Origin of the sequence: Pseudoalteromonas sp. EB27 (assembly GCF_001974875.1) — a bacterium.
GTDB lineage: Bacteria > Pseudomonadota > Gammaproteobacteria > Enterobacterales > Alteromonadaceae > Pseudoalteromonas.
On record NZ_MTQD01000016.1, the window covers coordinates 57672 to 115342 of the forward strand.

Genomic DNA, 57671 nt, shown 5'->3' on the forward strand with positions numbered 1-57671 from the left:
AAAGTTTTTGCGTAAAACGCCTTGGGCTCGCGATAAAGTGGAAGCACTTTACATTCACACTATTAATAACAAACCTATTCGTAGACCAAAAAGTGCACCGAGAGAAACATCTTCTCAAGCGCCGGATACAACAGGGTTTATTTGGCCATCAATTAAAAAATGATGTAAAAAAGGAGCTAATTTAGCTCCTTTTTTGATTGTAATTAGCGCGATTTATTGCTCTTTGCAAATCACTTTTAATGAGGCTGGCTCAATAGTAATAACGAGTTTGTGAGCAGTTTTAATTTCACCATCAAGTACGTATTTAAGCTCACCTTCGCCTGTAACCTCGACTCTTTTAGCATTTGTATGATGCGAATTTATAGCTAAATGGGTTTGCGTTAAGCTACTGTACATCAGCTCAGCAATACTTAAAACGGTTGTTGAGTTTTCATTATTGGGTGTTAACCAATTGACATCGAGTAACCCATCACTATGATCTGGCTGCCCACCACCTTGAGCCAATAACGTTGTAAAAGGCGCAGCGTTAGCCACAATAAAGCTATTTGTACATATTTCTTTGGGATCATTATCGTCGAGTTTTACATTAAGTAGCTGTGATTTTTGCTCGCCAAAAGCTTCAAAAAAACCATTTAAATAGGCAAGTTGTCCCGATTTATTTTTTGACTCTCTATCTGCTTTTTCAATCATTGATTGCTCAAAACCAATACCCGCTAATAAAAGTACTAATTCATTATTACAATAAGCCGTATCTATTGTGCTTGTTTGACCATCTATAATTAGGTCACAGGCTTGTTCTACTGGAATAAACTTAGAGCTTATACCCATCAATACATGCGCAAGTGCGTTTGCAGTCCCCATTGGGATGATTCCTAGCTTACATTGTGTATTTACAAGTACGCTTGCAACTTCGGCCACTGTACCATCGCCTCCACACGCAATTATAATGTCTGGCTTTTGCGCAATTGCTTGTTTAGCAAGCTCAATACCGTTAACGTATTGTGAAGTAGTCAATACTGTTAAATCGTAATAGGCGGATAACCGCGCAACAATTAAATGCTCTTTTTCTTTCCACAATCGCGTACCCGAAACAGGGTTTGCAATTAAAACAGCTTTGTTTTTAATCAGCAACTCGCCTTTTTTATGGCGCTTAGCTAAATGACGAAGTTGATGCTTATTTAAGTTTGCGGTTTCGCGGGTTTCTTTTATTTGCGCAAGTACTTCATGTACATCTGCATTTTTGTTTTGACTCAATAAATAAGCCGCCATTACAAAAACAGACCGCCCACGGCCTAAGGCGCAATGTACAACTACGCGACGATTTTCTTTAATATGGTGATGTATCCAATTAATAGCCTGATTCAGCTGCGAATGTGAAGGGACACTATGATCAAGCACCGGAATATTTAAGTAATTAAAGTTTTCTTGCGTTGAACTCCACTCTAGACCGTCAAACTCGCACGTTACATCCAAAATCGCCGTAATTCCGTTATCTTTTAATGTGTCTATGTCTGAGGGAAATAATCGGCAAGCTAAAAATAGATTTTCGTTTATTTGTTGAATGGGCGGTACTTTGTCGCGCTTACGTGACCAGGCATTATAAATTTGCACACCAAATAAAAATGGCACAAACGCCCAACGTATATAAAATGGGATCACTCCATTTTCACGTTTTCTAAATATTTTTGCTGTATTAAAAATATATGCGGTACTCACTAATAAAAGTGACAGCGCAGTCCAATAAAAAACAATAGCAAAGTAAACAGAGTTTACTTCCCAACCAATAAAAATAAGTAGTAATGCTAAAAGTGAATAACCAATTGCAGCCCACATAGTCTCTCCTTTGTGTAAATAATTCCGATTTTCTAATTTTAATTTAAACGGCTTTATGTACTCTTTTGCAAATATCACGCCATATAAACGGCATTTTAAATTCAAATTAAAACCATAAGCTATTGATATATAATATTAATAATAAAATAAATTTAAGTGCAATCTGCTCTTTGTGCATTTTTTACAAACATGTGAATAAATTATACTTACACGTCTAAATTTCAAATACTGATCGTTTATTGCTTGTGCTAACGTATAAAGCAGCTAATCTAAAGAGCAATTTAAATTTTTTGCATCCAAATCACACCATCAAACGTTTACTCAATGATAATAAAAAAAACAGGACCCCTATGGATAACGATGATTTACTCCCTCTTTTGTGCGCAACAGCACAAGGAGACAAAAATGCTTTCTCGAATTTGTACCAGCAAACTAGCGGCAAACTTTTTGCTATTAGTTTAAACATGCTCACAAATAGAGCCCATGCTGAGGAAGCACTACAAGATGCTTTTATAAAAATTTGGCATAACGCATCTGAGTATAATGCTTCAAAAGGCACTGTTATAAGCTGGATGATAAGTATAGTAAGGTATAGAAGCCTCGACTCGCTGCGCTATCACAAAGTACGAAAAGAGCAGTCGTTAGGCGATGACGAATATGAGAATGAAAGCATCGACGTTACTTACGATGAAGAAACAAAACTGGTTAATTGTATCGAACAACTTGAGCCGCAACAAAAACAAGCTATTCACTTAGCTTATTACAAAGGGCTGAGCCATAGCGAGTTAGTGGATCATATCGAAACGCCATTAGGTACGGTTAAAAGCTGGATCAGGCGTGGGCTCATGCAGCTACAAAGGTGTTTAACATTATGAATTATAATAAACCCGAACTATTAGACGCACTTGCTGGGCAGTATGTGCTTGGCACGCTTAGAGGGCTTGCCCGTAAGCGTTTTCAACGTCTGTTGCTCAGTTCAAACCAAGCACGTGAAGCAACAAGTATGTGGGAGCAAAACCTAAACAACTTAGCGAGTGCTATTACACCGCAAACGCCACATGACGATGTATGGATAAATATTCTACAGCGCATTGAAAACAGGCCACAAACAAGTAAAACGGTTATACATACTAAGCCTTCTATTTGGCGTACATGGTCTTTTGTTGCAACAGCCGCGTGTATTGTTTTAGCCTTTTTGATTATTCAACCTTCTAATAATGTTGTTCAAACGCAACAAATTGCCTTGGTCCAAAATCAAGATAAGCAATCATTATGGTTTATTGATGTTAACGAACAAGGGCTTTCTATCAAAGCCAGTAGCCAATTGGTTGCTCAAACAAATAAAGATTATGAGCTTTGGATGATTTTAAAAGGGCAAGATGCGCCTATTTCATTGGGTTTACTTCCCAAGCAAGGAAGTAAAATATTATTAAAAGATAACCGCTTCAACGCAAGTGATATTGCATTGCTAGCAGTAAGCTTAGAACCTATTAGTGGCTCGCCAAATGGATCACCGACCGAGGTGTTATACACCACAGAGCTGGTACTTTTATAACCCTTCTATTACGACTAATATTGGCTGCTTGTATAAAGCAGCCAATCCTCAATTTAAGTTTTTAACAAAATATAAAATTAATTTAACTTTTTTGCATCCAATTTAAATCCTGCCCCGTTATTAGCTATGACTTCAATCAAAACTAAAGGACAAAGTCATGAAAGCTTTAACTCCATCAATACTCGCAGTAGTAATATGTAGTACGTTTGTAAGTGCACCAAGTGAAGCATCTAGCCACAGAGAAGCGCCAAATATAAGCCGTTTCCCGACTTTAGATTCAACCGATTTTTATGTATTTAATAGTTACGAACAAGGTCGTGGTGATTTTGTAACACTAATAGCTAACTATATCCCGCTGCAAGATGCATACGGCGGTCCTAATTACTTTGCAATGGACCCAGATGCTACCTACAGCATTCATATAGATAACGACGGCGATGCTGTTGAAGATATTACATTTGCGTTTAACTTTAAAAGCATGCTCCCTAACGACAATCAAGGCGTGCAATTAACAGTTGGACCTGAAGGTAATCAACGCACAGTTTCGGTACCACTTAAAAATGTTGGCGGCGTGGCTGCAGGTGACGACAGCGCAGCAAATTTTAGTGAATCATACACAATGACCATGATTAGCGGCGCGCAGCGTACTGGCGAAACAACGGTATTAAATAACATTGCATCAAACTCAAGCTCATTTTCTAAACCGCTTGATTATGTAGGTGATAAAACATTTGGATCGATGAGTGATTATCAAACTTATGCAGATCAATTTGTTTATCAGGTTTCAATTCCTAACTGTGAGAGCATGGCACAAGTTTTTGTAGGACAGCGTAAAGACCCGTTTGTAGTTAACCTAGGTAAAACATTTGATTTAGTTAACTATGTACCTGTAGAAGGTGATAGCGCCCCTGGTGCTGGTGACGGCGGTGGTTTTCCAGGTGGTATAACGCAATCAGCTGATAATGACGACCTTGCAGATAAAAACGTAACATCAATCGCTATCGAAATACCTAAAAGCTGTATTGTCGGTGAAGGTAACGGCGTAATAGGTTCGTGGACAACAGCAAGCTTACCTCAAGCACGTGTATTAAACCCCAATGCTAAATTTGCTAATAATGCGGTAAACGGTGGTGCATTAACTCAGGTTTCACGCCTAGGTAGCCCGCTTGTAAATGAGCTTGTAATTGGCATTAAAGACAAAGACACATTTTCTACTGCGCACCCTAAAGACGATGCACAATTTTTAGATTATGTATCTCACCCAGCACTACCAGAGTTATTAAATATTTTGTTTAAAGATGCTGTTAATACCACTCTTGGCGCAAACTTAGAAACTCTGGCACCCACTAACTTCCCGCGTACTGATTTAATCACTGCATTTTTAACGGGTTTTGCAGGCGTTAATCAACAAGCAACGGTAACACCTTCAGAAATGCTGCGTTTAAACACAGCTATTGCAGCAACAGCACAAGCTGATCAATCTGCATTTGGTGTAGCTGGCAATGACTTAGCTGGTTTCCCAAATGGTCGTCGCCCGGGTGATGATGTAGTTGATATTGCACTGCGCGTTGTGATGGGTCGCTTATGTCACCCTATTCCTGTAAATGGCGAAGACACTGACTTAGGTCTTTGTACACCAGAGGATGCTAATACGGGTACAGTTCCATTTACTGATGGCGCACCTATTGATGCAACAATGATGGACTCAACATTCCCATACCTTGCAACACCTATTGCAGGATCTAAATAAGGAGTTAACTAATGCGTAATTTAAAAACTACCCATATTTGTGTTCTCCTCAGTGCATTAACATTGGGTGCATGTAGTAGCGATGACGATAAAAAACAACCTACACCGGTTGTAAACACCGCACCTACAGCAAGCGATGCAATGCTAACAACACAAACTGAAGTAAGCATTACCGATATGCTTAACGCAAGCGATAATGATGGCGACTCACTTACTTACTCGTTAACAAGCGAGCCAATGCTCGGTACTGTTAATGTTGACAGTGATGGTAACTTTACTTATACACCTAATATAGAAACAACAGGTTCAGATAGCTTTATGTTTGGTGTAAGTGATGGCGTTAATTCGCAAGTTACTGCAACAGTAAGTATTACGATTGAGGCGCTGCAAGTTGACTTTGCTCAATTTGCAACCGATGCATTTAACCAAGCGCCAAATGCAGAGCCGTTAACTCTTAATGGTCGGGTGTTTACAAACACTGATACCGATGTTGATGGATTAATTTCTACAAGCGGTAACTAACCAAGTCATTAAGCTGACAGGCCATGGATGGCTTTTTTCAAAGGATATTTATAATGCATTTATCAGTACTTAAACCCCTCACTATTATTGCTATTTGCTTAACCTCTTTCGCGGTGAGTGCGGCTCCTTATACTCCAAAAGATGACGCAGTTATTGCCTCAAGCAATTCAACACTTAGTGCCTCTCTCTCTGTTGACGAAATAAATACTTTAGTGACTAATAGCCAATATGCAGGCCAAACAGAGCGCTTACAAGGGCTACTTAAAACCCGCTTAGCTCAGTTATATAACCAAACACCCACGTCTCAAATTGGTTACTTATATGCTCGTGTTTTACAAAAAGAGCACCTTTTTGACGAAGCAATTAACGTTGCCAACAACGTTTTGATTACCGAGCCAAAGCACAGTAATAGCCATTTGTTGCTGGCCAATATATTGATGACCCAAGGTGAATTTACAAAAGCAAAACAACACTGTGTTGCCTTGATTGGTCAAGTAAGCACCATTACTGCTAGCACTTGTGTGCTAGACGTACAAAGCCAGCATGAAAGTGTTTTAGACAGCTACCAAACATTAGTTAAAATTATAAACAATAACCAAACTAGTTTAGCTACAAACCATGTTTTAAGTGAAATGAGCTACCGTCTAAGTAACTACAAGCAAGCTTTGTCTCACTTACAAAGCGTAGATTTAGTTCAAGCTCCTGTGAGCCTCATTGTGTTATGGGCCGATATTCAAATTGCGCTAAATCAACCTCAACAAGTATTAAATACATTAAGCGTACTGCTTCCAGATAAAAGTAATTTAGAAGATGCTATTTTGCTAAGGCTTTCAATCGCAGAAAAAAAACTAAATAAACGCGATAAAAAATGGCAAAATACAATGGCGAAAAGAGTTACACTTAGAGAGCTTCGTAAAGATTCTTTTCATGCGAGTGACTTAGCTAAATATTACCTTGATGTACAACCAAATCGTGAAAAAGCACTTTACTGGGCTCATATTAATTGGCAACAGGCTAAAATGAGCACCGATGAGCAATTACTTATTAAAGCAAAAGCGATGCAACGAGATACACTATGAAAACGCCTTATCTATTTATACTCACTTTAATGCTGTGTATTTTCTCAACTTACAGCTTTTCCCATCAACTAAGTACAAGTTATATAACCCTAAATAGCAAGAACGATAACGACACCAACAAAAGCCAATACACGGGTACCTGGCAAGTTAATATCGCCGACTTAGAGCACACAGTGCCTCTGGATTTAGATAAAAACGGTCAAATTTCGTGGGCAGAAATAAAAGCAAAACGCAGCTCAATTAATAACTTCATTACAGAAAGTTTAAATATCACGCAAAACGCGCAAGCATGCCCTTTAAAAAGTGAAGGTATCTATCAGCTAGATAACCATTTTAACCAGCCTTATTTGGTTATTCCGCTGCTGTTTAGCTGCAATGATAGTGAAACAATCTCTCTTTCGTATTCTGCTTTTTTTAAAACCGATGCTAATCATAAATCTGTCGTAAATATAAACGGTGTATCTCGTGTATTTAATATAAACGAGGCACAACAAACATTTAGCTTTGAAAAATCCAGTTATTTAAGCACGTTCAATCAATACGTTTATCAAGGTGTTTTACATATTTGGATAGGTATTGATCATATTTTATTTTTAATCGCCCTATTACTTACCTGTGTTTTAAAACGTAGTAACAAAACATGGCAAGGTATTAGCTCTAAAAAACACATTATTAAACACACAGCATGGATAGTAACCGCGTTTACGCTTGCGCACTCTATTACGCTTACAGCAACAGCTATGAACTTAGTCTCGCCAAATAGTCGCTGGGTAGAGCTTGGAATTGCTATATCGGTTTTATTTGCAGCATTAAATAATGTGTGGCCATTGGTACTTCGTTTAGGGTGGCTTACTTTTGCTTTTGGTTTACTGCACGGCATGGGATTTGCGAGCGTACTTGGTGAGCTTGGCTTGTCGAGTGACTATCAGTTATTGAGCATTTTAGCATTTAATTTAGGTGTCGAAATTGGTCAGCTCAGTATATTACTGGTTGCGCTGCCAATACTCATTTATGTACGAAACTACACCTGGTATAAAAAGTGGTTAATGCCAATGGGCTCCGTTGCCATCGCAATCATTGCACTTCAGTGGTCAATCGAGCGCTTTTAAATAGCCCAAATAAAAAAGCTAGCCAAAATATTGGCTAGCTTACTTTTTAGTTTATCTATTTTGCGCTTTACTATGCTTTATCAAATGGCATTAGTAATGTTTTCATCGCAGGGCGAAGCGCTATTAACACTGTTTTTTCGGTTAGCTCAGGGTAGAGTAACTTTCTAAGTAATAACCCTGCCATCATCGAAAAAATAACATTAATTCGACTTTCAAGTTCAAGCTCATCAATGTCTTTGAGCGCACTTCGCTCGCTTGTTAAAAGCTGTCTCATGCGCCCGCGTGCTTGAGTATCCATATCACGTAGCAATGAAGCTACTTTAACATTTCGACCTGCTTCAGCCATCATATCTAAGTCAACTACACATGCCCCTGTGTCCATGTGCCTCTGAACACCAATGTTTAAGCCATCTAAAAGAGCTGCTAAAACATCACCAGGGTGATCTTCAAACTGTTGGAAGATAGAAAACATTTCTTCCATGTCTTTTTCAATAATGCTTTCTATAATTGCTTCTTTACTTTCAAAGTAATTATAAATATGGCCCGCACTCATCCCTGCCGTTTTAGATATTTCAGCCATGCCTGCACCGTGGTAACCTTTTCGGCGAAAACACTCTGCAGCAGCTGTTAGTATTTGTTCGCGCCTAGCTTGCGCTATAGCGGGATCTGTTTGCCTTTTTGCTTTAGGCTTCATGTTCAACTCCACTACCAAGTCATAAACTCAGTAAAGCAAGAGCTATAAATAGTCTCGCTATATAAATATGTAATGCGGCTTTAAAAGCCGCAAATATTATTTCTCTTCCTGAGCTATTTCACTGGTTACGTTCCATCCGCCACCAAGCGCTTTGTACAAATTAATTTGGCTTGCAAGATATGCTTGCTGACCTGAAATTAACTGTTGCTGCGCGCCGTACCACGTACGCTGAGCATCAAGTACTTGCAAGTAGCTATCTGCGCCTTTTTCGTAACGCATTTTTGATAAATCAAACGTGATTTGTCGGCTACTTATAAGCATATCAAGCGCACTTAATTGCTCTTGGTAACCTTCTCTATCAGCAAGTGCATCGGCAACTTCGCGAAACGCATTTTGAATTTTTTGCTGGTACGTTGCCACCGCAATTGCTTGATCGGCTTTTGCCACATCAAGATTTGCTTGGTTACGTCCCATATTAAAAATAGGTAAGCTAATTGTCGGCACAAAACTCCATGTCCCTGAGCCTGAATCAAACAAACCACTTAAGTCACTTGAAGCAGTGCCGGCATTGGCCGTTAAGCTAATACTCGGATAAAACGCCGCACGTGCAATGCCAATATTGGCATTTGCAGCAAGCATTAAATGCTCAGCGGCTTTAATATCAGGGCGTTGCGATAGCAAATCAGACGGTAAACCAACTGGCACTTCAGGCATGCTGATCAAATTAGTTAGGTCTTTGTTAGGCAGCAAATCGGCTGAAACAGATTTCCCTACTAATAAATCTAGGGCACTTTTATCACGCTTTAACAAACGCTTATATGTTGCTATATCTACTTTTGCTGTAGCTACTGTGCTTTTAAGCTGCTCAAGGGTAATTGAAGACGTAGCCCCCAAATCAAAGCTTTTTTGCGTAAGCGATAATGACTCTTGCTGAGAGGTGAGCGTTTCTTTTGCCAGCTCTAGCAGTTGTAAGTCCGTCGCGTAACTAAGCCACGCATTTGCAAGCTCAGAAATTAAAGACACCTGCGTACTGTATTGACTAAGCTCTGTAGAGTATAAATTTCGGAGTGCTTGCGCTGATTGGTTGCGCACTTTGCCCCAAATATCTAACTCGTAAGAGGTAATACCTACTGTTGCACTGTACTGCGAGCTAATAGCTGCATCGCCAGTACCCGACAAATCAGCCGGTAAACGCTGGCGCGTACCAGAAGCATTTAAATCAAGTGACGGATACAAAGCAGAATCTTCGATTTGATACAAACCACGAACGCGCTGCACATTAAGCACTGCAATTTGCATATCTTTATTATGCTCAAGGCTTTGCGTAATTAACGTTTGTAGTTTTTCATCATTAAAAAACTGCTGCCAATTTAATTGCTGCGCAACGCTTTGCTCAGCACCTGATGCATAAGCATCAGATACTGGTAAAGCAAGGTCTTTTTGCTCTGGTGCAAGTTGGCAACCGCTCAGTACTAATAAAGCAATGGCACTTAGGCTGAATGTTTTAATGCTCATTCTGCACTCTCCTTCGCTGTCTCTTTAGCTTTGCCTGGGAATACACGGCGAACTAACACAAAGAATAACGGTACAAACACAACAACTAATATTGATGATGCAAGTGTGCCACCAATAATCGAAATACCTAGGGCATTTTGGGCGCCAGAACCCGCACTTGAGGCAATCGCCAGTGGGATTACACCACAAATAAATGCCATTGACGTCATGAGTATTGGACGTAAACGTAAACGAACAGCAGCAACTGCTGCATCAACTAATCCCAGCCCTTCATCCATTTTATGAATAGCAAACTCTACAATTAATATCGCATTTTTAGACGCTAAACCTATGGTGGTCAACAAGCCCACCTGTAAGTAAATATCGTTAGATAAGCCACCGCCAAGTGCCGCCATAATTGCACCAAATATACCCAATGGCACAATCATCATTACCGCAAACGGTACTGACCAACTTTCATAAAGTGCGGCTAAACACAAAAATACAAATAATAATGACAACCCATATAGTAATGGTGCTTGACCACTACTAGAGCGCTCTTGGAATGAAATTCCGGTCCATTCAGACGAAATACCATTAGGTAATTGTTTTACTAAGCGTTCCATTTCATCCATTGCTTGGCCGGTACTGTAACCTGGTGCTGCACTACCTTGAATTTCCATTGCAGAAAAACCATTGTAACGCTCTAAGCGTGGCGAGCCGTATGTCCAATAAGCGCTAGCGAACGCTGAAAATGGCACCATATCGCCACTATCATTGCGCACATACCACTTATTTAGATCCTCTGGCACCATGCGCGATTGTGCATCACCTTGCATATACACTTTTTTAACTCGACCACGGTCAATAAAGTCATTCACATAACTACTACCCCACGCAGTGGCAAGCGTACTGTTTATATCACCTTGTGAAACACCAAGCGCTTCAGCTTTTGCCAAATCTGTATCAAGTTGTAGTTCAGGCATATCTTCTTGTCCATTTGGACGTACGCCCGCTAAAATTGGACTTTGGCTTGCTAAACCTAACAACTGGTTTCGTGCAGCTAACAGTGCGTCGTGGCCTAAGCCTACACGGTCTTGTAAAAATATATTAAAACCATTTGCAGTACCAAGCTCAACAATTGCAGGCGGCGGGAACGCAAACACAAACGCCTCTTTTATCGTTGAGAAGTACCCCATTGCTTTACCAGCAACACCTTGGACAGATAACTCATCACGCTGACGTTCATCCCAATGTTTGAGGTTAACAAAACCAATTGCAGCATTTTGACCTGAACCTGCAAAACTAAACCCTGTTACAGTAAAAATACCGTTAACAGCCTCAGATTGCTCATTTAGGTAATGGTTCTCCATTTTTTTAACAACTTCTAAAGTTTGTTGTGTTGTAGAACCTGCTGGCAATGAAACTTGGTTAAACAAAATACCTTGGTCTTCGTCTGGTAAGAATGCTGTTGGTAAGTGCGAAAACACATAAACCATACCACCCACTATCACAGCGTATATAAGTAAGTAACGCTTAGAGTGATTGATCATACGGCTTACAAAGCCTTGTGCGCCGCGATTCGTTTTATCAAAGCCTCGGTTAAATCCAGAGAAAAACTTGCCAATAAACGAGCTATCGTCGTGAACATGGCTTGGTTTTAATAACGTAGCACACAGTGCTGGTGTCAAAATAAGTGCAACCAATACCGAAAGACCCATCGCCGATACCAGTGTAATAGAGAACTGACGATAAATAATACCGGTAGAGCCACTAAAGAATGCCATTGGGATAAATACCGCAGAAAGCACCATGGCAATGCCTACCAGTGCACCTTTAATTTCATCCATAGATTTACGCGTAGCTTCGAGCGCGGAGAGTTTTTCCTCGGTCATTAAGCGCTCTACGTTTTCTACAACAACGATTGCGTCATCTACCAATAAGCCTATCGCAAGTACCATCGCAAACATTGTTAGCGTATTTATTGAATAGCCAAAGGTATATAAAATACCAAACGTACCAAGTAAAACCACAGGTACCGCAATGGTTGGAATAAGTGTTGCCCTAAAGTTTTGTAGGAACAAATACATAACTACAAAAACAAGTACAACCGCTTCAATTAAGGTGTGAATAACCTTTTCAATAGATAACGATACAAATGGTGTTGTGTCGTAAGGTACAACCGCATCTAGCCCTTCAGGAAAAAACGGTTTTAGCTCTTCAATTGCTTTTTTAACGCCTTCAGCTGTATCAAGTGCATTAGCGCCACTGGCTAATTTAATACCTAAGCCTGATGCCGGTTGTCCATCGTAACGAGCAACAACGCGGTAGCTTTCGCCGCCAAGCTCTACTCTAGCAACGTCCTCTAGACGTACAAAAGAGCCATCTGGATTGGTTTTAACTAATATTTGTTCAAATTGCTCTGGCGTTTGTAATCGACTTTGCGCCGTTACTGTTGCATTAAGTTGCTGACCATCAACGGCTGGCATACCACCGAGTTGGCCTGCAGATACTTGTGCATTTTGCGCACTAATTGATGCACTAATATCAGCGGGTGTAAGCTTATAGTTTTGTAACTTTGCAGGGTCTAACCAAATACGCATCGCGTACTGAGAACCAAACAGCTGCACTTCACCTACGCCTTCTACGCGCGATACAATATCTTGCACATTTGATGAAACGTAATCACCAATATCAATATTGGTCATGCTGCCATCTTTAGACACAAATGCATAAACCATTAAAAAGTTACGCGCTGATTTTGCAACTACAACACCCTGCCTTTGTACGGCCTCTGGTAAAAGTGGAGTCGCTGTCGCTAGTTTATTTTGCACTTGAACCTGAGCAATATCAGGGTCTGTTTCGGCGCTAAACGAAAGTGTAAGCGTAGCAGAACCACTCGACTCAGACGTAGATGACATATAAAGCAAGCCATCAAGACCTTTCATTTTTTGCTCAATAACTTGCGTTACAGTATCTTCAAGTGTACGAGCAGATGCACCAGGGTACGTTGCTGTAATACTTACTGCAGGCGGTGCAATTGAAGGATACTGCGAAATAGGTAAGCTCCTAATCGCCAAAATACCTGCAAGCATCACTACAATAGCGAGTACCCAAGCAAATATCGGTCTATCGATAAAAAATCGTGACATTAAAACTCTCCGTTATTGTGCTTTATCGGCTTTAGTAGACGATTGAATTTCAGAAGGATTCACTGGTGCACCAGGGCGGATTTTTTGTAAGCCTTCAACAATTAATTTATCGCCATCCATTAGACCATCGGTAACAAGCCAGTCAGAACCTATTGTGCGGTCTACTTTTAAAACACGACTTTCAACTGTATTTTCTTTGCTCACAACCATTGCTGTTGGCTCGCCTTTTGAGTTGCGGCTAACACCACGTTGCGGAGCTAAAATAGCGCCAGCTTTAACACCTTCTACTATAGAGGCACGGGCATACATGCCTGGTAGTAATAGTTTTTCTGGATTTGAAAATTTAGCACGTAACGTTACTGAGCCAGTACTTGGATCAACCGTCACTTCGGAGAACTGTAATGTGCCTTTATGAGGATAAACAGAGCCATCTTCCATAATAAGTTCAACATCGGTTTGGCTAGTTGAGTCAACCGTTAGCGCACCTGATGATATTGCTTTTTTAAGTTGGGTAAGCTCATTACTTGATTGTGTTAAATCGATATAAATTGGATCAAGCTGAGTCACTGTAGCAAGTGCAGTACTTTGATTGGCACTGACTAGTGCACCTACTGTTACGCTTGATTTACTAATTTGACCACTAATTGGTGACGACACATGGCTGTAATTAAGGTTAATTTGCGCTGATTTCAACTGCGCTTTAGCAGTTAATAATTCAGCGTTTGCTTGCTTGTAAGCAGCATCTGCTTCGTCAAAATCTTGTTGGCTCACGGCTTTGATTTTTAATAATTCACTATAACGCGATGCTTTTGATTTAGAGCTAGCAATGCTTGCCTCTGCACGTGCTACGCTTGCTTCACTTGCTGCTAAGTCGGCTTCAAATGTCGCAGGATCTATTTGATACAGAGCCTGGCCTTGTTTAACCTCTTTACCTTCTACAAATAAACGAGATTGAACAATACCACTTACTTGTGGGCGAATTTCAGCAATTTGAAATGCGCTGATACGACCAGGAAGTTCTTTTTTGAGAGTAAGCGCTTGGCTTTTTAATGTAAGTACACCCACTGGTACAGCTTTAGGAGCTGAAGCTTGTGATTGCTCAGTTGCTTGATCACAACCAGTTAAAGCAACAGAACCGACGAGGGCTGACAATACAAATAAAGCGATGCGGGAACGCTGCATGTTAAATACCTTTTAGTTTAGAGTGAACGATCATTCTAAATTAAAACGCGCTGATAATGAATCTTAATTAGAAGAAATTTACACAAACTTACACTCCCCAGTACAATATACGTCTTAGGTTGCATTTAATGTTAATTAGATGAAAATAGAATCAAGACTGTATGAAAATAAAACAACTTAACATCTTGAAATAATATCTCATTTTAGAAACTAAGTTTTTAATAGGCACAAAAAAGCCAAGCAAATACAGCTTGGCTATTTATATAAAGGACTAGTGTCATATCTAGTTTTTTAAAGGGTATTAGCGCTCTGTGGGTTAATAACCCTTGAAACTAACAACTGCTCTACCCTAATCCCTTCTACGTCAACTACTTCAAACTTAAAGCCCGAAAAAGTAAAATGTTCCGCACGTTTAGGTATACGCTTCATGTTATAAATTAAAAATCCAGCTACCGTCTCGTAAAGCATCTGGTCAGGAAATTCTTCTATATCAAGTACTTTTGCTAAATCGGTAATTGGGGTTAAACCATCTACAAGCCATGAATTTTTATCGCGTTCTATGATTAATTCGTCGCCTTGGTGAGTGATTAAATCACCCATAAACCCTTTCATTAAGTCTTTAACGGTAACAATACCCACCGAAAGTGCATATTCGTTTACTACAACAGCAAACGGCTTCGCTGCACTTTTAAACGCGTTTAAAGCTTCAGATAAACTTAATGTTTCGGGTAGGTAAAAAACATCTTTATCAATCAGATCATCGTTTATATTGGCGGCTTCGCCTTTTAGTACTTGTCGTAAAATATCTTTAGATTCAACAGAGCCATGCAACTTATCTAAATTTCCTGACACCACTAAAAAATGATTATGAGGATGGTCAATAATTTTAGTCGCAATATCATGGCTAGATTCATTTAAATCAAAATAGACAATTTGGTCGCGTGGAGTCATAACGCTTGATAAAAATCGCGCTTCTAGGTCAAACACATTGCCAATGAGTTCATACTCTTGCTTTTGCAAACTACCATAAGCAGCACCTGCTTCCATCATGGCAACAATGTCTTCTGTTGTTACATTGTCTTCTCGCTCAGCGGGCACTTTAAACAAACGCAGCACAAAGTTAGTGACGCCATTAAAAAACATCACCAGTGGAGTTAATGCAAAGGTAACCCAGCGCATTATTGTAACCACTCTAACAGCCACGGCTTCAGGCATGATCATCGCTAAACGCTTTGGCATTAAATCGGCGAACAATATAAACAAAGATGTAATAGTAAAAAACGAGAATAAAAAGCTAATTTTTTCTAAATGCGCACCTTGGTAAAATAATACCAACACACTTTCAACATAAGGCGATAAAGCCTGCTCACCCACAATACCACCCAATATCGCTATCGCATTGAGCGCTATTTGGATCATGGCAAAAAAAGCCCCTGGATTTTCTTGTAGCTTTAGTACCGCTGCTGCCTTTATATTCCCTTCATCTGCCATTACTCGCAGTTTTATTTTACGCGACGCTGCAATTGCTATTTCTGACATAGCAAACAACGCACTGATCAAGATCAATAAGCTAATCCCGATTAAATCACCCATTTAATGCTCCAAAAGTTAGGCTTTTTTAAACAAAAAGCAGCTGGATTATAATCTGTTTTTTAAACGCAGCAATTTAAATTTACTAAATATATTTAAACCATTAATTTTCAATTGGTTGAGAGGTAAAAAAGGAGATTTAAAGTACTGAAACTTTGCTGAAGGCGACTTTTAATTGAGTAATTAAGGCAGGATCCATATTTATATTACAAGCAAAAAATAATGGAGACTGAGCTGTATTTAAACTAAGTACAGGCTCAAGTAGTTCTAGCTTAGGTTCTGTTTTAACTCGGTAGTTAAATTGCTTTTTATTGAGGACAACAAAATCAAGAATATTGTGACGGGTACTGATAAGTTTGTCTATTTTATCTAGGCTATCGATGAGTAACAAGTTTCTGCTTTCGCTAAACCCTCGCTCAAGCAAATAGTGATGACTAAAATTATCACGCAGTACCGCTATTTTATATTTTTTAGCATCATTGAGAGTATTTAACTTTATACTTCTAGACTTAAGAGCATAAATCGCTGAGTCAAAGCTTTCAAGTTCCCCTACCCACTTAAACTTACTTTCTCTATTAGGTAATCGAACAATCGAAAATATACAGGTGTTTTTATCGCGTAGCGCCGCGTTGTAGGATATGGCCCAACTATGGGCAAACATAGTGTAATTTATACCTGTACCTTCTAGCGCTTTATGAACTTTATCAACAGAACGACCAACGAGTTTATTATCTTCATTGAGATACTGAAAGTCCGGAAATACTTCCGTTACTATTGTGATTTCAGTTGCATCAACTTTTATACAGCTAATGAACAACAAAAAGATCAATAATTTCATTCAGCAAGGCCTCAACTAACTCATTATAAGTATTTAATAAATATAGCTGAGGCTTTATGAACTGCTAGTTTTTAGTAGTGTAATGTACATTTATAAGCTGATAGTACTAGTACAGCTTACTTGTTCATTGCACTAATTAAGAATGCTGAAATTTTAGCGCCTTCTCTAAGTGTCGTTTCAGAGCTTGATTGTCCAACTAAAGAGCTGTCGGTAAATGGCGCTATTTCCATCATATCAGCACCCGTAATCGGGAACTCATCCGCAATGGCTGATAAAATATCAAGCGCATGCTGAGGCGTTAAACCATTATGCTCTGGCGTACCGGTGGCAGATGCAAACTCTGCATCAAGCGCATCAATATCAAAGCTTACGTATACTTCATCAACGTTATCGGCTTTTAGCTGTGCGATAGCGTCGGCAGCAACCGCTGCTGCGCCACGCTCAATGATTTCATGTGCCCAATGTTGCTTAACGCCAAAGGTACTTTCCCAGTGCGCTTTAGGCTTGCCACTTGAGCGTATACCAAATTGTATTAAATGATGCGGCGCCGGTAAAAACTCTAATATATGTGTACACCACGAGCCAAAACATAAATCAATACCTAAGCGCTCAACAAGTAAATCGGTATGCGCGTCAAAATGAATAATAGCAGTACGCCTACCTTGCTCACGTTTCGCTTTTAAGTACGCTTTGGTAAGTGGGTAACTAATTGAGTGATCGCCACCAATACCAAATATCCCTTTATCTTTAAACGTTGCGTAAAAACTGTCGCATACATCCTCTGTGATTGATAACGGACTAACGTAATAGTCATTATCTTCATTACCGTATAGGGCTTTTTGGCAATTAGAAATGGTTGCATCATTTAGGTATTTATCATGTAGCAAATGAGGGATTACACGTACATCACCTAAATCAAACGAATGACACTGCGGTTGCTGGTCAATTAATGCTGAGCGCACAAACAGTGGCCCCCAGTTTGCACCGCGTAAAATACCACCGCCACAGTCTGAGCTAATACCTAACATAACCGCTTTATGTGGAGAATTTGGTAATTCATCTAAAGACTCACGCCATAAGTTATCAACGTTTTCAGTTTGCCCGTATAGCTTATTACGCAGCGCAGCTTTACGCTCTTTTGCAGTATTTACTGTATATACGCCATCACCCGGTGCGCACAAACAGTGCTCAACTTTGTTTTTAAATGCTTCAAATTGTGTGCTCATAATAAACTCCTTCGATTTTTATTTTGTACGTAGCTAATTACTTTTGATTAGTTATGCAAAATCACCAAAAGTGCCTAAACTTCAAATAAATCCCACTTTGCTAAATAACTCTGTGCCTAATATAAATAAACACGTTAGCTTTTACGTGCTTAACAAAAACCTAAGGCATTGAATTGATTTAATATTAATGAATATTTACCATGAACTATTTAATTGTAGTTACGCGCTTGTGTGATACTTATTATGTCTGCTTGAACATGTCAACAGCACAATAAGCCTACGTATATAAGCACTTGATTGAATATTCATAGTTGATGAATAAATCAAATTAATCCTTAAAATTATTAAGACTTAATTGGAGAAGTTAAGGTAAAACGGACAATCGTCCTGTACTTGATAAACGTTTCTAGCAATGATGCTAGATTGACAACAAATTATTATAAAAGGCTTAGTTATGGAAAAGGTATTTCACTTAGGACTATGTATTGACGATCTTAAAGGTGCAAAACTTGCGATTGTACCGGGTGACCCAGATCGTGCTGCACGTATTTCACAATTCCTAGACAACCCAACCTGCCTTGCTCAAACTCGCGAGTTTCATGTTTACTTAGGTCAATTAAACGGCCATTCTGTGGTTGTTTGTTCTACGGGTATTGGTGGTCCATCTACGTCGATTGCAGTAGAAGAATTAGCACAACTTGGCGTGCGTAAGTTTTTACGTATTGGTACAACAGGTGCGATTCAGCCACATATCAACGAAGGCGAAATTTTAATTAGCCAAGCGTCTGTACGTTTAGACGGTGCAAGCCAGCATTTTGCTCCGCTTAGCTACCCTGCGGTGTCTGACTTTTATGCAACACAAGCTATGGTACAAGCATGTAAAAACTTAAATATCGATTTCCATATTGGTATTACTGCATCAAGCGATACATTTTACCCAGGACAAGAGCGTTACGATACGCATTCTGGTTACGTTCCAAAGTCGCTACAAGGTAGCTGCGAAGAGTGGCAAAAACTGGGCGTAATGAACTACGAAATGGAATCAGCAACGTTATTTACTATGTGTGCTGCCCTTGGCTTACAAGCTGCCTGTGTAGCTGGCGTACTTGTTAACCGTACTCGCCAAGAAATACCAAATGTTGACCATGGTGAAATTGAGCGTAAATCTGTAGCAGTAGTATTAGAAGCAGCTAAAGTGTTGCTTGATTAATATAAGTTCTATTAATTAATCGGCTATTATAACGATAAGAAAATGGCTCAGTAACAAGGCAAAAATTATGAAGTATAGTTGTCTTATATGAATAATTTTTAACGAAGTTAGTGAGTTATTTAATTCGATAGAATGGCACATTTTAATAAAGCACAGCTCTGCCTGTGCTTTATTGTTTTTGAAAGGTTATTTTAGCTGTGCACTAATTACTTCTATTGCCGGCAGGTTGTTAAAACTTGCAAGTACAGCACGTGCTACACCCGCTTGGTTTTCATGGCCTGCGGTTTCTAAAAGTGTAATTGATTTTACCGTACTTTCGTTAAAGCTAAGCCCTGCGATAAATAATTGACTAAGTGCACTTTGCAGTGGCGACAAGCTTGGGCTGTACGCTGCGTTTTCTGCGTAACTTCCGTAAAAATCACCATTTTCAAATGTACTAATTTTTACTGCACTAAAGTTTTTACTATAGGGTACGTATGCGTTTAATGCTGTACTTGCTAGTTTTTCATCTAGTTGAGCATTTACGAATACTTGCTGGTGAGGCTCTGGATTAAACAAGCTAAACGCATTGCCTAAATCAGTCGGCCCGAACGAATGAGGCAATAACTCTGCTAATTTAAAGTGTTGCTCTGGCAATAAAATATCAAACTCTTTAGCATCAGAGAGTTCGTTCATAAACTGGCGACAATACCCACACGGTGCATCGCTAATCGCTATTTTAACTATTTTTTTAGCACCGTTTAACCAGGCGTTATTTATAGCCGATTGCTCTGCATGAACCACTAAACTCAACGCTTGATGATCAAACTCTACATTTGCACCAAAATAAAAGTTTACCTCATCGTTTTCATCAAGTGCTTTAACTATTGCACCTACATGAAAATCTGATATCGGCGCAACCGCATACTCCGAAGCTAAAGGTACTAAACCTTGTAATAATGCATCGTCAGACACATTTAGCTGTGCACATAACTGTTTAATATTATTAGAATTTAATATGCCACGCTGTGATTTTAATTGACTGCGTAATGACGCTGTTTGCGCTACGCTTAATGTGATGTGCGAATTTGTAAGTGCTGTATCTTGCTGTACAGTAAAAGTTGCTGAAGCCATAACATTTTTTAATTATTCAATGGCTAAGTAGTTTAAAAGTTTAGGATGCGAAATACCAGCCTATTCAACGCAAAAAAAGGGAGCACATCGCGTGCTCCCTTTAATTTTAATTGGTATACCTAAAAAAATAATTGATTGGTATACATAACAAAATATTAGCCGGTATTACGCATACCTGCTGCAATACCTGTCATTGTGATCATTAATGCATTATCAATGTCACCTTCGCTGTGTTTTTCCTGTGAGCGAGCACGGCGTAAAAGCTCAACTTGCAATAAGTTAAGTGGATCGGTGTACGGGTTACGTAAACTAATCGACTCTTTAATCCAAGGCTGTTCGGCTAATAAGCTTTTTTGTGGGCTAAGTGATTGCACTAAGCTAATGGCTTCTTGAAGCTCTTTACGAAGTGTTACACCCAGTGGTTTGTACATATCTTCCACCAGCGCATTATCATAATGCTCACTCAACCAGCAATCGGCTTTACTAAATACCATTTCTAGCATTTCTAGGCGAGATCTAAAGAACGGCCACTGTAAGCTCATTTCGTTTAGAGTTTCTGCGCCGTATTTATTAAGCGCAGCTTTTAAGCCAGTTAACGCACCTAACCATGCTGGAAGCATTAAACGGTTTTGGCTCCAAGCAAAAATCCATGGAATAGCACGCAGGCTTTCAACACCGCCATTAGGATTACGTTTTGCAGGGCGAGAGCCAAGCGGTAGCTTAGACAGTTCAAGCTCAGGTGTTGCCATTCTAAAGTAAGGTACAAAGTTTTCATCATGGCGAACTACATTACGGTAGTGCTCACACGACTCCTCACTTATTAGCTTCATTACTTCGCGCCACTCTGGTTTTGGCTCCGGCGGCGGTAACAAGTTACTTTGCAGAACTGCGCCTGCGTAAATATTTAAGCTTTGCAGTGCTACATCGGGTAAACCAAATTTAAAGCGAATCATCTCGCCTTGCTCGGTTACACGCAAACCACCTTTCAAAGAGCCTGGCGGTTGTGAATGCAGTGCTTGTGCAGCGGGTGCACCACCACGACCTACTGTGCCACCACGTCCGTGGAATAAAACAAGCTCAATACCACGTGCATCAGCAAGTTGTACTAGTTTATCCATTGCTTCGTACTGTGCCCAACCTGCTGCCATCATGCCGGCATCTTTAGCTGAATCAGAGTAACCAATCATTACGTTTTGGGTGTTTTTAATGTGCCCGCGATACCAAACATTATCAAGCAATGTGGTAATTACATCACTGCCTGCGTTTAAATCGTCAAGTGTTTCAAACAACGGTGCTACTGGTAAATCAAAGCTGCAGCCGCTTTCTTTTAGCAATAGTTGTACCGCTAAAATATCTGACGCTGTGCGCGCCATCGAAATAATATACAAACCAAATGTAGCTTCGTCTTGCTTGGCAATCACATCAAAAGTATCAAGTACTTCTTGTACATCAGGACTTGGTTGCCAATGTTTTGGAATTAGCGGTCTGCGCGAGTTAAGCTCTGCAAGTAAAAATGCTTGTTTGTCTTGCTCTTGCCATTGGTTGTAGTCGCCTAAACCTAAGTAACGAGTCAGTTCTGAAAACACATCGCCGTGGCGAGACGAATCTTGGCGCACATCAAGTTTAGCTAAACGCAAACCAAAGCTATTTATACGGTGCAGTAAATCAAGTAATAAGCCATCCGCAACTACTTTCATATTACACTTTAATAACGATCGATAGCACACTTCAACCGGGTGTTTAAGCTGATTAATATCAGTTATTAAGTCTTGTGAATCGCTGCGCTTATTTTTAATTTTAGCACCTAAGTGCGCCACTGTTTCAGCAACCTGATTTTTAAGCTTTTTGATTACCGCTCTGTATGGTTCAAACTCTTGCCCTGCAAGCTCAATAAGCTCATCACTGGCATCTGACATAGATAATTCAGCGCACAACGTTTTTAAATCTTGAATGTATAAGTTAAGTGCCATCCAACGACCATGATCAAGCACCTCTTTTGTTACCTGCGATGTTACAAATGGATTACCATCACGGTCTCCACCCATCCAAGATGTAAACTCAATTGGGCTGTAATCTATCGGTAACTCTAAGCTTAATTGGTCTTTAACATTGGCTGAAAATTCACGTAAAAAACGCGGTACCGCATGCCAAAGGCTATTTTCTATTACGGCATAGCCCCATTTAGCTTCATCAACAGGTGTTGGACGAGAGCGACGAATATCGTCGGTATGCCACGCTTGGCTAATCAGCTGTTCAATACGATTTAAAATATTGTCACGCTCTTGCACTAAGTTATCTTTTCGCTCTAATGATGCAAGGCAGTCACTTAGTTCAACGTGTTTGTTAATAATAGTACGGCGCGTAACCTCGGTTGGGTGAGCAGTTAGTACTAAATTTATGTGGAGTTTTGAGAGTGTTTCGGCCAAATGATTACTGTCTAGCTGGCCTTGTTCTGCTTTTGTAGCTAACGTTTTTAATGTTTGAGTGAGAGGGTTTTGTTGACCAAGGCCAACGTCATTAAAACGCGAAACGGTATGAAATTGCTCTGCTACATTAGCAAGGTTTAAAAAATGATTAAATGAACGGGCAACCGGTAAAAGCTCTTCGTCACTAAGCGCATGTAAAACTTCTATAAGCGCTTGTCTGTCGTCTTCGTTACCACTGCGAGATGATTTTGATAAAGCTCGAATTTCTTCTACTTTATCTAAAATCGCTTGACCTTGGGCATCTTTAATTGTTTGTCCTAGTAGTTGCCCTAGTAAATTTACATTACCTCGCAAGGCGGCGTATTGTTCACTCATTTATCAGTCTCCATTTTTTCGTAGGACACTATTAATATCATTATGAAGAGATATTTAATAGATCCATTTGCAATGTCTTGTCGTAAAAAAGTATATATAAAATAATCACAAAGCATTCACATGGTCATTTTTTACGATGGTAACTGTCCTCTTTGTAGCACTGAAATGCAGCAACTAAAGCACGCAGATACTAAAAACCTAATTACGCTTGAAGATCTTAACGCGACCGACTTCAGTGAGCGGTACTCGTATATTGATAGAGACAAAGCAATGACTTATCTACAAGCTCAAAAGCAATCAGGTGAAATGATTTACGGGCTTGATGTAACTTACGAGGCATGGAAAATAGTGGGTAAACACGGCTGGTTGAAAATTTTTCGCTTGCCAATAATTAGCTTTTTCGCTGACTGTGGATATGTGTTATTTGCAAAATACAGACATCCCCTTAGTAAAATTTTAATGCCAAACACAACGTGTTCTAATGGGCAATGCAGTTTAAAAAATAAGGGTAGTAAATGAAAACCATTGTTTTATTTGGCGCTAGTAGTGCGATTGCTAAAGCGTATGTTGAGCACTTAAATAACCATGCATCACAATTTAAGGTTCTGTGTGTCAGCTCAAGTGAATACAGCAGCACCCCTACAAATACTGAGTACTTTAGCACCGACTACAGCGCCCAAAGCTTGGCTATTTTTACCCAACACTTAAAAGACACTCAAGCTGAATTACACCAAGTTATTATATTCAATGGTAAACTTTATAACACTCAGCACATGCCCGAAAAAAAGTTAGAAGATTTAAACGCTGATTATTTTAACGAGTTACTAAATGCTAATACACTCACGCCGTTACTTTGTTTACAGAGCATATTGCCTCTATTAACCCACAAAACGCAGTGTACTATTACAGCATTAAGTGCGCGCGTAGGTAGCATAAACGACAATGAATTAGGTGGCTGGTATACTTATCGCGCATCTAAAGCGGCACTTAACATGCTATTTAAAACGGCGGCTATTGAACTTGCTCGTCGTGCTAAAAACACCAAACTCATTTTGTTTCATCCAGGCACTACCGATACCGAACTCTCAAAGCCTTTTCAAAAAAACGTACCTGCAGGTAAGTTATTTACGCCTGAATTTGTAGCTGGGCAACTTTTTGAATTAACAAACAACAACCCTGATTTAAAACTAAACGGTGAACCTGCTTATTTAGACTGGCAAGGTTCAAACATACCGTGGTAAGGATTTTTAATGCATTTTACTAAAGCGCGAATAGACGCACTTGAAAAACATACCCGTACTCACTTAATCAACTCTCTTTCGGGCTTTAAAAGCGCTAACTTAATTGGTACACAAGACTTACTTGGCAATACTAACTTGTCGATTGTCAGCTCCGTTATTCACCTTGGGGCTAACCCGCCGTTGGTCGCAATGATTATGCGCCCTCACAGTGTGCCGCGTCATACGTTTGAAAATATTTTACAAACGGGCACTTACACCATTAATCAAGTGAATAAGTCGATTTATAAACAAGCTCATCAAACTTCAGCCCGTTACGATAAAGACGAGTCTGAGTTTGATGCTACAGGCTTAACACCTGAATACTTAAACGACTTTGCAGCCCCTTTTGTAAAAGAAAGCCGCTTAAAGTACTCGGTTAAATTTGTAGAAAACCAACATTTAGCCATCAATGGAACTGAGCTTGTTATTGGCGAAATTATGGATGTTTTTGTTGATAAAGCCGCGCTGCAAAGCGACGGTTTCCTAGATTTACAAGCAATAGAAACAGTGGCAGTAACTGGGCTTGATAGCTACCACACAAGTAATAAACTCACGCGTTTACCTTACGCTAAAAAATAATATGACCTTTTAAGAGGCTATAAACTATTAGCCTCTTATCGCATAACATTGAATTTTACCTTGGTATTAATCACACTAGTTAAAAATCCAAGGAGAAAAACATGACTACCATCGGTATTGGTACACAATCTAGCGAGCAAGCGTTGGCAAGCTTAAGCAATATGACGCACACGCTAACCCCTATTGCAGCTGACGAACATTTAGAGCGCATAGCAAAGGCGCAAGCGTATATGCTAGCAAACAACATAGATGCAATTTATTTAAACGCTGGCACCAACCTTACCTACTTTACAGGCATGAAATGGTACGCGAGCGAACGCATGGTTGGCGCGATATTACCCGCCCTTGGTGAAGTACAATACATTGCGCCTTATTTCGAAATTGGTTCACTAAACGGGTTTAAAGTAATAGAGGGACCTATTCATGGATGGCAAGAGCACGAAAATCCTTATGCACTTTTTGTTGAAGTACTAAAAAAGTTAAACATTAATGAAAACGCAACCATTGGCATTGATGAAAGCGCGCAATTTTTTATATTCGACGGCATTAATAAAGCGCAAACGGGTTTAACACTCATAAATGCACAACCCGTAACGGCGCATTGCCGCATGCATAAGTCAATTCATGAGCTTAGCTTAATGCAGCGCGCGATGGACATGACCTTGGCCGTACATCAAGCCACAGCAAGCATGCTTTATGAGGGAATAACCACCACCGAAGTAGAAGCCTTTATTAAGCAAGCACATCAAAAAGTAGGCGCGCCAGGTAACTATTTTTGCATTGTTTTATTTGGTGTTGCAACGTCTTTTCCGCACGGTGTTAAAGACGCCCAAATACTTAAAAAAGGCGATATGGTACTAATTGATACCGGCTGTAAAGTACACGATTACTTATCAGATATAACCCGTACCTATGTATTTGGCGAACCAACAATGCGCCAGCGTATGTTTTGGGATCATGAAAAAGCAGCGCAAATGGCGGCATTTAATGCAGCTAAAATCGGTGCCACCTGCGAAGACGTAGATGCGGGCGCACGTACTTATTTAGCGGCGCAAGGCCTAGGTCCGCAGTACCAAACACCGGGTTGCCCGCATCGAACGGGTCACGGCATCGGGCTAGACATTCACGAATGGCCATACTTAGTTGGCGGTGATAAAACCCCACTTGCCACAGGCATGTGCTTTAGTAACGAACCAATGTTGGTTATACCCGATGAATTTGGCGTGCGCCTAGAGGATCATTTTTACATGACCGACACCGGTCCTCATTGGTTTACACAACCAAGTTACAGTATTGACGACCCGTTTGGGCTAAACGCTTAAACCCTTTAATAAAGAGCAGCCATTTGCTGCTCTTTTTAGTTTAAGGATTGATAATACATACTTCATCCCAATATCCCTTTTATACCAAAGCAATCCTCAAAAGGATAAATATGAAAAACTTTAAAATTGATATCGTGTCAGACGTAATGTGCCCATGGTGTGTGGTAGGTTATAAAAATCTAGAGACAGCGCTTGGCCAACTTAAAGACGAAATGAGTGCAGATATTACGTGGCATCCTTTTGAGCTAAACCCTGATATGCCACTTGAAGGTCAAGATTTAAACGAACACTTAATGCAAAAGTACAACCTAAGCGAAGAGCAAGGCGATGAAAATCGTAAAAACATGTTCGAAGCAGGAAAGCGTGCTGGCTTTACGTTTAATTTTGATGGCAAACGCATCATGATCAACAGCTTTGATTTGCATCGTCTATTAATGTGGGCACGTGAAGAAGGTAAGCAAACCGAGTTAAAACTCGCCTTTTTTGAAGCGCACTTCACTGATTTAAAATACTTAAATCAAGAAGAAGCACTGCTCGACGTTGTTGAAAAAGTAGGTCTTGATAAAGAAATTGCGCGCGGTATTCTACATTCAGACAAATACGTACAAGACGTACGCCAAGAGCAAGACCGCTTTAAACAAATGGGCATTTCGTCAGTCCCTACGTTTATCATAAACGATAAATATGCACTAACCGGCGGACAACCAAGTGATTCGTTTATTCAAGCACTAAAACAAATTAGTGAAGAAGAAGCCAAGCAAGAAGTTTAATTAGCTAGGAAAAAATAAAGGCTGCAATGTGCAGCCTTTTAGCTAAGAATTAACTATAACTAATAAATTAAACATCATCGTTTTTTATTTGTTAGTAAAAACTACCTTAATATTTCAATTCGCTTAAGCGTCTCTAACTCATTAAAGATTGAGCACTCGCCAGTGCCTATCGCCATTACTTTAACTTTAGTTACATGAGCTGTTAGTATAAAGTTAGCCAACGTCTTGTTAGAAGGCTCTTCAGTTAAAGGGAATACGTAACTCCATTTGGAGTTTTTGTGGCAACTTGCTTTAGATTGATCGTTAGAATCTATAACTAGGAAAATTTTATTACCAAGAGAAGTGTCTACCATTACTCTTTGAATTTCTCCATTTTGAACCTCTCCAGCTAAAATTTTAGCCGAAAATAAAAACACCATAAAAAAGAAGTAATAATTTTTGTAAAAAAGCATAGCAAGTCTTTGTATTAGATAAAAAAGATTATACTAACATTAATTTAAAAACTTAGATGGACTTAATTTAGCTTGCTGTACCATCAATTTAGAATGTGTATATACTTTCCAGTACAACTAGTGTCATTGTCATTTATGTAAAATCTAATATTTTTACCAGCAACTAGGCTCGTCATTAACATTGAATAGACTACCTTATTGTTTTCACTATTATTTTCCCAAGAGAGCCATCCGCCCTCTGGACATGTAGTACTTCCGACATCCAACTTAAACTTAATAACATCTGGCATATAGCTTGCCTCTAGTGTTACAACTTGACCTGTCAAAAATTCTAAAGAGAGCACTTTGCTACTAAAAAACACAACTATAGTAAAAAATAATACTTTCATTAACCCTACCTTGGCTTATTAAAATTTTTAGTTATGGTGTATATTACTACTTTCACAACTACCTGTTTATTAAATTATATTAACTTAATACCTTATCAAATACAGGTAATAAATAGGTAAACCTAGCTAAAATGTTCAGCTGGTAACACAAAAAAATTTAAAATACAGGGTGGGTGGCGTGGATACCTTTTTATAACTAAAAACTAGTACAGTTATCTAGGACCAAACATACTTTCCATTGATGATAATCATAAAAAGCAAATAGAAAGACCTGACCCTATGACCTTAGACCTTACTCTTCTTATTGAGGTGTTAAATGGCAAAACGTAAAAATAAAACTGGGGACTCCAATACATAATTATGGGATGTCCATTAATCAAGTTAATAAACCTACGAAATAATCCAAACACTGACAATATGCGGATAAGAGTTATTCTGGCCTTTACAACCATTGACCCAGAATTTAACTTTCTTACCAGCTATCTGAGCGGCCATCAACGTGGCATGAATTGTTGAGTAATTTTGATCTGTAGGCATAATCGCAAAATAATAGTTACTAGCACAACTATCAGGGTTGTTTTTTGACCCCATTTCAGTACTTATCAAATCAGGAACATGAACCATAGTCCAGCCATTGTTAACATACATTGATGTAATAACGCCTGAACCAGTCCCGCCACTTGCATTAACAAAAGAAGAAAATAGCAGTGCACTTAAAATTAAATATTTATTCATAATCATCCTTAAATAAAAAACAAAAACGTATATTAAACTTTTTTATTCCTTTTATAAAATATATTCTTAATTAATATGTGGGCTTATCTAAATATCCCCCGTGAGTGCATAAACTAACTCTATTACTAATTGTGCACCACTAACTTTAGCGGCCGAAACACTACAGAGGACAATGCTTTACCGATCAGTTAGAAGGAAGGCAAAAAGAAAGACCTGACCCTAATCTTTGACCTTCTTTTATAAAATATATTCTTAATTAATATGTGGGCTTATCTAAATATCCCCCGTGAGTGCATAAACTAACTCTATTACTAATTGTGCACCACTAACTTTAGCGGCCGAAACACTACAGAGGACAATGCTTTACCGATCAGTTAGAAGGAAGGCAAAAAGAAAGACCTGACCCTAATCTTTGACCTTATTCTTTTCTGACCCTATTCTTTTCTTCCTCGGTGAATAGCCCTAAGTGTAGGCAAATCATTAAAGGTGGGTGGTTTCTTAAACTGGTCTTAAATCAACTCAGCTTTAGTGTGTTATACTTTGATGAGATACTTCAAATTATACTATTTTGTAAGCCACATGGAAAATCAACAACATTTCGATGAACTGCTATTTATTGCGAAACAAGAAAAATTAGCTAAATCTGTAAAAATATATAACGAATTTAATGATATAACTACAATTGCTGGTGTCGATGTTGCCTATAACGAACAATCATCAGAAGTTGTTGGCGCAATTACTGTACTGGATGCTAATACATTACAAGTACTTGAAATACAAACCTGCATTGAACCTATTAGCTTCCCTTATATTCCCGGGTTATTTTCTTTCCGCGAACTCCCACCACTTTTAAGTGCATTTAATAAACTCACAACTGTTCCAGATTTGATCATTTGCGATGGTCATGGCCTTGCACACCCAAGACGTTTTGGCCTTGCTTGTCACTTAGGTGTCACCTTAGATATCCCCACCATAGGCTGTGGCAAGAGCAAGTTATTAGGTGAGTTTAAAGAACTTGCAAAACACCGTGGTGCAACGTCTGATTTAATAGATGACAACAAGATTATTGGCAAAGTGCTACGTACGCAAGATAATATCAAACCTGTTTATGTATCCATTGGCCATAAAGTATCACTAGATACTGCAGTTGAGTGGATATTAAAACTAGCGCCTAAATATCGACTCCCAGAAACCACTCGTCAAGCAGACCAATTGGTTAATAAAACTTTAAAAGAACATAGAGAAAAGACTTATGAAAAACCATAAGTCTCACATACTCATTAATAAGTTTTATTTTCGTATGAAATATTTACCTTCTTAAAATTATCATTTCGAAAAGCAATGACTTCATCTAGCGTTAAATTAACTAAATGGTGAAAGCTAAGTTCTTCTAGCTCCAGCCAAGCATGTTTGTTAAGCCCATATAAAATATTCCTGCTAATATTTGAGACAAAAAGCGTATTAACTGGGAATTCTAACAGCGACGGCAGTAATTCTGTAAATTTTATATCCGTTACGTCTTGTAAGCTAAGCTCTATAACATTATCAGAAGGCAATTTTTTTATATCGTTAAAGCTAGTAATTTTTAGCGGTGAATTATCAACAGCAGCATTCAAACAAAAAATATCGTCAATACTTTTATAGATATATATACCACGAAGCCTGTTTTCTTTACTAAAAGCTAACTTTAAACTTCTTTTATCCTCTGCATGAAACCTAGCTTCATAATAAGATAACACTGAAGGCTCATTCCATTCATATTCATACTGAATAGGGCCAACGTCATAAAATAATTCAGAGTAGCAATCATGTTTTTGAAAGTGTTGTGCTATTGCATCAGCAATCCACCCATTAACGATGCAGCGTACATCACACACCCAACCGTAAGCAGTCTCATATACAACACCATTGAAAGGTTTGCCTTTGTGAACAAGCTGAAAATTTCCATCCCATTCTTGATCAATGGCTGCATCTAAAAGCTCAAGCCCTTTAATGTCTATAAAAGGAAAATCGTAATCACCCAATATTTGACCATTAAAAAATTGCTTTTTGCTAACAACAATCCCCCTTTCAGCGAAAATAGCCACGCCCGTAAAGGGCGCTCCTTTGAAAAAGTAGGTATTATCTTGATTCACTAGCGCATCAAACACAACAAGTGGTGGAGCTTCACATTTCATTAATCAACTCTTCCTGTAAGAATTTCAAACTTTTGTAATATACCAGAACAATTCATACAAGCAGGGAAATTTGTTCCTGCGTCATCGCCTTTTAACCTCACAGTTGCAATCGAAATATCTGAAAAACTAACTGTGGGGTTCTCTTTTAATATTTTATTTACTGATCGAACTTCAGCATGAAGCCCAGGTGCACCAGCTCTTCCATGAGGTATTTGAATTTCATGTTTATAAGCAAGATCTAAATATGATTTTATTTCTGTAATTAATCGCGGGTCTAACACTTCCAATTTATCATTGTAGAAGTTTTTTAGAAATGACATATATGATTCAGGATCAGTAATTATCAATGTAGCATTTGATGAGCCATAGCTAATTCCATTAGATCCCTTTGCCACTATTTTCGGCACTGTTGCTCGATTGCCAGTAAAGTTAAAGAAAGCTCCTGTTTTACTTGAGGCCTTACCAGCTATAAATGCCCTTGATATTGCAACTCGATTATGTACCAAAGGTGTATTCCCATCACCATATTTAAGTAAATACTGCGCCTCATCGACTAAACTTTGAACAAAGTATTTCTTTTCGTTAACTATGAAAGAGCGAGCAAAACCCGTTCTACTGGATGACTTTAAAGTCGAAATAAGTACTTTACCAGCAAATTTATTTACTAGTTGAGCAGCACCAAAATCTCCCAAGGCTTCAAATAGCGGTGTGCGGTCAATATACTTCTCCCACTTGCTATCAAATATTTCTCGTATTGTATCGATACCTTGTACATCATCCATTCGAGAAGCTTTAAAGTGAAGCATCATTTCTCTAAATACAGCAACTGGCCCCCTTTCACTAGCATCTCTACCGAAGCCCTTCCAGTCAAAGCTAAGTATTTGATTATCTAAATTACTATATTCTGAAATAGCATCGCCATACTCTTCAATTAAACTTGCTTTTTCTGCAGAAGTTCCTGAAGTTAATACTTCCATTATCGCGATATCGTGAAGTAAGGCTGCCTCTTCTCCAGTAATTTGGCGGTCTTCAAGCGCTATGTTGTCAAATGCACTCGGAAGTTTCACACCTTCCTGCAATAGTTCTTTAACTGTGTATAGTTTTAAGCTCGCTGCTTGTAGCATATAGTTATGCTCAAGAACTGCTAGCAATACTGTTGCTCTCTGATATTCTGGGCTCATTGCCCTAAATGCAGCACCTTGAGTAATATTTTGTGCATTTTCAGCCGTTGAGTTAATAACGGCAGCAGTTCCGTTTGCTACAAAAGCTGTTAAACCTGCAATTAGACGTGCGATATCAGCCCCTTCTGATTGAATAACAGTGAGTTCTCTTATAGCTTGTTTCATGCTATTCCACTGAGATAATTCAGCAGGTGATATATCTAAAGTATTCAGGTAATAGTTAAGCTCATCTTCGCTCAACTTGCTAATATCTATGCCAACATGCTTATCTAACCATTCAGCAGCTTTTTCACCTTGAGCAGTCAATGTGTCTATTTTTGGATCATATAAACTTGCAACAAACTTCGCCGAAGTTGCACCAGCAGCACCAGCAATACATTCTTCAGAATTATTGCCCACGGTAGATTGAACAGTTGCTAATAAGCAGCCCGTTGCAGCATGAGCAATATATTTCATTGCTTCTGAGAAATTACTGCTTTCAATACTACCCGTTAAATTACTACCAATTGTATTAACAGCCTTATACCTCAATGCCGCAACAAATGAGTCGCCTAATGTATCTAAAGATTTACCATTAATAATGGTTTCGATTCCTGCAGATACGGCTGAATTTACAATAACTTGAGTCGCTTGATTTCCTACAGATATTAGAGTATCAACACTTAGGGTAGCTGCATTAGGATTAACTTCGCCAAAAAAATCTAACCCTTCAACGCCATTCAATGCACCAGCTGTAGCCATAGATATAGCAACGGCTTTGATAGTGTCGGAGCGATGCATTGATTTTAAAGTCTCTTCAATTCCATTTCCGTTAGCTAAGCTGGTCGCAGCATGTGTTGCAAGCGTTAGTGTACCTGCAGACATTGCGGCACCTAAAGCCCCGGTCCCAAATGTCGTCGATATAACAGAGCCTTGGCCTATAAGGCCAGCACCTGGCCCTAAAGCTACTGACATTGCAATCGCAATAATCGCCATTGCCGCTGGGCTTAAGTTGCTTGTTTTATCGTGTTTTTGAATGTCTTCGAGCTTGCTATAAACCACATCAAGCATGCTAGTACATTGGTTAAATGCAGGATCGTTTTGCATGGCGCGATAAGCAAAGTCAGCGTACCCGTCTGGTGCTTGTGGCAGTGCAGGAGTTGGACATTTATATTGCGGATCATTATAAATATCTGCCATCCAACTCAAACTTTCTGAGTTAGAGAACTCGTTAATTACATCAGTAACTGACTCACCATCGTATTGCCCTAGTTCAAGAGTAATACCTTGTGTAGCCTGAACTTTTACGCCACCAATGATTTCGTTATAGACGGCTGTATCAGTGGTATTTTGAATGGTTTCGGTTTTTATTTTCCAAAACCCTTTTTTCACTTTATTATAAAAATAGTGGTCTTGCTCTTTGGCTAGTAATAAATTAACACGACCATTTCGGGCATTTATTTCAGTACCTGAGCCTGATTTAATATCTGCCGCTTGTAAAGTAATATCACCAAACTCTGAGGCAATCACTACCCCTCTGCCAGCTTCTAACGCTGAGCGAATAGCAATGGTTTCAAATTCTTGCTCTTGCTCTGTGGTTCTTCCCCATTTTTTGTAGCGCTGACTCTGGAATTGGTCAAATGCATTAGCAATGTAGACACCGTTGGCTGCTAATATTTCGATTACACCTTGGTCGGCATAAAGCTCAGCAGCGTTTAACTCAATTGCCCCAGATGCCATCAGAAAGATACTATCTTGAGCATTTAACTTACTGGTTAAGTGCTCAACTTCGCTAGTTTCACTGTCATATCCGCCCACTACTAGTTGGTTATTAACATAGCTGGTTTGTTGCGATTTAAGGATAATATTACCATCGGCTTTTAAGCCAATCGTATTGCCAGAAATAGTCCCACCTTCAACAACGATATCACCATAACTGCGAATACGGATATTACCATTTGCATCCACAGACGCTATTTCTCCTAAACGAGTACCTTGCTCGTAGCGTGTAGCATAACGATGAACCATTGTTTTTTGCTGATATTGACCTGCGATAATATCAACATTTTGATTAGCTGATAGCCGCCCAGATAAGTTTTGTAATGTGCCACCAACAAATAAATTTAAATCACCATCTGCTCTTATTTCTGCACCAGGGTTTACTGTTAGGTTTTCAGCTGTTTTAATAAAGGTATCACGCTGTGTTTTTAAGGTACCGCTATTGATAGTAATGTTATTAAACTCAGCAACCGAGCCACCAAATTCGGCAACGTGACTATCTACTGATAACTTATCAAGTGTGGCTTGTGTTAACTGCACAACAGGCACAAGCACAGACTCACCATTAATTGTTCTAAGCTCTGGCCAAATAAAATTTTTATTGAATGTGGTGACTTGTGAAGCTGTTACCTTGTCGCCAAATTTTGCATTTGTAGAGCCTGCAAAATCATAAGCATTATTATAAAGTGCATTAATTTGCTGGGCTTCTGATGTATAACTATCACTAATTAATGTTCGATTTAAGCTGGCATAAATTTGCGAGCGGATCATTCTTGATTGAACAAACCTGTCACCTACGCGCTTTTTCAACCCATAATGCGGGAAAATAATTGTGATGCCGTTATTTAAAATAGGTATATATTGCGGCGCTTGCAAACCATGCTTTTTATGATCAACAAGCTTTTTGTGAAACGACTCAATGGTTTGAACTTGAGCACTTTGTTGTGTTTCAACAATATACTCAGATTTTACAAACTGAGAGTCTGAGTTATAAGCTCGTTCAAATGAGGGTGAATTAGTTAACTCTTGCTCCGCTTGTGCTTCATCGAATAATACAAATGCATGCGCTAACGAAGGTAAACTTAGCTGGCCTACCAACATGAAGATGTTTAAATAGCCAACCACTTTTTGCCATAAAGGAACTTTTTTTTCTGGATTAAATTTATTTTTTTTCATATTCGTTAGTCCCTTAATTACTACAAGCTGACTCAGATAGGCAAGCCATCACTGTTGATAGTTGCGCTGTTTCGGTGGTTTGAAACGAGTATGTTTGTGGGTGAGCACCAGGATGACTGGGAAGGATTACTCCTATTTGATGATAGCTTACAGTCACAACTTGATTATCAGGACTCAATGCAAATGACGAATATACCTTATTTGCAACTGTAACCAAATAGGAATCAACTCTACCACCAGGCAAATTTTTCTTGGGTAACCCTTGCACAAATTTATTAGCGGCCTCAGCAATTTCAGCATACGAATAACCGGTATTTCCAACCTCATTGTCTTTAAGAAATTCTTCTAGTAAGTCTGAAATAGATTGACTAAACGATTTATGAGCACAATTTGGTATAATTATATTCATGTAATTTAGTGCTCTGCGACCATCACATACTTTATAGGTGCCAGTTAATAGGTCACCAGCTTGTTTGACGGATACCAATTCGCCGTATTTATCTTCGCTAATGAAATAAGTATACTGGGACATATATTCGTCTACTGCATTCTTTTTATCTTGATCAGTAAAATTTAAATTATTTTGCTCGAAATTACTTTCAGAAGACATCTGCTGGTTAAGGCCATAGATGTTACCTTGAAGTGAGAAAAGAGTTTCGGCTTCTGCTGTTATATTAACTTGATTACTTGAACACATCCCAAAAACAATACAACTACGAACTCTTAATATCTCAGTTTTAGAAAGGTTGTTTGACAGCTCTAAGCCAACTGTTTTTAATTCTAACTGATGGAAGTGACTATCTCCAAAAACTTCAACGTACGAAAATGCATTTATAAACTCTTCGTCTTCATTAACTGAATCCCCATCACTCACCTTTAATTTGCCAAAACTAAAAACCCTCCCTGGAGGAGAATAAGCGAGTATTCTTGTTTGAGTGCCTACATTGACCTCGTCATATTTACCGGCTTTAATTGAATCTAAAGTTATTTGAGAAACGATAAAGCTCTCACCTTCTAATCTATAACGCTCGTTATAAAATTTTGGTGTGTTTACATCAAAATTACCTTGTTGATTTAATCCCAAAATAGCTGACGCATTACGGACATAATTATTCGCTTTTAAGCCCATATATGTTTCAGCAGTCATTGATACTTGATTTGCATATTGTGTATCAACTCGGATACCTGAATCCCAACTCTCAGTGTTAGCTTTTTTTAAATTATATGGATTAATATTTTCAATCGCTTTAGCACTAATTCTTACTTCATTCGCATGAATATTTGCCGATAAAGTTGACTGCACTGCTCCTGATTCTGAATAAGTGTTATATAGACCATGTTTCGTTGAAGTCATATCTAACAATGGCGTTTTTAAGGCTAGATTACTTGGGCGGTATAACTTGTTTGTTCTTGAACCATTGATAAAAATACCGTCATCAATTTTTACGGTTAATAAACCAACTAATATTTCACCGCCGAAACTATTGTAAACATCTCCTGTTGATTCAACATCTAATTTAGCTCCACGTATTGTTCCTGAGTTAATAAACTTAGAACCATTAATGCCCATTACATCTGCTTCAATTAAGCCATAATTAGATACAACTCCTTTTGTTAAGGATTTAAAGGCTTGCCCCATAACACGAGAAGAATTGTGAAAAGTTTGATTTGAAATGCTCTTGGTAGTAATTATATTATCTGAATACAACTTCCCTTTTACAGAAACAGATGCTGTAGGATGTTTAGCAACCTGAATAAATATCCCCTCTGATGGGGCATAGAAGCTACCCTGACGAGTACTTGTAGCAAGCAAGTCAGACATTGTATTTAATTCAGTAGAGCTTGGTATTTCAATAACCCTTGCAGATACAAGGCCTATACTTGCAGCTTTTAAGGTTCCTCTAGGGCTAAAAGTACCCGACCCATTATTAACACTTAAAATATCTAGATTGCTATACTTTACTCTAAAATCACCAGAATAAAGATTTATTCCTCCTGCCCCTGCAACTAAGTTCCCCTCATTCGAAATAATATAACCGCCCTCAGGATGAGTTACTGCATTTAAATTTAAATTCGTAGTACCACTAATATTTATAGAATCAGAAAGGACCTCTAAAGATTGCACTCCAGGCGCTGTCAGGTTATTTATTGCAACCGTACTGCCGGAACGAACATCCATAATGTCATTCGAGAAAGTACCATTAACAAAGGTTACTCGGCCAACATTTTCAAAACCACAACTATTACATGAGAAATCATTTGAAGAAGCTACAAAAAGTGCATCAATAGGCTTCCCTATTATTTTAACTACGTTGTTAAAACTGAAGGATTGAGAACGGACAACTAATTTCTCAATTGAGCTACCATTGGGTATATAAATATATAATGGTTTTGAATCAACCGAAAATCCATTAAATGAAATCGACATCTCACTGGAGCTTGATGAAGCTAAAGCTAAAGTATCAAAGCTAGACTCTGATTGAGATGTTACAGAAAACAAATCTGATCCAGTGAAGCTATAACCTGCTACTTGCACAATTCCAAAAAAAGATGATGACGCAGAGGCTGAGTTTGGTTTCATCCCCACAATAAAAGTAACTATTACAAAACAAAAAGCAGTTAATTTCACAACTTGTATTCCTTTAAAATTAACGTAATTTACTAAAACGTTATCCGCACTATTTTTCTATACACATTAGGGCTAGAGCCCCAAGCATCACAATTACCGACATCATTATATGAAAGTGTAATTTCTTGCATTGAAATCTTTGCAGCTAGCAATGTGCTATACATTCTATTTCTAGATTCTGCTGCATACGAAGCAGGGACAATGAAGTATTCTTTATTGCTAAAAGATGCGACTGAGGCACCATTATTATTTTTTAGTTTTACTAAAATTTGGTTATGAGAATATAAAGTTAAGGTCTCTACCTGCCCGCCTGAACTTACCCAACCGGCATTTGCTTTATATGTAGTAGTCAACAAAAGAAGGGAACTAAGAATTAGTATGCGCATTATTTACTTACTATCACCCAGTTGAGATTTGTGGCCCAGCTCCAAGACTTAATTTGCGAGCAAAATGAATCAGCGAAGCTTTTAAACGATAGTATAATTAAAAACATATATACTGTTGTACTATTAATAACATTCTCCTTTTTCAAAATATTCCCTTTACTAATATTATATATTTAATGAAAAACCTTATATTTGGCATATTCGCCTACTTTTAATAATTGAAGCCACTTTATTGATTACAATTTCATTAGCATAATTTTTTTTGTTTTTTAGCTTTGTAAACTCGTAACTTTCATCACTTTTAGCATTAATAATGCATAGTTTACCTGTAGAAAAAGTGATAACACCATTTATAAGTAAAATAACAAACTCGTCGCTACCTTTTTGTTTAAATTTAATTTCCTCCAAGTTAATATTTTTTATAACATTAACTTCTGAGGAATTATAAACGTTAACAGCTTTTTTTATTTCGGCTTGTAATCTGTGTCTATCATTTTTAGATTGAATATCTTTGCCAATACCTATATCAATTGCCGCACCGATGGCAATACCTGTTGGCCCTATAGCCCCCATTAAAGCAGCACTTGCAGCTAAGCCTTTACCAGAATAAATTGTATGTTCTGGTAACTTTACAGTTACATTACTATTCAAACCAGTATTGACACAACCAAGAATGTTAATAATGATTAGGAAAAATATTGTAAGTCTATAGTTCATTAAATTAGCCACATGTATGTGCAATATTGCTTTACTCATGCATGGTATAGTGAATTCTACAGCGATTGCCAATCTTAGAATTAACATCATATACTTGAAAGCAAATACGCTGATTTGACGCTTTGGCTGCAAGAATTAAACTGTAAACAAACTGTTTATTAGTAGCATTATGATTTAAATAAAACCCCCCAGGACATTCACTTGGGTTGTTTTTTAGTTCAGCCCAAACACCGTAAGTATCTGACCCATTGGCCCATACACGTATTCGCTTTACCTCATCACAAAAATTTTTCGCTGCTGCTAAAGAGTCTGCAGAGAATAAAACTAAAATAAGAAATAATTTTTTCATAGTTACCCTATAATTGTATTGTTATGCACCAAGCCTAAAATGATAAAATCCATGGTCTTTAGACAAATCTACCCATGAACCTTTGAACAGGATGGGTTAGTATCTATGTTGAACCATAACGTAACTGTATTATCGCTTGCTTTGGCAACTAATAAAGCACTATAAAAGCGCTTTGCAAAACTCTGCGTCATTACCTCCTTCTGCTGGAGATAAATCACATAACTTTGCACTTGAAGCTAAACCTGAAAAAGTTGAATATAAAACCCCATGCATATTAATCTGTATATCCTTTACTTTTCCGCTGCAAGAGTGATTAGCATTTACCGTGAAAGACAAAAAGCACATAAACAAGAAACTATTTTTTTAAACATTCTTTCCCTTAACAAGTTTTAAACTAATATTATTACCAAATAGTCAGTTAAAATCGTGCAATATACTACTGAGATGAGAGTATAAATGGTTGATTTTTGTATAGCTAAATAGGCATTTTCACCTGAAGAGGATGACGGAGATATTAGGGGCTCACCTTCCATGGCACTTAGCTTTATGACAGAGATGGTAACATATAATCAAATAAAAAGCCCAATGAAATACTATTTTCATGCCAACTTATACTAGGGTAGTAAATCGATTCTCGTTATTTTAGTCTTAGAGTTACTCCAAACATCAATACAACCATTAACATAACCATTCACTGGTGATTCTGAATACATTGCGGCTAACAAGCCTGAATATATTTGTGAAAAAAATTGATGCTCTTTTGGTAATATGTATTCCGCTTTACTATCACAATTCTCAGAGTGAGATGGCACACCTGAAAAATAAACATACAAATTACCAGAATCATGAAAAATTATTTTAACTACTTTTCTTTCTCCAATTGATGAGTTACATAAAACAGTCGATGTATAAAAAAGACAAATTAATAACAAAAACTTTAACACTAACGTTCCTTAACATACTTAATTGAAGCTATTAAAGCTACTAGTAAAATTACAATTTACTTAAATTTACTTCACCCTAAAAATAATAAAATCTAAGGTGTTTACTTACTACAGAAAAATGCGTATGGGCAGTTTAATAACTAACCATGCTTCAGCTAAAATAGCCTACTTAGAATGTAAAAAGGCACCTTATTTCAAAGTTTTTCTTTATAAAAACAACCTGGCGTGTTGAAAAGAGTACCTATAACTTTATTTTGCAAACCAATTTTTAGTAAGAAAGCTTCTAAAAAACACTTAGTATAAAAAAGACTCTCTGTTTTCTTTACATTTAGACCTGATATTTATGATTACTTTGGTTCAAGTATAATAAGTTGTATGTAACAATCTTTAGAGCCCGTGCCACTCCAATCTTTATTGTGATCTGCATATATTCGCACTTTTGAATTACTATGATAAGCTGCTAAAGTGGCACTATAAACAGATGCGTTTTTATCATTAACAGCATCAATCCAAAAACCACCAGAGCAATGATCTATCGTATTTTGACTAGGTGTTTTCAAAGATATTTTAATTACCCCTCCCGTATAGTCTCCCCAAACAAGTATTTGAGATATTTGGTAATAACTACCTGTGTCCATAGCTTTTACATAAAAACTGCTAAATATGAGAAATACTAGTGAAAGCAATAGCTTCATTATTTTTACTTCCTATTTATAAAATAACTTTAGCCGACCCTATGAACACGAATATAGCTATGTGCGCAATCACCTTTAGAGTCATATCCGATATTAATATTTTCTTTAGACGCTTTAGCCAACAATAAGCGAGAGAGCAATTGATTACGACGGTTTTCAGGAATATTTGAACTTATTACAAAATAAGTAGGTTTACAGCTTTCATGTGTTGTGGGGTGATTTTTAAACCTAAAATAAATTGCATCATGGTCTGCATAAACATAAACACTTTCTATCTCACCTCTAATATTATTATTATAAGCTGCAATTGTTTTAAAAGAGCATAATATTAATAGTATAATTATTATTTTTAACTTCATTCTTAATACCTTTTATTTTTGTTATCTTGACACTTCTTGCAAACCGCTAATAACACAAGTAGAGTGATTTCTATCGATAACATATCTGAGCTTTTTATCTCTAGCCTTAGCCGATAAAACATAGGCAAACATAGCTTTGTTAAACTCTGTACCATCCATGTTTATTTGCGCACGTGAGTAAGTACAATGTTTCGGAAACTGTTTCGACGTAATATATGCTTTATTGTTATTTAAAGAGAGTTGCCAGCTGATTAGCTCTTCTGGCCAATACCTCTCAGCATTTACGAATGGAGTTACAATTAGCAAAATAAAACACAGCTTAACTTTCATTTATCTTCCCTTTTTAAACTAAATTTCATCTGAGTTAAAACTTAAAACTCAACTTTAAGTATAAGCTTTAAATAATAAATGTCTTATTCAAAACTCATAGTTTATTTATTAACTTTTTATTAGAATCCGATGAATTAAATATCATCACAAATGGAATGGTTAATATAATTTAAATTTTTTATAACTATCTAGATAGCCGGAACTTTATTTATTGCTTCACCTCAATCCTGAACTTTCATTTCGTAAACTCTGCACTCCTCAGAAAAATCTACAACACGTCCTCTTATTTTCTTACCCTGTGCCTTTGACATAAATAGCATTGTAAGTTGTATTTGCTTATCTTCTTTAATCCAACACTTTTCGCTACCCTGTCTACCAGGGTCTATAGGACAAGATTTACATAAATTAACCCCTTGGGAATTTACAACTTGAAACATGACCCAACCACTTCTGTAAGTAAGAGATTTTATTTCCCCCAGCCTAATGCTTCTGTTGCCTCAGCAGAATATGAGCTTAAAAATAGCATTAAAAGAGGTATTAGCTTCATTTTCATTTTTTAATTCCTTTTAATTTTTATACATTTTTTATTAAAATTGAGCTTCTTGAAGGCCAAGAAAATCGATCTCACATGTATTTTTTCCAGAAAACAAACGGATTTTTTTTCCTGAAAAATAAGCAGCGGTAGCCATACTAAACATTCTATTAATAGTGTCAGCGTCGTGCATAGTGGTAGTTATAGTTCCATAAACCCTGCCATTTTCTTTACATGCAGAATTTATTAAGGTGGCAGAAGTCTCCAAATAAATTTTTATGCTTTTATTTGAATTAAAATCGTACTGTTTAATACTATCAACTTTCCCAAGGCCAATGTTATCGCCTTTAGCTATAAAGCTAGCAATCAATACCAAAAAACCTAAAAAAATCTTCATTTCATTTCCTTATATTTATTATTATTTATCTTTGAACAATAAAGCGATTGACTACAGCAGCACAGCTTTTTGGTTGATTTGAATCGTACGTCATAAACACTTTCTTTTTACTCATATACGCAGCTATTAATATACTTGCTTTAACACTGTAATTTTCGCCAGTAATAGGTAAATAAAACCGTTTACCTCCTTCACAAGAAGATACCGTAGTATCTGCATGCGTTGTAAAGAAGATTAAACCGCTATCAGCAGGATATAACTGCGTAATTTCTACATAAGGTGAACTTTTCCAAGCGGCAAATAAATTAAATGAACATATTAATGCACCTAATATAAAAACTTTTTTCAAAACTATGCCTCTAGTTTAATACAAACAAATTTTCTTTTTAGATCTCGTTGGAGTAATTTGGTAGTCATGATTTAGCAATTATCACTAGTAAGCAAAGTATCTAACATTTGCCTTCTTCCAACTACTCCAGCCGCTGCAGCTACTTGGTACATCAGAGCCATCAAACCATACATTACCCATATCTGCTTGAGTAGACTTTGCATGCATTAACATTGAGATCATTACCTTACAAGTTTCAGCACTGGTTGTATAACTAGTACCAGGCACGGTCCATTTATACTCAGGGCTACATATAAATACAGATTGATTCATTGAAGTAAGCTTTAGCATTAATTTATCGGGGGCATGTAAAGCAACTTTTTCGACTTTGCCTGCACAAGTTAACGTGCCGGCAACACTGATAGTTGATAGAAATAATAGAGGGAGCAATGCTGTGAGTAGTGAAACGTATTTCAATTCAATGTCCTTATAAAGTTTGTACCTAATTAATTTTTTAATTTTACAATAAAAAACCAGTTAATGAAATGTAAAAAATAGATTTGTATACTTTTAAGTAACTAATTGCATATAAGTTAATTATATTTTTAACACGATGCCTGAGAGAATAAATCATTAAGTAAGGTGTTTTTCTGATTTGAAGGCATGTACAGTTGTGATGTGGTCGTTCGTCTTGACACCACTCTACATATGCTATAATAGTTACACTAAAAAAAGTCACTTATGTGTCTAAAGGAACAGCTAGCCGATGTATACGCGGATTTAATTACACTATTGCAGTTGTTGCACTGTACAGCATAATTATTTAATGTAAGAGCTAAAGTCCCTCTTTTTTATGGCTCTTCTAATAAATTACCTTCCATAAATATAAATGCTGAGTCTCTTTATAATGCCACCTCCCCTAAAGCACTGGAGTCGACATATTCCCCTAAGGGTTAATCTTTTTACTACATACCAAATTGTGAGATCTTACGCCTAACAATGGTTTTATATTTACTAGCTTCATAACGTTTTTAATTGCTAATAAAGGTGCGCTTATATTTATTCCATTACAATAAACAGCAGCTACAATAGCATTCAGAAAAATTATCAACCATGTACTCTCTATTTGGATTTAAGATAATAAATAACATGTTTTATTTTAATCCTTCCAATTAATCGATTATAAAACCCCAATTCCAACTCTCAACAACACCATATATATCACAGTTGTTTGTTCCATAAGCTTGTATTTTTTTGCCTGTTGTATATGCAGTAAGAACTATGCTGAAAATTGCTTTACCACCTTCAGTATTTGTATTGAATGCTAAATCGCTATTATGCGAAGACCCACAAGATGAAGGGGTACCTGCTAACGGTTGTAGAAATTTGACAATGCCTTTACCGTTTTTATCAACCCTTACATATTTAACTTTAAAATGATTAGCCTTGCCTTCAGCTAGTACGTTACAGCTTAATATTATTATCAAAAAATATAGTATTTTCACTTTTAAAACCTAAACTAAAGTTATATTTTGGAGTAAACATGATTAATTATTAGCTCCGCGTATAGCACCTTCTATCTTTATAAAACCTTTCAACACGGTACTTTTGCTGTAAAGGCTAAGCTCAATATCTTTGTCTCTTTTATAAATGCAAATTGCAGTAGAAACTAGAGAAAAATAGGGTCAGCCCTTTCTTTTTGACACTATTTTACTTACACGAGAATAGTGCAACTGAAAATAGTCACCAATCTCTTTCAAAGTATAGCCGCCTGTTGCATATGCAGTTCTTATAGCGTCATCGCGGTTATTACTCTGCTTCTCATATTGTTCTAAAGGTAAAGCTCGCGCCCTCCTTTGTTTTTTCGGAACCTCAGATAAGTCACCTTCCTGCAACTTCAATAATTCAAGGTGCTCTTTTACAAAATCATCACTCCCTAAAAACACCTGGTTTGATATATTCTTCCAAGGGTTAACGCCCTTTCCCTGCTCTACAAAATGCGCAAATTTACGTCTTGCAATGGCTTTATATTTACTAAATTGGAGTAATATTGTATCTGTGGCTAACCAAACAGGGGCTTCTGTTTCTCCCATTACAATGGGCCAACTACTCCAAGGCCATTCCGATAAGTTATCAACCATGTGTGCTCTAATTGGATTTAAAATAATATATCGGCTTAACTCTAATAGGTAGGCGTCTTTATCGACCAAAATCGCTTTATAGCGTCCTTGAAATAAGTGCCCCACACGTCGATGCTTTCTATTAAACCATTGCGTGTATACCCCATTTAATTGTCGCATTCCTTTACTTAAATTAGCATCTGGCGTTTCAACCAATAAGTGATAATGATTAGTCATTAAGCAATATGAATGAATAACCCAGTTATACCGTTCGCATACTTCACTTAAGATTTGTAAAAAACCGTCAAAGTCTGTCTCATCTAAAAAAATAGACTTTCGTTCATTTCCTCGCGATGTGACATGATACAAAGCACCAGCAAACTCCAACCTTAATGGTCTAGCCATTTTTAACCCAATCAAAAAATAATTGATGACTTAAAGCTTAGTCCTACTAAGTAAAAAGGCAAAAAGAAAGACCTGACCCCATTAATTTGCATTAATTTGTAATTTGTAATTTGTAATTTGTAATTTGGACCCCATTAATTTGTATTAATGGTCTAGCCATTTTTAACCCTGTCAAAAAACAATTGATGACTTAAAGCTTAGTCCAGCTAAGTGAAAAGGCAAAAAGTAAGACCTGACCCTTTTATTTTCTACTTTGCTGCCCATTAATTTTTCGAAATCAATCCCAGTTTTCAATTTCAAAAAAACGATTAGTCAAAATCTTTTGTGACATATTGTCCAGTTCACCTTGTGTTGGAATGTCAGAAAACTCCACGCCTTTGAATTTTTCGTTATCAGTTAAAAATTTCCTTGAAAAATTTTCTAGCTTATTTAAGAAAATCTCTAATTCATTTTTGCTATCTAGCATACCTATAATTGTAGTGTTTTTAACAATGCCAGCAATATCTTTCCCATAAAGAAACTCGCACTCAATGTTTGTAGAGTTTTCTATCGTTGCAGTTACACTGGGCTTAGATTTTGTACTTAATATTTCAAACTGTTTAAGCCAATATTTGGCATCCCTATAATTAATATCTGCCACGAGTGCCTGCTTCATAGAAGATGTATTATAAATTAATCTTGCCTCATTAGTATTGGCAGCAATTGCCGTGAAAGCATACTTTGAACTTCCAGAAGAAGCGGTTTTGACTACAAAAAACTCTCTTGGATTAAACCCAAGGTTATCAATCGAAGCTTTAGTATTTTGAACACTATAAAAAGCTTCTAGCCAATTAAGAGAACATGTTTGCTCTATATCATTTGGCTTCAAAAAGCTTTTTGCAAAAATAGTTGATAGCGATAACACTATCAACATACCAATTAAAATTACTGATTTTTTCATTAGCAACCTACCACACATTGGCCCACATAATGAGTTCTTTGATACCTTAACCTCATTTGGTTACGAATTAAATTAGTATGACGCACTGCATAAGCTTCACCAGTTAAACCTCCACCTCTCGGATCTCCTATTCGAGTTACACCACCTGAACTAAACATAGTTGATGCAGCATTTTTCCATGCATGGTGTAATTCATGACCAAGAGCTAAAGTTGAACTTTCACCACTAACATTTACAGGTTTTCCAAAACGTAATCCTCGAAATGGTTCTGAATGTAAAGGGTCAAAGTGTATTGTAGAATCATTGCTAAAATGACTACCTACTGTTTTGAATGTATTTCTTCCATACTCAAATGTTATTTCAGCATCAGTGCCAGCTATCCCTTCCAGCATATTAGCACCAGCATCAGTACCAACTAGCTCTGATAAGCTGCCCGCAACTTGATCCGCATAACCTTCTGGACCGACTGTGTTATAAGTGAATTCCGACTCCCCAACAGTTAAACTACCAGATTGCTCTACTACTCTATTAGCTTCACCACTTCCACCATTACCAAAATTATTTGTCTTAGACCAATCTGTATTTATTGCAACAACAAACGCAGCACTAACCGCACCATTAGCAAATTTACCACCTGTTAGTTTTGATATCGTTCCACCTACAACTGCTGCGGTTACAACTTTACCAAATCCTTTACCGTAGCCACCTCCAATAGCAGAACCTAGTCCAGCAGACCAGAAACCGTGCCCAAACTTACCTCCTTGTACTTTACCTGCAATACCACCAGCAAGCCCATTGGCAAAAAAGGCTCCTATCCCTTCCCCTACGCCAGCTCCAATTCCGGCAGTAAAGGCACCTACTAATGCTCCCGTTAAAATATTTCCTCCATTCAGTGCAGCACCAGTTGCTCCCGCAGCCCCCCCTATTGCTGCCCACATAGCAGCGGTGCATGTTCCAGCACAATAATAAGATGCAACAGCCACTATGATGACGCTAGCAAATTTCTTAACGCCTTTCCAAAGCTTGCTAAAGAAATACCCACTAGGATCGGTATAACTCATTGGATTATTCAACACATAAGCATATCGGTTATACGACTGTGAATTACTCGGTGCCTGAATATGCGGATCAGCCTGAAGGAATCTACCCAATGTAGCATCATAAATACGGCCACCCATATGAATAATACCTAAATCGCTCAGCTCTTTATGCCCAGTATACCCTTTACTTTCAGCAGGGCTTTGTTGCGATAGTAGCGTTTGTAAACTGCTTGAAGTGCTAAAGCGGTTTTGTTTGCCCCAGGCATCGTAATTAATATGTTGCACTACCGCACCACTGGCATTGGTAATTGACGTGGTTGAACCTAAATGGTCTTTATGTAAGTAAAAGGTATCGTTATTACCGTTAGAGCGGTCTGTTACAACGACGTTACCAACGTAATATTTGTGCTCAGTTATGCCATTACTGCCTTTAATACGTTCGTATAGCCCTTTTACATAAAGTGTATGAGTTGTACCATTGCTGCGTTTGTCTGTGCGGCTATATAAATTACGATTATGGTCGTATGCCATGTCGGTATAAATACCGCCTTTAGTAATACGTGTTGGTTTATCGTACGCGCTATAGGTAAAGGTACGCGAGCCATCTGAAAGTACATTGCCTCGGTTATCGTAGCTGTTGGAATTGCTAAAGTCGTATATCACTGTTCCTGCGCCATTAGCGCCGCTTGTTACTTGTAATACACGGTTTTTAATGCTGCTGTGATATGTGTAATGCCCTGCACCTTGTTTATATTTAAAATTACCCAGTGCATCGTAATCATAATTTTTATATATACCGCCACTACTTTCGTTACACGTAGTGGTACTTACTTGGGTACGGCTCCACTTAAGTCTATTTAAGCTATCGTATCCAAAGCTTTCGCAGTAATCATGCGCTGAGCCACCTAACGCAAAGTTATGTTTACGCTCTGTTAGGTTACCAACTTCATCAAACTTAAAACTTTGGTTGTGTAGCATGCTACTGCCTTTGGTAAGCGACATGCTATCAATATAACCACTGGTTGCTTTATAGCCTTTAGTTTGCTTTACGCCGTTGGCATAACGCACATCAGTTATATTACCGCGGGAATCCATTGCTTTTACTTCTTGGTATACTTTTCCAAAATCGCGATGATTGGGAGTTACATTAGTTAGCTTTGTTGCCATGCCATAGTTGTTATAGCCATGCTCAACAGTAAATCCATTTGCTGGATATTGCGTGTATTTAACGCGATTATATTCATCGTACATTAATTGACTGTAAAAAATTTCACCGTCAATAAGGGTTTCTGTCTCAGCTAATTTATTATTATCACCGTAGGTGTATGTTTCTTGGTAATTAGGTTGCGTTGGCCAATTACTGCTACACGTGTTGGTGTTTTGATTCGCACCTTTTTTATAGGCAACGCGACTTAATGCGCCTTTTAATTGCGAGTCGTATTCCCAACAGGTTAAACCGTCTACGTCAAGTCTTGCAATTTTACGGCCTAATTCATCATAGCGCATAGCAAGCGTTTGGTTACTGCTGTTAGTTTGCGTAACTAGCTCGCCAAAGTCGTTGTATGTATAATCCCATGTACCTTTATCAAGGTCGGTCATACTTGTTTTACGGCCATGTTCATCTACTACTAGCGTTACTTGTGTATGGCTAAACGTATTGCCTTTGTATACTTTAGTTGTAAGTAAATCGTTGTTGGCACTATAAGTATAGGCTAGTTTAGTAAGCGTTTCGCCTTGCGCGCTTAAGCTTTTCACCAATACTTTTTGGCCCACAAAGTTAGTTGTTACTATTTGTTTGTTGCCTTTTTCGTCGATAGTTGTGGTTGTTAGTCCATCGTATTCACGGGTTACGTTGTCACCCGTTGGCTTTAGCTCGTTGTCAACTCGGCCTAGTTTATCGTAGCTAAACGTCGTTTTATAAGTTGATGCACTGCCGCTACCAGGCTCCGAGACCCATTTAGCCCTTCCTTGTTCATCGTAATCTTTTTCTACAACCTGCCAGCTACCGCTCAGTAAACGTTTTTTAGTTACAAGCTCACGCCCCCATGCATCAAGGTATGTGTGGGTTTCTGGTATGCCGGAAGCTCCACTAATTATTCGTTGAAATGCCCCTGCAACACCACAAGACACACTACTACACAAACGTGTGTATGTTGCCGACTGCAATGTAGGTGATTGACTACCCGTACTTGATAGTGTTTTAGTTGGCGTACCAAAATAATTATACTCTTTTGTAAGCTTACCGCCGTTATAGTTTTCAACTTGTGTACTTAGTATTATGCCTTTGGGTAATTGAGTAAAACTACTACCAGACTTGCTCGCTTTGTACTTTGTTTTTGTTTCAAAGCCTTTAGTGTTAGTTGTACTAACCATAAAACGGCCACGGCTGTCGTATTGAGTCGATGAAGACCTACTGCTAGGTTTAGAACTAGAGTCATTTTCCGTTGGAGTACTTGCTACAAATATACTACTGTTTTTGTTACCCCATTCATCGTAGCCATGCGTTGTTGTACCAAAGGCGGTAACTTCTGTTTTTAATAGTTTATCGCTATTGTAGGTAAAACTCGCATTGTTAATTATGCTTCCAACCGAACCGTTAACCGGAGCGGTAACCCCACCTACTTTGAGTGTTTTACTTACTTGTGTGGTTGCCAATCGGCCCATTTTTTTATCAACACTTGAACTGCCGTAAGTATTGTCAGTAACAACCGTTAGCACATTTGAAGTAGATACAGCACCAGACGCTTTGTTGTCTGTTTTATTTGTAATTTTATCGGCATTACCGTAAGCGTCGTATTCATTATAAGTAATACTTCTTGAGGCTACGCTACTGGCCGTGAGCTCTTTGTTTAATGCATAGCTCACTTCGGTTGATTGTTGAATATAAGCCTGAACGCCGCCATTTACTGTTGCTTGATTAGCTACGCTATTAATTGCTTCACTTACTATTACTGCGTCTGCGCCAACCCCTAATGTTTGAACCGTTGACTTAGGGATTCCTGTATATGGCGCGAGTTGGTTATACACTGTAGTTGTAGCCATACAGGTATCGTAATTAGTGTAAGAGTAGCGGCGTTTACCCCAAAACGGAGCACCGTTATCATCGTAACCTATAATTTCATTTTTATATGCAGTTTCGGTTGTACACGTTTGCAAATCTAAAGTACGGAGCAATTCAAACCCAAGGTTTCCATAGCCTTTTTTGTGCATTAATAGACCACCGTATTGGTATATTACCGATTGAGTGGTGCCATAATTACTTAAAGAGTCAACTCGCGACACCATAAACATGCCTGTTTTAGGTGATATATAATCAGGGTCTAACGACCCATCTTCTGTTAGCCCATTTGATGAATGATCTTGTATATAAGTAGCAGTATTGTGCTCAGCAAAGTTATTAAAGGTATTAGTAATACTTGAATAGGTAATATTGTTTGTAATACCGTGGCCATTATCGACATTTGATATTACATTCATTAATTTACCAGCATCTTTATTAAGGTATACTTTCCATTCAGAATTAGTTCCTTGCAGCCAGTCTAACTTACCGTCACCGTCTATATCGGCAAACTGGGTCATTTTGTTGTCGTCAAATGTCCAACTGCCTCGTTTCTGAAAATAAATTTTACTTGGATGCCCCTTAACAGGCATCGAAAAGTATGTGCTACGCTCTGTTTTTGCGGTGTTAGAAATTAGCAAATCGGTTCTACCATCACCAGAAACATCCATGAAGTAGCTTAAATTCTCTTGCTCTTCATTCACCTTTAGTACCTGACTTCCATAGGTACTAGCAACCTCGACTTCATTAGGTTCTAGTAATTTAGTACCGTCACTTAGTCTATATCTTAATTCGTCACCAACTCGCCACAATATGTCTGTCAAGCCATCACCATTGAGATCAACTGCTTTTGGCGAACTGAATGCATTACCTGAAAATTCATGTTTGTAGGTAGTCCAATCATCTCCTGAGTACAAATACCAACTGATACGATTACTAACGCTACATGTTTGTCCATTAATTGAGTTAGTTTGTGATGATGAAGACGGTTGATAAGAATCTTTACTATTTGGGAGTTGTCCACCGCCTGTACATGTCCTAGTCGCTGTTTTACGACCAACTAACAAGTCAGTTATACCATCACCATTAAAATCTAAAACTGTTGCATTGCGAGCTCCGGCGGAGCTTTTGTATATACTATCGCCATTATAAAGTGTGTGCGTAATTCTAACTTGATCAGTTGGAGGCCCAGTTCTTGTTGCACTAGGTATAGTTGCGAGCGTTTTTGATTCAGAAAAGTTTCCGCCGCCATTATTTTTATAATACTTTAATGTTAAGCCACTACTTACTGTCACAATATCCTGTAAGCTATCTCCATCAACATCTATTATTTGCGTAAACCCTTCAAGTCCAGATGCAAGTATTCCTGTATCTTGAACATTTATAGTTGCGTTTATTGTAAAGCATTCGCTAAATCCGCGACAATGGGTTGTTTTTGTTACCGTCGGTTTGCTAGAAACAACCTTCCAGTTTGATGTCTTATTTTCAGCAACTATAAAGTCAAGAATACCATCACCATCAAAGTCTATAACCCTAGCATACTCAGCCTTAGAAACGAGGTTCCCGGTTCCCGAAAGTGTTGTAGCTGATGATAAGCTTGGCCCATATTTCACTTTCCATGTCCCATCGGGATAAATGATGTCTGAGTATCCATCGCCATTAAAATCAAACATTAATGCTTTGCTGTTATTTTTAGTACTTACAGTTTTTGAAGATGTCGTTGAAAAAGGTTTAAATGCATCAGATACAGGTACCTGCCTGCACATACGTGATAAGGGCGTTGTATCTTCTGTGTGGCACTCTTCTCGTGTTTGAGTATTAATTGGTGCTGGCTTTTGCCAGTTAAAAGTCAATGGCGCGTTACAAAGTTTGTTTGTGCCTGTTCCTGCACATTCTGTCATAGACTCTAGGTAGTTTTTTTCGTCTTGAAAGTCTGATTCATAGTACGAGAGTGTATAAGACCTAAATAGTTTTTTATCTATTTGTACTTGAACGCTTTCTAATAGTTGACTTTGGTAAATTGGTGAACCCGCAGAGTAACCTGATTTCTGTTTTTTACTTTCTTTATAAGTAAAAATAATTGAAGCGTATGGCACTTTATTTAAAACTGCATTACCAGAGTAATCAATACTCTTTAAATAGCTTTCACCATGATGGGTAGAATACTTATCGTAAAAATCATTATAGTTATATACAAAGTAATTACTTTTAACATCTTGCACTGCCTTAACGAGCCACATTCTTGCTAAATCAGTGTTATTTTCACTGTGAATATAGGCATCATTTTTGCCCTGAGTTTCTGAGCCACCAACCGTTTTAAATGTTCTTGTTAAGCTTTTACCTAATAATGATTTTTTATTTGAATCTATTGCGCTCACATCACCAAAATAGTGAATTTCACCTGCTTTATTCTCTACTGTAAATGCTCTTAATGTGCCTGCAACATAATGAGGCTTAATAATGTTAAAGCTGTCTACTGCGGTATGATAAACGCTTGATTCGCTCCAATAAGATATGTCTGTAATACCAATATCTGATGTATGCTTTGTGTTTGCAGTTCTATTTTTTAGTAGTCGTTGCCCGTTAAAACAAAGCCTGTCAGTTTTTGTTAAACTAACTCCCCCCTGTTTACCGTCGTAAACAGGGGTTTTACCACAACGAGTCACTGCGGAAGAAGCGCTTAAAGACCAACCTTGCCCAACTATTCCATCACCAGCTTGTGAGCTATAGTTTAGCGATACCTGCGGGGCAACACCTGCGGTGCCCTTCGGGATTGAAATTGGAACGTTATAAGTTGCGGCCCCACTTTCGGATACCCTAAACTGCGCCGCTATTGTACCAACATGTTCTGTTGCACTATCAGACACACTGATTTCTCTTGTTCCTGCTACGCTTTTATATTCAAACTGATTTGTAGAGCCGGGCACTGAACAAGCTAAACTTCCTGATTCAAACGCATTTATGTCGCATCCGCTACCAGTCATACACGCTGAAACTTGATACGTATATTTGCCTGTGTTTATGCCAGGATCGGCTAATATGCTATTTCCATCGTTTTTAACTTGTTCGGCAGTTTTACATTGCAGAGGCCCTAGAGCACCGCTGTTGACATCTTTAGTACGGAAGTAATAAGCTGTTGTCGCGCCTATATCGCCTATGGATATACGAGTACTGTCACCGGTGGTGTAAACACCAACTCCATTGACTGTAACTTGCGGAACAGGAATAAAAGTGGTGATCCCATCATTAGCAATTGGCACCCAACTGGATGAGGCATTTGATTCAAATGATAAAATAGTTAGAAAAGACAAACCTATTAGTTTTGAGCAAGATGCGAACACTATTTAATATCCCTATTCTTTATTGATTTAATTATTATATTTTTATCAGATCAATAATAATAATAAACAAAACGTAAAAAATAAACATTTTTTTTACATCTTTGCCTTTTTTGGGTTCAAAAAGTATTCTTAAGAGGATGTTCGCTGCAGAGACAAGCTTTCAATAACATTATGCATACATTTGTTAATTGGATTAATTTAGAAATATCAACAGAATCAAAATTAGAGTGTATACAGAAATAAAAGACTGCATTGTGCAGCCTTTTGCGTAATTGTTAACGGATCTATTAAGTACGATAAAGTACTTTAATTACATGCCAGCCGAATTTTGTTTTAACTAGGTGGGGCTCTAAAATTGCGCCTTTAAATGCAATTTTGTCAAACTGTGGAACCATTTGTCCGCGTCTAAATTCACCTAAGTCACCGCCTTTTTTACCCGATGGGCATGATGAGTATTTTTTAGCTAAGGTCTGAAACTTTGCACCTTTACCTAATTGCTTAATAATATCTTCTGCAATCTCTTTGTGCTTTACCAAAATGTGAAGTGCATGTGCTGTGTTTGCCATGAAAAAAGCCTTTTATACCGTTAGCTAAAATTAAACGCGGCGATTTTAACACAACCCTATAAACCTAGCATCTACTTATACTGCAGTGTATTAACGCTACTGCATTGTATTAACGCCTAATTTATAAATAATGTTTAGCATCATCTGGGTTGGGTATTCTGCAGTACTGATATTTACCAAATAACGTATAGCGGTTTAAAGCAACCCTATCGTATAACCAATTATTAAAACTATTTGGCAAAATACTAAATACGCTTGCTAGTTTGTATGGGTAACCTAGCTGCTTAACAACATTAAAAAAAGCATGGCTTTGTGTAAATGCTTTACCATTTTCAACAAGCACCATTGAAGCGTATTCACTGGTTGAAAAACCAAAGTGTGTTAACAACAGTTCTCCGTTTGGAGATTGTACGCTGCATAATTTAAAAATAGTATTTTTATCGTGAGCAATAATAAAGTTACACCACGCGCTGCACAGCTTACATTGCGCATCAAATAATATAATTTTTTGATTTTGCATTATTGTCACTGCATCATCGCTCATAACACTTTCCTTAAATTAAGTAATAAATTACTGCTGCACCGGCTTTTTTTGTAACTTGCGCTGCAAAGTACGTCTATGCATATTAAGTTGCCGCGCGGTAACCGACACATTGCCATTATTACTGTGTAATACTTGTTGAATATGCTCCCACTCTAAGCGCTCCGGGGACATAACCGCATCACCAATAACATTCGATGCCGATGCCACAGGCTCGGTGTTAAGCGCTTTTAATAATGTTGCCATATCAACCGGCTTAGTAAGGTAATCGTTTGCACCTAACCGCATTGCCTCTACTGCGGTTGCAATACTTGCAAACCCAGTTAGTAAAACAATATGAGTTTGGGGGAGCAAACTACGCAGCGGCTTTATGAGTGTCAGTCCGTTATCGTCGCCTAGTTTCATGTCTAATAAAACAAAGTCGGGCAATAATTTACGCGCAGCAAGTAACGCATCACTTTGGTTATGCGCCACCTCACAGGTAAAGCTTTGTTTAGTTAAGCGCCTTGCCAGTGTGCTGGCTAAATTTATATCGTCTTCAATTATAAGTAACTTCATGAGGCGTTATTCTCAGTGTTTACAATAGCAAGTTTAACTTTGGCGACAGCGCCGCCATCTGCATGGTTAAACAACGTAAGTGAGCCATTTAAACGCTCAAAAGTAACGTTTGATAAAAGCACAGCAAGCCCTATTCCTTGATCGCTTGGCATAAGTTGACCACCCAGCTCTGCTAATTGCGATGATGAAAAGCCACGGCCAAAATCGCGAATTAACAAGTAAACGCACTCACTATGTAAGCTATCTTGCTGCCAACTCAGCTCTAATTGAGTTTGGCCTTGTTTTTGATTAGCGAGCGCGGCATTTTGCAGTAAATTTAAAATAGCAGGCAATAACATCGCATCACTCAATAGCGTTGCCGCAATAGGTGGCGTAATCCATTTAATGTGCTGATCAGGGTATTGCAGTAAAAGCGTATCTGTAATTTGCGTTTGCAGTTGCTTTACGGTGGTATGCTCTTGCGAATTTTTAAGACGTAATTGCTCTGAGAGTTTTCTAAAGTCGTTAAGCTGCGTACTACACTGAGTAAGCGGCGCTTGCATGTGCTTAACAATAGGGTTGTTTGACTGGTCTTCTAATAACTCTTCAAACAATAGCTGTAAATTTGCAATTGGGGTCGCTAGTTGATGGGTGATTTGTGCAGCAGCCCCATCAAGGGTAACAAGCTGTTCATTACGCAATTGTTTTTCACGCACGTTTGCAATAATTCGCTCTCGCTCTTTAAGTGCCCTGCTCATTGCGCCAATAACAAGTGCAATTACGCTGGCACTTAAAACAAAATTAACCCACATGCCAATAAAGTGACCACTCATATTCATTTGATGCATACTGTGATCGGGCATCTTTATAAGTAGCAAACTGTATGCGGCAATGGCTAATACCGCAATATAAGCTAATCCTTTTTCTCGCAGCGTAACAGCAGCGATCATTATTGGGAGCAATAATAACGAAACAAATGCATTAGTTGCACCGCCGCTTAGTGAGAGCAAAACCGTTAAAAATAATACGTCTGCAGTTAGCTGCATCAACATACCCAAAGGTTTAGCACGACTCACATTACGATAAGCAAATAGGCTAATAAGCTGAAACACAGCCTCAACGGCAATAACAATAAGTAAAGGCAGTAATGCAATTTGATGTTCTAGTAAAAAATAAACGCTAAGTACCGCAATTAATTGCACGGCAATAGCGCCGCTTCGCAGCATTAATAATCGACTAATGGTGGGGTCGGTACGCATTAACAACAGGTTATTGCCCAATCAAATGTTTAATAAGGTTATTTTAACGGTTATATGATTTTTAATCATCATCCATCGAAATTGAAAACGGCGCACAAGGCGTTCCTTGGTGAAACACCATTTTCCATTGTTCATTACTTTTACGCCAAAGCGACATACGCAATGAATAATTAAACTCAGCGCGAGCAGAGCGCCTAAAAGCAGCTTGGTAACTAAGTTGCACTACATCATCGCTCAGCATTCGGCCCTTAAAATGCTGATTATAAAACTGTGGCACAACCTCGGTAGGTAAGCGGGTAAGTACTTGGTATTTATTAAATGTAGTGCCGTTGGCTGCAATTTCGATAAATTCATCATCGAGTAAAGCATCTAGTGCGCGCTCAGATTGGCGAATCTCTGGGTCTAGTAACTGGCGCTCAGCGTCAATCAAATGATTAAACAACGACACTTTTATTTTGCTGCTCATAACCTTCCCTATTGTTTATAAACTTGCCCGGCTTTCATAACAAATTGCACGTTTTTAAGTACGTCGATATTTTTAAGCGGTGAGCCATTCACACTGATAATATCTGCTTGCTTACCAACACTCAAGTCGCCAATGAGTGCGCTTTGCCCCAGTAGTTTAGCTGCATGTATGGTTGCTGACTTAATAGCTTGGGCTTCGCTCATACCATTGTTTACCATTAAACTAAATTCGTTAGCATTAAGCCCATGACGCGACACACCTGAGTCTGTTCCAAAGGCTATATTAACCTTGTTTTTCAGTGCAAGTTTAAACGAAGCCTGCATTTTTGGAGTCACTTCACGCACTTTGTCGGCTATTGCCGGTGGCATATTTGGATTTGTAAGCACCTCTTCGCTTACCGTTGCACCCGCTAAAAGCGTCGGTACTAAATAAGCTCCCGTTTTTTTAAATAACTTTATTGCCTCTTTATCTAAATAAGAGCCATGCTCAATAGAATCTACACCGGCTTTTAAGGCCGCTTTTATACCTTGTGTACCGTGCGCATGCGCTGTAACTTTACGCCCTAAGTGGTGAGCAGTATCAACAATTGCAATCAGCTCTGCATCTGTAAGTTGTTGGTTAACCCCTGCGGCGGTATTACTCAATACTCCGCCTGTGGCAGTAATTTTAATTACATCAGCGCCACTTTTTATTACCTCGCGTACCGCACGGCTACAATCATCCGCGCCATTACAAATACCAATCCCACCTGTAACCGCATCTGTAA

The 57671-nt window shown here is 38.2% G+C and carries 49 protein-coding genes (2 of these 49 cut by a window edge); 14 read left to right on the forward strand and 35 right to left on the reverse strand.

Annotation, left to right across the window (positions count from 1 at the left end):
* Positions 1–163, forward strand: partial view of a VF530 family protein gene (locus BW142_RS16900; protein ID WP_076925750.1) — the 3' portion only. Its footprint begins 146 nt before the window's first position; 163 of the gene's 309 nt are visible here — the last part of the coding sequence; its start codon lies beyond the left edge, outside the window; it ends in the stop codon at positions 161–163.
* Positions 164–213: 50 nt separating this feature from the next.
* Here BW142_RS16900 and BW142_RS16905 read toward each other — a convergent pair whose 3' ends face one another.
* On the reverse strand, positions 214–1833 hold the full coding sequence (locus tag BW142_RS16905; RefSeq protein WP_076925659.1) for a diacylglycerol kinase family protein: 1620 nt from the start codon (positions 1831–1833) through the stop codon (positions 214–216).
* A gap of 350 nt (positions 1834–2183) precedes the next feature.
* Between BW142_RS16905 and BW142_RS16910 the strand changes: the two genes are divergently transcribed.
* The 6 genes from BW142_RS16910 to BW142_RS16935 all read left to right on the forward strand — a co-directional run bounded on the left by BW142_RS16910 (position 2184) and on the right by BW142_RS16935 (position 7847).
* The gene (locus BW142_RS16910; protein WP_076925660.1) at positions 2184–2708 is read left to right on the forward strand and encodes a sigma-70 family RNA polymerase sigma factor; all 525 of its coding nucleotides are present in this window, start codon (positions 2184–2186) and stop codon (positions 2706–2708) included.
* Positions 2705–3388: an anti-sigma factor gene (locus BW142_RS16915; protein WP_076925662.1), complete on the forward strand. Its 684-nt coding sequence runs from the start codon at positions 2705–2707 to the stop codon at positions 3386–3388. The genes BW142_RS16910 and BW142_RS16915 overlap by 4 nt, the downstream gene beginning before the upstream one ends.
* A 157-nt stretch (positions 3389–3545) precedes the next feature.
* Entirely contained in the window at positions 3546–5138 is a 1593-nt protein-coding gene (locus BW142_RS16920; protein ID WP_076925664.1) for a DUF4331 domain-containing protein, read from the forward strand.
* Between the two features lie 11 nt (positions 5139–5149).
* Positions 5150–5659 (forward strand): Ig-like domain-containing protein, encoded by a 510-nt coding sequence (locus BW142_RS16925; RefSeq protein WP_076925666.1) that lies wholly within the window; start codon positions 5150–5152, stop codon positions 5657–5659.
* 53 nt (positions 5660–5712) lie between these two features.
* Positions 5713–6738, forward strand: coding sequence for a hypothetical protein (locus BW142_RS16930; protein ID WP_076925668.1), 1026 nt, complete (start codon positions 5713–5715; stop codon positions 6736–6738).
* Positions 6735–7847 (forward strand): HupE/UreJ family protein, encoded by a 1113-nt coding sequence (locus BW142_RS16935; protein WP_076925669.1) that lies wholly within the window; start codon positions 6735–6737, stop codon positions 7845–7847. Before BW142_RS16930 ends, BW142_RS16935 begins: the two co-directional genes overlap by 4 nt.
* A 70-nt stretch (positions 7848–7917) precedes the next feature.
* Here the strand turns inward: BW142_RS16935 and BW142_RS16940 are convergent, their stop codons facing one another.
* The 7 genes from BW142_RS16940 to BW142_RS16970 all read right to left on the reverse strand — a co-directional run bounded on the left by BW142_RS16940 (position 7918) and on the right by BW142_RS16970 (position 18023).
* Complete coding sequence (locus BW142_RS16940) at positions 7918–8541, reverse strand: TetR/AcrR family transcriptional regulator (RefSeq protein WP_024600516.1); 624 nt, start codon at positions 8539–8541, stop codon at positions 7918–7920.
* Positions 8542–8637: 96 nt separating this feature from the next.
* Complete coding sequence (locus tag BW142_RS16945; RefSeq protein WP_076925671.1) at positions 8638–10056, reverse strand: efflux transporter outer membrane subunit; 1419 nt, start codon at positions 10054–10056, stop codon at positions 8638–8640.
* Positions 10053–13187, reverse strand: a complete 3135-nt coding sequence (locus tag BW142_RS16950; RefSeq protein ID WP_076925673.1) for an efflux RND transporter permease subunit — start codon at positions 13185–13187, stop codon at positions 10053–10055. Before BW142_RS16950 ends, BW142_RS16945 begins: the two co-directional genes overlap by 4 nt.
* Positions 13188–13199: 12 nt before the next feature.
* On the reverse strand, positions 13200–14369 hold the full coding sequence (locus BW142_RS16955) for an efflux RND transporter periplasmic adaptor subunit (protein WP_024600519.1): 1170 nt from the start codon (positions 14367–14369) through the stop codon (positions 13200–13202).
* Positions 14370–14660: 291 nt separating this feature from the next.
* Positions 14661–15962, reverse strand: a complete 1302-nt coding sequence (locus tag BW142_RS16960) for a hemolysin family protein (protein WP_024600520.1) — start codon at positions 15960–15962, stop codon at positions 14661–14663.
* A gap of 136 nt (positions 15963–16098) precedes the next feature.
* The gene (locus tag BW142_RS16965) at positions 16099–16797 is read right to left on the reverse strand and encodes a transporter substrate-binding domain-containing protein (protein ID WP_076925675.1); all 699 of its coding nucleotides are present in this window, start codon (positions 16795–16797) and stop codon (positions 16099–16101) included.
* A 116-nt stretch (positions 16798–16913) separates the two neighbouring features.
* The gene (locus BW142_RS16970) at positions 16914–18023 is read right to left on the reverse strand and encodes an arginase family protein (RefSeq protein ID WP_076925676.1); all 1110 of its coding nucleotides are present in this window, start codon (positions 18021–18023) and stop codon (positions 16914–16916) included.
* A 454-nt stretch (positions 18024–18477) separates the two neighbouring features.
* On the opposite strand from BW142_RS16970, the gene udp reads away from it, so the two are divergent.
* Complete coding sequence (gene udp, locus BW142_RS16975) at positions 18478–19233, forward strand: uridine phosphorylase (protein WP_007582384.1); 756 nt, start codon at positions 18478–18480, stop codon at positions 19231–19233.
* 186 nt (positions 19234–19419) lie between these two features.
* Here udp and cdd read toward each other — a convergent pair whose 3' ends face one another.
* Positions 19420–20346 (reverse strand): cytidine deaminase, encoded by a 927-nt coding sequence (gene cdd / locus BW142_RS16980; protein ID WP_076925677.1) that lies wholly within the window; start codon positions 20344–20346, stop codon positions 19420–19422.
* A gap of 155 nt (positions 20347–20501) precedes the next feature.
* Positions 20502–23147 (reverse strand): phosphoenolpyruvate carboxylase, encoded by a 2646-nt coding sequence (ppc, locus tag BW142_RS16985; protein WP_076925679.1) that lies wholly within the window; start codon positions 23145–23147, stop codon positions 20502–20504.
* A gap of 120 nt (positions 23148–23267) precedes the next feature.
* Here ppc and BW142_RS16990 point away from each other — a divergent pair, with 120 nt between their 5' ends.
* From BW142_RS16990 to BW142_RS17010, 5 genes are all read left to right on the forward strand, one after another.
* Positions 23268–23666 (forward strand): DUF393 domain-containing protein, encoded by a 399-nt coding sequence (locus tag BW142_RS16990; protein WP_076925681.1) that lies wholly within the window; start codon positions 23268–23270, stop codon positions 23664–23666.
* The gene (locus BW142_RS16995; protein ID WP_076925683.1) at positions 23663–24388 is read left to right on the forward strand and encodes an SDR family oxidoreductase; all 726 of its coding nucleotides are present in this window, start codon (positions 23663–23665) and stop codon (positions 24386–24388) included. The genes BW142_RS16990 and BW142_RS16995 overlap by 4 nt, the downstream gene beginning before the upstream one ends.
* Positions 24389–24397: 9 nt before the next feature.
* Complete coding sequence (locus tag BW142_RS17000) at positions 24398–25006, forward strand: flavin reductase (protein ID WP_024605704.1); 609 nt, start codon at positions 24398–24400, stop codon at positions 25004–25006.
* Between the two features lie 101 nt (positions 25007–25107).
* The gene (locus BW142_RS17005; protein WP_076925685.1) at positions 25108–26328 is read left to right on the forward strand and encodes a Xaa-Pro peptidase family protein; all 1221 of its coding nucleotides are present in this window, start codon (positions 25108–25110) and stop codon (positions 26326–26328) included.
* Between the two features lie 110 nt (positions 26329–26438).
* Positions 26439–27098, forward strand: coding sequence for a DsbA family oxidoreductase (locus tag BW142_RS17010; protein ID WP_076925686.1), 660 nt, complete (start codon positions 26439–26441; stop codon positions 27096–27098).
* A 101-nt stretch (positions 27099–27199) separates the two neighbouring features.
* On the opposite strand, the gene BW142_RS17015 is transcribed toward BW142_RS17010, so the two are convergent.
* From BW142_RS17015 to BW142_RS17025, 3 genes are all read right to left on the reverse strand, one after another.
* Complete coding sequence (locus tag BW142_RS17015) at positions 27200–27550, reverse strand: hypothetical protein (RefSeq protein ID WP_076925688.1); 351 nt, start codon at positions 27548–27550, stop codon at positions 27200–27202.
* Positions 27551–27633: 83 nt separating this feature from the next.
* Positions 27634–27939, reverse strand: coding sequence for a hypothetical protein (locus BW142_RS17020; protein ID WP_076925690.1), 306 nt, complete (start codon positions 27937–27939; stop codon positions 27634–27636).
* 390 nt (positions 27940–28329) lie between these two features.
* Complete coding sequence (locus BW142_RS17025; RefSeq protein WP_076925691.1) at positions 28330–28674, reverse strand: hypothetical protein; 345 nt, start codon at positions 28672–28674, stop codon at positions 28330–28332.
* Between the two features lie 579 nt (positions 28675–29253).
* Between BW142_RS17025 and nfi the strand changes: the two genes are divergently transcribed.
* Positions 29254–29940: a deoxyribonuclease V gene (gene nfi / locus BW142_RS17030; RefSeq protein ID WP_216351718.1), complete on the forward strand. Its 687-nt coding sequence runs from the start codon at positions 29254–29256 to the stop codon at positions 29938–29940.
* A gap of 14 nt (positions 29941–29954) precedes the next feature.
* Here nfi and BW142_RS17035 read toward each other — a convergent pair whose 3' ends face one another.
* The 22 genes from BW142_RS17035 to BW142_RS17150 all read right to left on the reverse strand — a co-directional run.
* The gene (locus tag BW142_RS17035; RefSeq protein WP_076925694.1) at positions 29955–30851 is read right to left on the reverse strand and encodes a hypothetical protein; all 897 of its coding nucleotides are present in this window, start codon (positions 30849–30851) and stop codon (positions 29955–29957) included.
* Positions 30851–34966, reverse strand: a complete 4116-nt coding sequence (locus BW142_RS17040; protein ID WP_076925696.1) for a DUF637 domain-containing protein — start codon at positions 34964–34966, stop codon at positions 30851–30853. Before BW142_RS17040 ends, BW142_RS17035 begins: the two co-directional genes overlap by 1 nt.
* Positions 34967–34979: 13 nt before the next feature.
* Positions 34980–37595 (reverse strand): hypothetical protein, encoded by a 2616-nt coding sequence (locus tag BW142_RS17045; protein ID WP_076925698.1) that lies wholly within the window; start codon positions 37593–37595, stop codon positions 34980–34982.
* 572 nt (positions 37596–38167) lie between these two features.
* On the reverse strand, positions 38168–38698 hold the full coding sequence (locus tag BW142_RS17055; RefSeq protein ID WP_143475949.1) for a hypothetical protein: 531 nt from the start codon (positions 38696–38698) through the stop codon (positions 38168–38170).
* 31 nt (positions 38699–38729) lie between these two features.
* Complete coding sequence (locus BW142_RS17060) at positions 38730–39047, reverse strand: hypothetical protein (RefSeq protein ID WP_076925703.1); 318 nt, start codon at positions 39045–39047, stop codon at positions 38730–38732.
* Positions 39048–39661: 614 nt separating this feature from the next.
* The gene (locus BW142_RS17065; protein ID WP_076925705.1) at positions 39662–39991 is read right to left on the reverse strand and encodes a hypothetical protein; all 330 of its coding nucleotides are present in this window, start codon (positions 39989–39991) and stop codon (positions 39662–39664) included.
* Between the two features lie 347 nt (positions 39992–40338).
* The gene (locus BW142_RS17070; protein ID WP_076925707.1) at positions 40339–40686 is read right to left on the reverse strand and encodes a hypothetical protein; all 348 of its coding nucleotides are present in this window, start codon (positions 40684–40686) and stop codon (positions 40339–40341) included.
* A 29-nt stretch (positions 40687–40715) separates the two neighbouring features.
* Positions 40716–41045, reverse strand: coding sequence for a hypothetical protein (locus tag BW142_RS17075; RefSeq protein WP_076925709.1), 330 nt, complete (start codon positions 41043–41045; stop codon positions 40716–40718).
* Between the two features lie 21 nt (positions 41046–41066).
* On the reverse strand, positions 41067–41375 hold the full coding sequence (locus BW142_RS17080) for a hypothetical protein (RefSeq protein WP_076925711.1): 309 nt from the start codon (positions 41373–41375) through the stop codon (positions 41067–41069).
* Between the two features lie 587 nt (positions 41376–41962).
* Positions 41963–42304: a hypothetical protein gene (locus BW142_RS17090; protein WP_076925713.1), complete on the reverse strand. Its 342-nt coding sequence runs from the start codon at positions 42302–42304 to the stop codon at positions 41963–41965.
* 25 nt (positions 42305–42329) lie between these two features.
* The gene (locus BW142_RS17095; RefSeq protein WP_076925715.1) at positions 42330–42653 is read right to left on the reverse strand and encodes a hypothetical protein; all 324 of its coding nucleotides are present in this window, start codon (positions 42651–42653) and stop codon (positions 42330–42332) included.
* An 84-nt stretch (positions 42654–42737) separates the two neighbouring features.
* Positions 42738–43109, reverse strand: coding sequence for a hypothetical protein (locus tag BW142_RS17100; RefSeq protein ID WP_083707598.1), 372 nt, complete (start codon positions 43107–43109; stop codon positions 42738–42740).
* Positions 43110–43804: 695 nt separating this feature from the next.
* Positions 43805–44137, reverse strand: a complete 333-nt coding sequence (locus tag BW142_RS17105; protein WP_076925718.1) for a hypothetical protein — start codon at positions 44135–44137, stop codon at positions 43805–43807.
* 180 nt (positions 44138–44317) lie between these two features.
* Positions 44318–45157: a transposase gene (locus BW142_RS17110; protein ID WP_076925720.1), complete on the reverse strand. Its 840-nt coding sequence runs from the start codon at positions 45155–45157 to the stop codon at positions 44318–44320.
* A 277-nt stretch (positions 45158–45434) separates the two neighbouring features.
* Positions 45435–46097: a hypothetical protein gene (locus BW142_RS17115; protein WP_076925722.1), complete on the reverse strand. Its 663-nt coding sequence runs from the start codon at positions 46095–46097 to the stop codon at positions 45435–45437.
* Entirely contained in the window at positions 46097–53536 is a 7440-nt protein-coding gene (locus tag BW142_RS17120) for an RHS repeat-associated core domain-containing protein (protein WP_143475953.1), read from the reverse strand. Before BW142_RS17120 ends, BW142_RS17115 begins: the two co-directional genes overlap by 1 nt.
* A gap of 287 nt (positions 53537–53823) precedes the next feature.
* Positions 53824–54102 carry a peptidylprolyl isomerase gene (locus tag BW142_RS17125; RefSeq protein WP_002959014.1) on the reverse strand — a complete coding sequence of 93 codons (279 nt, stop codon included), beginning with the start codon at positions 54100–54102 and terminating at the stop codon, positions 53824–53826.
* Positions 54103–54223: 121 nt separating this feature from the next.
* Entirely contained in the window at positions 54224–54646 is a 423-nt protein-coding gene (locus BW142_RS17130; RefSeq protein ID WP_076925726.1) for a DCC1-like thiol-disulfide oxidoreductase family protein, read from the reverse strand.
* Between the two features lie 27 nt (positions 54647–54673).
* On the reverse strand, positions 54674–55201 hold the full coding sequence (locus tag BW142_RS17135; RefSeq protein WP_076925727.1) for a response regulator: 528 nt from the start codon (positions 55199–55201) through the stop codon (positions 54674–54676).
* Entirely contained in the window at positions 55198–56439 is a 1242-nt protein-coding gene (locus BW142_RS17140; RefSeq protein WP_171972339.1) for a sensor histidine kinase, read from the reverse strand. Before BW142_RS17140 ends, BW142_RS17135 begins: the two co-directional genes overlap by 4 nt.
* Before the next feature lie 61 nt (positions 56440–56500).
* Complete coding sequence (locus tag BW142_RS17145; protein WP_076925730.1) at positions 56501–56905, reverse strand: DUF4440 domain-containing protein; 405 nt, start codon at positions 56903–56905, stop codon at positions 56501–56503.
* Positions 56906–56913: 8 nt separating this feature from the next.
* Positions 56914–57671: the 3' portion of an amidohydrolase family protein gene (locus BW142_RS17150; protein WP_076925732.1), read on the reverse strand. It continues 550 nt past the right edge of the window; the window shows 758 of its 1308 coding nt (coding positions 551–1308); its start codon lies beyond the right edge, outside the window; its stop codon occupies positions 56914–56916.

Coding starts and splice junctions, on each gene's coding strand:
- BW142_RS16905 (WP_076925659.1), bottom strand. CDS start 1,833: ATGTGGGCTGCAATTGGTTATTCACTTTTAGCATTACTACTTATTTTT.
- BW142_RS16910 (WP_076925660.1), top strand. CDS start 2,184: ATGGATAACGATGATTTACTCCCTCTTTTGTGCGCAACAGCACAAGGA.
- BW142_RS16915 (WP_076925662.1), top strand. CDS start 2,705: ATGAATTATAATAAACCCGAACTATTAGACGCACTTGCTGGGCAGTAT.
- BW142_RS16920 (WP_076925664.1), top strand. CDS start 3,546: ATGAAAGCTTTAACTCCATCAATACTCGCAGTAGTAATATGTAGTACG.
- BW142_RS16925 (WP_076925666.1), top strand. CDS start 5,150: ATGCGTAATTTAAAAACTACCCATATTTGTGTTCTCCTCAGTGCATTA.
- BW142_RS16930 (WP_076925668.1), top strand. CDS start 5,713: ATGCATTTATCAGTACTTAAACCCCTCACTATTATTGCTATTTGCTTA.
- BW142_RS16935 (WP_076925669.1), top strand. CDS start 6,735: ATGAAAACGCCTTATCTATTTATACTCACTTTAATGCTGTGTATTTTC.
- BW142_RS16940 (WP_024600516.1), bottom strand. CDS start 8,541: ATGAAGCCTAAAGCAAAAAGGCAAACAGATCCCGCTATAGCGCAAGCT.
- BW142_RS16945 (WP_076925671.1), bottom strand. CDS start 10,056: ATGAGCATTAAAACATTCAGCCTAAGTGCCATTGCTTTATTAGTACTG.
- BW142_RS16950 (WP_076925673.1), bottom strand. CDS start 13,187: ATGTCACGATTTTTTATCGATAGACCGATATTTGCTTGGGTACTCGCT.
- BW142_RS16955 (WP_024600519.1), bottom strand. CDS start 14,369: ATGCAGCGTTCCCGCATCGCTTTATTTGTATTGTCAGCCCTCGTCGGT.
- BW142_RS16960 (WP_024600520.1), bottom strand. CDS start 15,962: ATGGGTGATTTAATCGGGATTAGCTTATTGATCTTGATCAGTGCGTTG.
- BW142_RS16965 (WP_076925675.1), bottom strand. CDS start 16,797: ATGAAATTATTGATCTTTTTGTTGTTCATTAGCTGTATAAAAGTTGAT.
- BW142_RS16970 (WP_076925676.1), bottom strand. CDS start 18,023: ATGAGCACACAATTTGAAGCATTTAAAAACAAAGTTGAGCACTGTTTG.
- udp (WP_007582384.1), top strand. CDS start 18,478: ATGGAAAAGGTATTTCACTTAGGACTATGTATTGACGATCTTAAAGGT.
- cdd (WP_076925677.1), bottom strand. CDS start 20,346: ATGGCTTCAGCAACTTTTACTGTACAGCAAGATACAGCACTTACAAAT.
- ppc (WP_076925679.1), bottom strand. CDS start 23,147: ATGAGTGAACAATACGCCGCCTTGCGAGGTAATGTAAATTTACTAGGG.
- BW142_RS16990 (WP_076925681.1), top strand. CDS start 23,268: ATGGTCATTTTTTACGATGGTAACTGTCCTCTTTGTAGCACTGAAATG.
- BW142_RS16995 (WP_076925683.1), top strand. CDS start 23,663: ATGAAAACCATTGTTTTATTTGGCGCTAGTAGTGCGATTGCTAAAGCG.
- BW142_RS17000 (WP_024605704.1), top strand. CDS start 24,398: ATGCATTTTACTAAAGCGCGAATAGACGCACTTGAAAAACATACCCGT.
- BW142_RS17005 (WP_076925685.1), top strand. CDS start 25,108: ATGACTACCATCGGTATTGGTACACAATCTAGCGAGCAAGCGTTGGCA.
- BW142_RS17010 (WP_076925686.1), top strand. CDS start 26,439: ATGAAAAACTTTAAAATTGATATCGTGTCAGACGTAATGTGCCCATGG.
- BW142_RS17015 (WP_076925688.1), bottom strand. CDS start 27,550: ATGCTTTTTTACAAAAATTATTACTTCTTTTTTATGGTGTTTTTATTT.
- BW142_RS17020 (WP_076925690.1), bottom strand. CDS start 27,939: ATGAAAGTATTATTTTTTACTATAGTTGTGTTTTTTAGTAGCAAAGTG.
- BW142_RS17025 (WP_076925691.1), bottom strand. CDS start 28,674: ATGAATAAATATTTAATTTTAAGTGCACTGCTATTTTCTTCTTTTGTT.
- nfi (WP_216351718.1), top strand. CDS start 29,254: ATGGAAAATCAACAACATTTCGATGAACTGCTATTTATTGCGAAACAA.
- BW142_RS17035 (WP_076925694.1), bottom strand. CDS start 30,851: ATGAAATGTGAAGCTCCACCACTTGTTGTGTTTGATGCGCTAGTGAAT.
- BW142_RS17040 (WP_076925696.1), bottom strand. CDS start 34,966: ATGAAAAAAAATAAATTTAATCCAGAAAAAAAAGTTCCTTTATGGCAA.
- BW142_RS17055 (WP_143475949.1), bottom strand. CDS start 38,698: ATGAACTATAGACTTACAATATTTTTCCTAATCATTATTAACATTCTT.
- BW142_RS17060 (WP_076925703.1), bottom strand. CDS start 39,047: ATGAAAAAATTATTTCTTATTTTAGTTTTATTCTCTGCAGACTCTTTA.
- BW142_RS17070 (WP_076925707.1), bottom strand. CDS start 40,686: ATGAAGCTATTGCTTTCACTAGTATTTCTCATATTTAGCAGTTTTTAT.
- BW142_RS17075 (WP_076925709.1), bottom strand. CDS start 41,045: ATGAAGTTAAAAATAATAATTATACTATTAATATTATGCTCTTTTAAA.
- BW142_RS17080 (WP_076925711.1), bottom strand. CDS start 41,375: ATGAAAGTTAAGCTGTGTTTTATTTTGCTAATTGTAACTCCATTCGTA.
- BW142_RS17090 (WP_076925713.1), bottom strand. CDS start 42,304: ATGAAGATTTTTTTAGGTTTTTTGGTATTGATTGCTAGCTTTATAGCT.
- BW142_RS17110 (WP_076925720.1), bottom strand. CDS start 45,157: ATGGCTAGACCATTAAGGTTGGAGTTTGCTGGTGCTTTGTATCATGTC.
- BW142_RS17115 (WP_076925722.1), bottom strand. CDS start 46,097: ATGAAAAAATCAGTAATTTTAATTGGTATGTTGATAGTGTTATCGCTA.
- BW142_RS17125 (WP_002959014.1), bottom strand. CDS start 54,102: ATGGCAAACACAGCACATGCACTTCACATTTTGGTAAAGCACAAAGAG.
- BW142_RS17130 (WP_076925726.1), bottom strand. CDS start 54,646: ATGAGCGATGATGCAGTGACAATAATGCAAAATCAAAAAATTATATTA.
- BW142_RS17135 (WP_076925727.1), bottom strand. CDS start 55,201: ATGAAGTTACTTATAATTGAAGACGATATAAATTTAGCCAGCACACTG.
- BW142_RS17140 (WP_171972339.1), bottom strand. CDS start 56,439: ATGCGTACCGACCCCACCATTAGTCGATTATTAATGCTGCGAAGCGGC.
- BW142_RS17145 (WP_076925730.1), bottom strand. CDS start 56,905: ATGAGCAGCAAAATAAAAGTGTCGTTGTTTAATCATTTGATTGACGCT.